Here is a 56387-nt window from a genome sequence, read left to right as displayed (position 1 = left end):
TGCATGCCGCCAAGGGCGCCGATATCGGCAAGCGCCGCACCTGACATGCCCGAAAACACCAGGGACAACAGCACATTGACATGTGCCATTCCGCCCCGCATCCGACCCACGATCATGCGCACCAGATCGAACATATAGGTGGTCACGCCTGTTGCGCTCAGCAGTGCCGCGGCCATGATGAACATGGGCACCGCCAGCAAGGGCGACGAGTCGATCGAGTTGACCGCGCGTTGCAGCAGCACCGAAGCGGGCAGACCATGCGTCAGGATCGTGATGGCCGAGGACAGACCAAGCGCCACAGCGATCGGTGCGCCGATCACCAGCAGCACCGCAAAGGCCAGCAAAAGGGTCAATGTCATGGCTGGGGTCTTTCCGCGCGCAGAACAGCAAAGATGCGCCACGCGGCAATGAGGATCAGAAGGGCAAAGCAAAGCAGCACAGGTGCAAACAGCCAGATGTTCTGCAGTCCAAGCGCCGGGGTCCGGAACTTCCAGGCCCGGGCCAGATACAGCCAGCCGCCCCAGATCGTCAGCGCCGCAAAAATCAGCATCGACAGCTCTGCAAGCACAAAGCACACCAGCCGCGACAGGCGTGGCATCAGGTTGGTGAACACGTCTACCGCCACATGCTGCCCCTGCAACGCCAGAAGTGGGGCCGTGAAATAGACGGCCAAGACACCGGCAAGGCGGGAAATCTCTTCCGCGCGTGGCAGGCCGGTGTTCCACAGATTGCGCGCGGCCACCTGTGCGATGATCAAGGTGATGATCAGCAGCAAAAGCCCGGTGGACAGCGCAAACAAGGCGCGCGCCATCAGGTCCAGCGCCCGCGGTGGGGCGGGCGCTGAAAGGATCGGGGCACCGGGTTCCGCCATGGTTACGCTACGGCTGCGATCTTGGCGTAGAGCTCGCCCCATTCGGCATCGAACTCGCTGGAAACGCGGGCCTTCACGCTGTCTCGGAAGGCCGCAAGATCAAGCCCCGCCGCCTCGTCCACCACTGTCATGCCCGCGCTGCGCAGGGCTTCCAGATCGGTGGCTTCCGCGGCCAGCATCTCGTCTGACGCGCGGGCGCGCGTTTCAGATGCCGCAGACGCAACCGCCTCTTTATGGGCATCGGACAACCCGTTCCACACATCGTCATTCATCATCACGACCTGCGCTGCGCTGATGTGCCCGGTCAGCATGACATGGCTTTGCACCTCGTAAAGCTTGGCCGACACCAGCACGTTCATCGGGTTCTCCTGCCCGTTGACCACGCCTGTCGCCAAAGCGGTCGGCACTTCGGACCAATCCACCGGCACCGGCACACCGCCCAAGCCTTCGACCGTCGCCATATAGATCGGGAACGGGATCGAGCGGATCTTGATGCCGGCAAGATCGGCCGGGGTCAGGGCGGCACGATCCAGCGTCAGGTTGCGGGTGCCGAAGTAAAAGGCGTAGAGCGCTCGGGTGCCCGAAGCCTCGATCAGGCCGGTGTTCAGCTCTTCCATGACGGGGCTGGCCGCATCCATGACATTCATCAGATGCGGGATGTCGCGGTACAAATAAGGCGTGTCAAACGCCGCAAAGGGCGCATAAAGCGAACCGACCGCGCCCGCCGTGTTGTGCGAGAACGCGATAGACCCGGTCGAAACCGCCTCGGCCAGCTCCTGCAACTTGCCCAGTTGCGAGTTCGGAAAGATCTGGATCTCGATCTCGCCCCCGGTCTTTTCCTTCACTGCAGCCGCAAACCATTCAGCCTGCGCGCCCGCAATCGAGGCCGGTGTGTGCATGTGGCCATAGCGCAGCGTCGTGGCGGCACGGGCCCCTTTGCCCAGAAACGGCGTCGCCAGCACCGCGGCCCCTCCGGCCAGCAACAGGCCCCGACGTGACAGTGCAACAGAATTGGTCATGATCATCCTCCCATCTGCAAAACGCTGATGCGAGGCTCCCTCCCCGCGTCATTGACGGCCACTCTAGAACATGGCCCTATCGGGTCAATCGAGGGTTTTTGATGGGTTTTGATGGATATGGCAGGGCGGCCGGGCATTCGGGACATCGCAAGACTGGCGGGCGTGTCCGAAGCGACAGTGGACAGGGTATTGCATGGCCGACCGAATGTGCGGTCTTCCACGGTGGAGCGTGTGCTAAAAGCCACGGCGGACTGTCGCTATCTGTCCGACGAAGATCTGGCGCGGCTGACGCGGCCCGAACGGCTGCGTCTGACCGTCGTCCTGCCAGCCAGCGCCAACCCGTTCATCCGCTCTCTGAACGCCGAATTGCGGGCCTGGGCGCAACTGAGGGACCGGGGTGTGCGCATCCACAGTTTCCTGACCGATGCCCTGAACCCCGCTGCAATGGCGGCCAGCCTGCGCCGCTTTGGCCGCAGGTCTGACGCTTTGGCCTTCTTCGGGGTCGACCATCCCGAGGTTTGCGAGACGGTAAACGCGCTGACCGACAGTGGAAAACTGGTGCTGACCCTTATCAGCGACATCAGCGGCTCGCGCCGGCGTGCCTATATCGGGATCGACAACCTGGCGGCGGGCCGCACGGCTGCCTATCTGCTCGCAAAGACTGCACCACTGGGGCGGGGTGCTCTCGCGGTCATCGCGGCAACGCGGCACTATCGCGCCCATGTCGAACGGGAAATGGGCTTTCACCAGCTGATTCAGCGCGATTATCCCCATCTGACGGTGTCAGAGACCATTGAAGGGCAGGACGATCCGGTCACCAACATGCGGCTGACCCTGGAAATGCTGGAGACAACCCCGGATCTGCGTGGGATCTACAATGTTGGCGGCTCGTCCGAAGGCATCGGTATGGCCTTGCAGCGCAGTGGCCGGGCCGGGCAGGTCCAGTTGATAGGTCATGGCCTTGGCCCCGGCACGCGGCGACTGCTGCAGGACGGCACGATGATGGCCGTCTTCACCCAACGGACAAAGACTCTGCTGGAGGTGATGCTGGACCAATTGCACGCGCCAAGCCTGCCCTCTTTGCTGCCGATGCAGATCGTGTTTCCAACCAATTTGCCAGCGGAAGAGGGGTTCGGCGCTCCGCCCTGATCTGCCTCGCATCTAACGGAAAGCGAACAAGAAGGTGCCGCCTGTAAAGGCTTGCGCGGCACAAGCGCCAGCCTGAAATCAACGCAACCGGCAGCAGCCGCGAAACCGGGCCGTTTTGGCACGCCAAGCGACGCCAGACGCGCCTGACCGCCCTAATCCAGCAATTCGGTCGCCAATGCGAAATCCGTCAGTTCTTCCTCCAACAGAATATAGATCTTGTCCGGCGGAGTCTGCATGGCCTTGGCCGACAGCCGCAGGTCAATGCCCATCATGGCCAGATAGTCCAGCACCTCCCCTTGCCCGTGCTGGATGCTTTCCACCGCGACAAAGGCGGGCAGCAGGGTACTTTCGCCGAAGTAATGCTGGTGCACCCCCACCAGCGCCTTGCGGCTGACTTGCCGCACGGTTCCGGCGGCAAGGATGTAGGGGCAGGCCGAAAAACACGCCGCCCCGGCCTGCATCTGTGTGGGCAGACCGGCATCGCGGATCATGCGCCCGATTTCCAGCGCATCGGTGACGGACCCGCCGGGACTGTGCAGGGCGATCTGGTCGGGCAAGGTGAGGCGCTGATCCAGATATTCGGCAAAGCGCGCGCTGTCGCCAGGTTCAATCGCGCCTTCCAGCAGGACGGTTTCCTGGTCGCCCGACCAGGTTGCGGTAAACTGCAACCGTTCCGGCACGTCATCGCCGCGCGGAAAGCCCGGCCCGGCAGGCTGGTCGCGCGGCAACTCACGAGGCGCATAGCGACGGGTCTGATCGCCGGGGCGCACGGGCACGGCGGCAGGTGGCGCGGGATCTCGCTGCCACAGGCCGGGTGCAATCCGCTGAAAATCCCCCAGCACGATGACCCCGGCCAAGGCGATTTGGGCCACCAGCATGGCTTGCAACACCCGCCCGGAGCGGGAGGTTTTCACGCCCGCCATTCAGCGCCTGCCGCTGATCACATGCGGCGCGGGCAAATCCTGTGCGACCGGATCGGAGACTGGTGCAACTGGTGCCGGCCGCTCGGCCGAAACCGGGTCTTCGACCACAGGCACCGGCTGGGGTGCAGGGGTCTCCAGCGCGCGCAACGCCGTCACGGCCGCACGGATTTCGGCCAGCGTCATCGTCTCTTCAGGGGCGGCCGTGCCCCTGTCCGACCGGATGGCGCTTTGCGCCACCATCATTATCAGCACCAGAACGGCGGGCAGCAGATCAATGGCAATCGCCCCCGCCCAGGACGGGATGAAGTCGCCCGCATAGCGCAGCACCGCATCGGCCGTGGAAATCGGTGCATAGGTGGTGTCATCCGGCGTGGGCATCGCCAGCACTTCATCTGCCGCCGCCTTCAACGTGGTCGCGCGCTGCGCCAGCAGGGTCAGCACCGCATCGATCGTGCTGCGCTGATCGTTTCGGATCGTGTCGGTGGAGCCGTCCAGTTCCGGTACGACAACCGAGGCTGACAGATCCTGCGCCGCCCGCGCCACCAGGGGCGCCACCGACAATTGCCGCAACTGCGCGATCAACCCGGCCAGACGCACCGATTCCTCGGCAAATTCGACCGACCGCTGCTCGACGTCGCCGGAAGATGCCGTCAATGCCCGCATCCGGCTGAGGATCTGGTTGCCCTCGGAAAAAGCGGCGTCCACCAAGGGGCCCTGCGCCGTGATCTGCGCTTCCAGCCCGGCAAGCTCATCCGCCTTCTGGATCAGCACCCGGAACACGGCCCCCCGCCCTGCCGTGCCCGACAGGTTGCCGGTGGCCTCCTGCGCCGACAGATCCTGAAAGCTTTGCCGGGTGCGCGCGACATCCAGACCCAAGCCTTGCGCCGCCACCGTGACCCTGTGGGCCTGTTCCAGCCCGACCTGATAGTCCTGCACGGTTTTCGCCAGATGCTGCTCCACCGCCGCAGACCCCGCCAATGCAGCGGCGTTCAGCCAACTGGACATGGCGATGATCGCTAGCGACCCCAGCGCCATCGACAAAAACAACCCCAGCCGGGACGCGGCAGAGCGCATCGCAGGCAGCAAGCGGATCAGATAGCTCCAGAACACAAAGATCGCGACCGAGACCGCCAGCGAATAGGCGACAGCAGCGAAGAAGCTCATGGCGCCATCATCGCTCAGCAGCGAGGACACGCCAAGATAGGTGTAGATCCCCGATGCCACCGAGAGCACCCCCAGCGCAATCGGCGTAAAGGTCTCCAGCGCCTTGAGATGGCCTTCGATTTCACGCGCGGATTGCAGGCCACGTGCCTCAGAGGGGGTGGGCATCTGGGTCATGCGGCGGCGGCTCCTTTGGATGCGGCCGGAACCCGGCAAACGGCTCTGTGCAAGATAGGCGCGGCAAGTCCCGCCACCAAATGCCAACAGCGTGAACGTTGTTCTATGCAATCCGGCCCCGGAAAGGAACCGCTGTGATGGGCCTTGCGTTGATGGGCGACAGGAAAGCAAGGGCAGCAGCCCCTGCCCCATTCCCATGAAAGAGGTGAGTCATGTCGACTGAGAAATTCTGGAAAGAACTGGAAGGCGTCCACTCCGCCATGCTGTCCATCGGATCGGCGCGGCATGTGCCGATGTCGCCCTATGCGCGCGGCGATGATGGCGCGATCTGGTTCATGACCGCGCAAGGCACGGCGCTGGTCGAGGCCGTCACCAGTGGCGAGACCGACGCGTCGCTGATCGTCACCGGGGAAAGCAACATCCACGCCCGGATCGAAGGCCACGCCGCATTGGTGCAGGACCGCGCCAAACTGGAAGAGCTGTGGAACCCGGTCGCCAGCAGCTGGTTTGACGGGATCGACGACCCGGACATCCGGCTGATCAAAATGACACCGGCGATGGCAGAGGTCTGGCTGACGACAGGCGCGATGGGATTTGCTTTCGAACTGGTGAAAGCCAAGCTGAGCGGCAAGGAACCCGACATGGGTGAGCATTTCAGCCTTACCTTCTGAGCTGTCAAACCCCCCACATATCCAAAGCCCCCCGGTCCAGTCTGACCGGGGGGCTTTTTCCTATTCTGCGGCCTCTGTCTGCGACGGGTGCTGGACGCGACCTTGCAACGTCACAGTCGGTTCTTGGTCCTGACGGATTTCGACGCGAATCTCGCCAGCTTCGGTGTCGCGCCGCACGACATAGCACCCGGCGTCCTGCGTCAGGCGTGTGGCCCCCGGTCCTCGCAGATCCTCGATCCGTTGAGCCCGCAGCAACAGCAGGCAACGGGTGAGACGGTACTTTCGACCGGCAAAGCCCTCCGCCTCTTCCAAACCTTGCAGTTCCACCGGGTCAACCGGCATCCGGTTGTCAGGATCGGTCAGCCAGAACGACGGCCCTTCGCAACCGCGATAGATATCGGGCACCCCGCGCGACAGGCACTTGAACGCCAACTGGACCAGAGACAACATCTCTGCCCGGTCGATCAACGCCGCCGCCGCCTCAGGCAGCTTGTCCTGCCACTGCGCCGCAAGATCCCGCGCGAGAGCAAGCGCCGGAGCCTCTGCCCGCGCATCCGGGAAAGACGGCGATGTGATCTCTTTGGCCTCGCGCATGGCCTTTTCCAGATAGGCCGGCACCCTGCCCGGCAGATCAGCGCGCTGTGCAGCCGGTTGCCATGCGGCAAGCAGCGCATGCATCAACACCCACACCTCATCCTTGCGCACTCCGTCTGCCTCTGCCTCTGCCACGCGCGGCAGATCGCACAGATCGCGCCACAGCACCTGCACCGCATCCGGCATCGACGCACAGGCCACCATCCGCATCCGGGCATCTTCGCTGCGCTTTGTGTCATGGGTAGAGGTCAGAACCATAGCACCTGGCACCACTTCGGCGGTGGCCTTGGCAAACTCATCCTCTGTCATGACAACATCATCGGGTGAGGCCCCAACCTCCGAGGCGGCGAGATAGGGCACGAAGCGGTAAAAGCCGGTATCCTCGGCCGCTTTGGCCATCACCGCACCGCTGGTCTGCTGAAACAGATCCCGGAACCGCTCTTCCGCCGGGGTCTGCGCCTGCGCCACACAGTCGATCAGGCGCAAAGCCGTGGTGGGCGGGCGGACATGCAGGGTGACAAACTGGCGCATGGCCTCGGCCATCTGCGCGGCAAAGCCCTCAGACTGCGCGCCCTCACCGAAATAGGTGCGGTAGACGGGCATGGCCTCCAGCATCCCCAGAACCGACTGGCGCAGCGTTTCGGGGCCGGGATCATGGTGGATGTCGCCCGAAAGGGCGTCACTCGCGCGCTCGACCAGCCGCAGCACCTCTGCCGCCAACTCGTGGCGCAGGATATCCCGCTTTGCAGTCTTCAGCGTGGCGGCAAAGTCAAGGCTGCGACCGGTGGCCTCTGACCACAGCGACATCAGCGCCTCTGCCCCCGCGGCCGGCGTCAGCACCCGCGCAAAGCTGCGGGCGTGTTCGTAGCCGGTCGTCCCCTCTACCGGCCAGTCCGGCAGCGGCTCATCCCCGACCAGGATCTTCTCAACCCAGATCGGAACACCTGACCCGACGCGGTCACGAAGCCGGGCCAGATAGGCACCGGGCCGGCGCAACCCGTCCACATGGTCGATGCGCAACCCCTGCACGTGGCCACTGTGCACAAGATCAAGCACCAGCCGGTGCATGTCGTCAAACACCTCGTCGCGGTCCACCCGCATGCAGATCAGATCGGTGATGTTGAAAAAGCGGCGATGGGTGATGCGGTCGCTTTCCGCCTCCCAATGGATCAGCTGCCAGGGCTGACGGCTCAGCACGGCGTCCAGCGTGCCCTCCCCCCCGCCGTGCAGCGGCACCCGCAGCCCTTCGACTTCCAGCGCTGGTCCAAGCTGCGCGTCCTCGACCACACGCACCGCGCCCTGGGCGCGCAGCGCATCCAGCGTACGCGGCAGCCAGGGCAGCACCAGCGGCCCCGCCGACCAGTCGATATCGAAATGCCGGGCATAGCGGCTGTCTGTTCCGTGGCGCAGCACATCGCACAGCCACGGGTTTTCCAGCGAAAACGCGGTATGGTTTGGCACGATATCCAGAATGACCCCTAATCCCTTGGCCTGTGCGGCATCGGCCAGCCGGCGAAAGCCGTCCACCCCCCCCAAAGCGGGGTCCACCGCATCGGGCCGGGTCACATCATAGCCATGGGTGGACTCCGAGGTGGCGGTAAAGATCGGCGACAGGTAAAGATGGCTGATCCCCAGCCGCGCAATCGCGTCCAGATCGGCGATCACCCGGTCAAAGGTCACGCCCTCGCGCAGTTGCAGGCGATAGGTGGCAACAGGCAGCATGGGTCTTGGTCCCCTTCGGCAGGCGTTTTGTGAAAATGCTCTGACAGCCAACCCTGCCGCCTGTCTTCGGTTCCCGCGACCTGCGCTCATGCGGCAGCGGTCGCTGCTGCATCGGCCCTTTGCTCCGCCACCGTGGGGCGATAGGATCGTGCCATGACAGCCCGGCCCATGAAACACTCGCTCACCTTGCACGGCCACCGCACCAGCGTGTCGCTGGAGGCCAGCTTCTGGGAGGCTTTCCGCGCCATTGCCGCAGAACAAGGCGAAACGGTGAACGCCCTTGCGGCCCGCATCGACGCGGGCCGTCAGGGCGACGAAGGGCTGGCCTCGGCAATCCGGGTGTTTGTCTTGCGCCATTATCAGCGCAAATAGCCAATTCCCGGACTGGAAGCGGCACGCCGCTTGCGCTATGGCCATCGCATCGCATCCTCAGGGAGAGTCCCATGAAAGCCGCCGTCATCACCTTCCCCGGTTCGAACTGCGACCGGGATCTGGCCACCGCTTTTGATCAGGCCGGCTTTCAGGTGACTCGGATCTGGCACAAGGACACCGACTTGCCCCATGGGGTGGATGTGGTGGGCGTGCCGGGCGGCTTTTCCTTTGGCGATTATCTGCGCTGCGGCGCAATTGCAGCACAGTCTCCGATTGCCCCGGCGATCAAGGCGCATGCGGCAGCGGGCGGCTTTGTGCTGGGCATTTGCAACGGGTTTCAGGTGTTGACGGAAATGGGCTTGCTGCCGGGCGCGCTGATGCGCAACGCCGGTCTGAAATTCGCCTGCAAGCAGGTGACGCTGCGAGTGGAGACCACCGACAGCGCCTATACCGCCGAGTATGGGCGGGGGCAGGATATCCAGATCCCGATCGCGCATCATGACGGCAATTATACGATTGATGCCGAAGGTCTGGCCCGCTTGCAGGGCGAAGACCGCATCGCCTTTACCTATGAACAGAACCCCAATGGCTCGATGGCAGACATCGCCGGGGTGCTGTCTGCCAACCGTCGCGTGCTGGGCATGATGCCGCATCCGGAACGCGCCTGCGAGCCGGTTCACGGCGGCACCGACGGGGCCGGGATGTTCCGGTCATTGATGGGCGGGATGGCGCTTGCCTGACCGGCCAGAGCTTGAGGCGGTCGTAAGCTGGGCCTAGAGTCCCGCGCATGGCGGACACACGGTATCAAACAGACCAGGGCGAAGACGCACAGGGAATTTCCTGGCCGGTCAAACTGGTGATCGCTCTGATGGTCGTGCTGGCCATCGGCGTGGTGCTGGTGACCAACCGCTGGCTGACCGAAAGGTTTTCGGAAACCACGCGCAACCGGGCCGACCTGCGCCTGGCGCTGTATTCCGGCAATATGATTTCCGAACTGCAAAGAACCTCGGTGGTGCCACTGCTGCTGTCCACCGATCCGGCCTTTGGCGAAGCGTTGCGGAGTGGCAATTTTTCCCAGACCTCGCAGCGCCTGATCAAGGTGCAGTCCGAAATCGGCGTGGCGTCCATCATGCTGATGGACCGCGATGGCCGGGTGGTCGGGGCCACCAACCGCAACCTGCTGGGCACACCCTACCGCACCGAAAGTTTCTACGTCGATGCCTTGCGCGCCAAGGATACCATCTTCACCGTGGCACGCCGCGGCACGGCGGGTTTTGATTTCACCTACTCCCGGTCGATCATCGTGGACGGGCGCCCCGTCGGGGTGATCGCTGTGGCGGTCGACCTGTTGAAATACGAACGCGCCTGGACCGGGTTTCAGGATGCCGTGCTGGTAACCGACAGCGAAGGCACTGTCATCCTTGCCACCGAGCCCCGCTGGCGCGGCCTGCCGCTGGCCGAGGCGATGGCGGCGCGTGAAGCCCCCACCGCCATTGGCCGCGCGCTGCAGGCCACGGCAGACTGGGCGCAGAACCCGCCTGATGCTTATCTGTCCGGTCAGGCGGTCATGAAGACCGAAGCCCGGGTGCCGTTCCGGGGCTGGCGCATGGTGACCTTTACCGCCTACGATTCGGTGCGGGAACGGGTCAACGGCGTGCTGGCGCTCGAGATCATGGGCTTTGCCATCCTGCTGGCGCTGACCTTCTATGCCCTGTCGCGCAAGGCCTGGTCACAAAGCATGAGTTTTCAGCGGGAGTCGGCCGAGCTGCGCCTGCTCAACGCCCGGCTTCAGCGAGAGATCGCAGAACGCGAAAAGGTCCAGAAAGATCTGGCCGTGGCCGAGCTGACGCTGGCGCAATCGTCCAAACTTGCGGCTTTGGGGGAAATGTCGGCTGCCGTCAGCCACGAGCTGAACCAGCCGCTGGCCGCGATGAAAACCTATCTGGCCGGGGCGCGCCTTCTGTTGCAGCGCCGCCGTCCCGAAGAGGCGCTGTCGTCGTTCCAACGGATCGACGACCTGATCGAGCGGATGGGCGCCATCACCCGCCAGCTGAAATCCTATGCCCGCAAGGGCGGTGAGGCGTTCGAGCCGGTGGATCTGCGTCAGGCGCTCAGTTCGGCCCTGTCAATGATGGAGCCCCAGCTCAAGGCGCGTGTGGTCAAGATCACCCGCACCCTGCCCCGCCAGCCGGTGATGGTCATGGCCGACCGCATCCGGCTGGAACAGGTGATCATCAACCTTCTGCGCAATGCGCTGGATGCCACAAAGGATCGTCAGGGGCCCCAGATTGACCTGATCCTCAGCCAAGGCGATACCGCCATGCTGATGGTGCGCGACAACGGGCACGGGATTGCCGATCTGGATAACCTGTTCGAGCCCTTCTACACCACCAAGAAACCCGGCGAGGGCGTTGGCCTTGGTCTTGCGATCTCCAGCGGCATCGTTGGCGATCTGGGCGGCCGGTTGACCGCGCGCAATGCCGCAGGTGGCGGCGCGGTCTTTGAAATGCAACTGCCTCTGATGAGGCCAGCAAATGAGCAGGAAGCTGCGGAATGAGGTCTTCATGTCGCGCGCAATGAAAGTGGCCATCGTCGATGACGAAGCCGATATGCGTCAATCGATCAGTCAGTGGCTGGCCCTGTCGGGCTTTGACACCGAAACCTATGCCAGTGCCGAAGAGGCGCTCAAGGGTATCAGTGCCGATTTCGCCGGTGTTGTCGTCAGCGACATCAAGATGCCGGGCATGGATGGCATGGCGTTTCTGAAACGTCTGATGAGCATGGATTCCGGCCTGCCCGTCATCATGATCACCGGCCACGGTGATGTGCCGATGGCGGTCGAGGCAATGCGGGTCGGGGCCTATGATTTTCTGGAAAAGCCGTTCAATCCCGACCGGATGACCGAACTGGCGAAAAAGGCCACGCTGGCCCGCCGCCTGACTCTGGACAACCGCGCGCTGCGCCGCGAATTGTCCGATGGGTCGGTGCTGATGAAAAAGCTGATCGGCGGCAGCCCGGTGATGGAGCGTCTGCGCGAGGATATCCTTGATCTTGGTCAGGCGGACAGCCACGTTCTGATCGACGGCGAAACCGGCACCGGCAAGACACTGGTCGCCCATGCGCTGCATGCGGTGGGGCCGCGCGCGTCCAAGAAGTTCGTCACCATCTCTTGTGCGGCTTGGTCCGAAGACCAGTTGTCGGCCAAACTCTTCGGCCCGGCCGAGGATGGCACGATCCCCCTGGTAGAAGAAGCCCGCGGCGGCACCCTGTGTCTGGAGGATGTCGAGGCCCTGAGCCATTCGCTGCAGGCCCGTCTGCTGACCCTGATCAACGAGTCCGGCACGCCGCCTGAAACGCGGATCATCGCGATCTGCAATGAACATGCCGCGGACAAGACGCTGGAAGATATCCTGCGCGCCGATCTGTTCTACCGGCTTGGGGCAATGACGATCCTGTGCCCGCCGCTGCGGTCGCGTGGTGAGGATATTCTGACCCTGTTCACCCGCATGTCCGAGCAATTTGCCGAGGAATACGGTTGCGAGGCCCCGCAGGTCACCGCGCAAGAGGCGGCACAGCTGTTGCAGGCCCCATGGCCGGGCAATGTACGCCAGTTGGTCAACATCGCCGAACGCGCCGTGCTGCAGAACCGGCGCGGGTCAGGCTCCATCGCCAGCCTGCTGATGGCCGATAACGAGGCCTCGGGCCCGGCGATGACCACCGAAGGCAAGCCGCTCAAGGAATATGTCGAAAGCTTCGAGAAAATGCTGATCGACAACACCATGCGCCGCCACAAGGGCAGCATCGTCGCGGTCATGGATGAATTGTGCCTGCCGCGCCGGACGCTGAATGAAAAGATGGCAAAATACGGCTTGCAGCGGCAGGATTATACCTGATCCCGTCGCACTGCTGTTACACAGCCAAAGCTATCACGGCGGGACATCCCTGAAAGGTGCCCGCCGTGACCACGACGATGACTTCTCCTGCGCAAGACTGGCTTCAGGCTGAACTGGCCGACACCTTTGACGAAGACTTCGAGCTGGAGCTGGAAGATGCCCAGTTGTCGCTGGAAATCTCGCGGATCTACAAGGAAAAGCATCCGAACACGATCGACCGTCACGAATACTTCCATGCGCTGATCCGCATGCAGTCCGAGCTCATCAAGCTTCAGGACTGGGTGCAATATCACAAGAAAAAGGTCGTGGTGATCTTTGAAGGCCGCGACAGCGCGGGCAAGGGCGGCGTGATCAAGCGCCTGACCCAGAGGCTGAACCCTCGCGTGGTGCGCGCGGTTGCGCTGCCGGCCCCATCGGATCGCGAAAAATCGCAATGGTATTTCCAGCGCTATGTGCCGCACTTACCTGCCGGCGGCGAGATCGTGCTGTTTGACCGCAGCTGGTACAACCGCGCCGGGGTCGAACGGGTGATGGGCTTTGCCAGTGAAGAACAAGTGGAACAATTCTTCCACGACGTGCCGGAGTTTGAGCGCATGCTGGTACGGTCTGGCATCACTGTGATCAAATACTGGTTTTCGATCACCGATGAAGAACAGCAGATGCGGTTTCTCATGCGCATCCACGACCCGATGAAACAGTGGAAACTGTCGCCGATGGATCTGCAAAGCCGCGTGCGGTGGGAACAGTACACCAAGGCGAAAGAGGAGATGATGGCGCGCACCAACATCCCCGAAGCGCCATGGTACATCGTGGAAGGCAACGACAAGAAGCGCGCGCGACTGAACTGTATCGACCATCTGTTGGGCCTGATCCCGTATGAACCGGTCCCCCACGAAGAGGTTCACCTGCCCGAACGCGTGTTCAACCCCGATTACGAACGCGCCGTCCTGCCGCCGGAGCTGTATGTGCCCGCGAAATACTGAACAAATGCCGCGCCTGGCCTGCCCGCTCGGGTTGCAAAGGCCGCACCTGCCGTAAAATTGCCCATTGCCCTTGCGCGCGCTTTCCCGCTAGGGTTGGCGAGCATGGGTTTTCCCTGCACGGAATTCTCTGCCTGCCAAGGCCGACGCGATGAAGCGCGACGCAAAGGCAAGCAGCCGGATCGGCCGCAAGGCTGTTGTCATTGCCCGCAAGTCTTTGGATGAACGGGCCTTTTAAAGGTGGGGGGCCAATCGCCCCTCAGAGTTGAACCGCGATGACGCGCGCGACAAAGACGATAGACGGCGTGGGGTGCCCAATGGGCATCCCGCCGTCACGCCTGACGCGAACGCCCGCCCGAACAAGACGCCTTTCCTCGTATCAATGCCCCTCTGGTCCGCCAGGGGGTTTGCTGCGTGGCAGGCGCAATGGAATGTTATGGCCAAGAAAATGCTTATTGATGCCACCCACCCCGAGGAAACCCGGGTCGTGGTGGTCGACGGAAACAAGGTCGAGGAATTTGACTTTGAAACCGTCAACAAACGCCAGCTTGCAGGGAACATCTACCTTGCCAAGATAACGCGGGTCGAACCCTCGCTTCAGGCGGCTTTCGTCGATTACGGCGGCAACCGGCACGGATTTCTGGCTTTTGCCGAAATTCATCCCGATTATTACCAGATCCCGGTCGCTGACCGCAAAGCGCTGATCGAAGAAGAACGCGCCTATGCCCGCGCCGAGGAAGAGGAAGAAAACCGCCGCTCGCGCCGCCGGTCGCCCCGTCCCAAGCCCGCCGCTGAAGAAGCCAAGGCGCAGGATGCCACAACCTCCGGCCCGGCGGGCATGGATGTGGTCGATCTGGACGAAGATCAGAGCGACGATGCGGCTGCACTGGTCAACGGGTCCGACGGACACGACGATGAGGCGCATGACCACGACCATGGATCGGAGCACGGCAACGGCGACACCAACGGCAATGGCAACGGTGAAACCCCCTACCGCGCCATGGACCATGCCTCGGACACCGACGATGAGATTGAATCCATCGCCGAGGAGGATGTCTCTGAAGAAATCAGCGCGCCGCGCAAGCCGCGCGCCCGTCGCTACAAGATCCAGGAAGTGATCAAGGTCCGCCAGATCATGCTGGTGCAGGTGGTAAAGGAAGAACGCGGCAACAAGGGGGCCGCGCTGACGACCTACCTCAGCCTCGCCGGTCGCTACTGTGTGCTCATGCCCAACACCGCACGCGGTGGCGGCATCAGCCGCAAGATCACCAATGCGCCCGACCGCAAGAAGCTCAAGGAAATCGCGGGCGAGATCGAAGTGCCGGAAGGTGCCGGCCTGATCATCCGCACTGCGGGTGCCAAGCGCACCAAGGCGGAAATCAAGCGCGATTACGAATACCTGATGCGCCTGTGGGAACAGATCCGCGAGCTGACGCTGAAATCCATCGCCCCCGCCCCGATCTATGAAGAGGGCAACCTGATCAAACGTTCGATCCGCGACCTGTACAACCGCGAGATCGACGAGGTTCTGGTCGAAGGGGCCGAAGGCTTCCGCGTTGCCAAAGACTTCATGCGCATGATCATGCCCAGCCATGCCCGCGCAGTGCAGCTGTATCAGGACCCGACCCCGCTTTTCGCCCGTCATCAGGTCGAAGGCTATCTGGGGGGCATGTTCAACCCGACCGTGCAGCTGAAATCGGGCGGCTATATCGTCATCGGCATCACCGAGGCGCTGGTCGCCATCGACGTGAACTCGGGCCGCGCGACGAAAGAAGGCTCCATTGAAGAGACGGCGCTGAAAACCAACCTGGAGGCCGCCGAAGAGGTGGCCCGCCAGCTGCGCCTGCGCGACCTTGCCGGCCTGATCGTGATCGATTTCATCGACATGGAAGAGCGTCGCAACAACGCCGCCGTCGAGAAGCGGCTGAAAGACAAGCTGAAAACCGACCGCGCCCGCATTCAGGTGGGCCGCATTTCGGGCTTTGGCCTGATGGAGATGAGCCGCCAGCGCCTCCGCCCCGGCATGCTTGAATCCACCACCCAGCCCTGCTCGCATTGCCATGGCACCGGGCTGATCCGGTCCGATGATTCCATGGCGCTGCAGGTGCTGCGCGCCCTGGAAGAGGAAGGCACGCGCAAGCGGTCGAAAGAAGTGCTGCTCAAGGCCCCGGTCGGGATCATCAACTACCTGATCAACCAAAAGCGCGAACATATCGCGCTGATCGAGGCCCGCTATGGCATGGCCGTGCGGATGGAGGCCGATCCGTCGATGATCAGCCCCGATTACACCATCGAAAAGTTCAAGACCGCTCTGCGCGTGGTGCCGGAACCGGGGTCGGTGATCTCGGGCAATTCCAGCCTGATGGGCGCGCCGGTGGCGGAAGAGGAAGACGACGATCTGCCGATCGAGGAGGATGTCGAAGACGAGGTTGAAGCCGAGGCAGAGCCGGCAGAAAAGGCAAGCGCCCGGCCCGAGGCCCGCGAAGGCGACGGCACCAAGAAAAAGCGTCGCCGTCGGCGTCGCCGCAAAGGTGCCGGAGCGAATGGCACCGATGCTGATGGCAATGCAGTGGCCGAAGATGGCGAATCCGACGACGAGGAAGAGGCCGAGGCTGCAGAAACCCCGGCAGAACCAGTGGCATCGCCCGCTGCGGTCGCCAGCACTGACGTCCCCGAGACCGTAGAAGCCGCCGAGGCCCCGAAAAAGCCGACGCGCAGCCGCAGCCGCAAGCCCAAGGCCGCCTTGGCCGAAGGCGCGGTGGATCAGACCGGTTCAGCGCCCGCTGCACTGCCGGACCCTGCCCCCGAGGCTGAGCCGGAAGCGCCGAAAAAGCGCAGCCGCAGCCGCAAGCCAAAGGTGGCAGAGGTTGAAGCACCGCAAGCCACCACGCCAGACACTGTGACAGAAGCTGCGCCAGAGACGCTGGCAGAGATCGTGACAGAGACCGCGTCTGTGCTGGCTGCCGAACCACCGGCGCAGCCCCAGCCAGAGCCTGCGCCGGCCCCACAGGCAGAGCCGTCTGCCGCTGTGGCAGACCCCGTCGTCAACGCCACCGAACCTGCCGCCGAACCTGTGCAGGCAGAGGACGAAAGCCCGGCCAAGCCCAAGCGCAAAGGCTGGTGGTCCCTGGGTCGCTGACCCATCACAGGATACACAGGGCGGCAGGATCTCCTGCCGCCCTGTGTCATGCGCGGTTGTTTCACCAAAGCCACGCCGATGTGACACCCCGCCCCCGTGACGCGCGCCGCCGACCAAGCTATCACTTCGGCCGAAGGGGACACCCATGTTTGGAATCGATCTGATTGACGCAGCCTTGCTGCCCGCCATGCTGATCGCGCTGATGGCAGGCGTGCTGTCGTTCCTGTCACCATGCGTGCTGCCCATCGTGCCACCCTATCTGGCCTATATGGGTGGGATCTCGATGGGCGACATGCGCGACAATGCGACCGCGCGGCGTCGGGTGATTCTTCCTGCGCTGTTCTTTGTCTTGGGCCTGTCGACGGTCTTCCTGCTTCTGGGGTTCACGGCTTCGGTCTTTGGCGCGTTCTTCCTGCAAAATCAGGTGCTGTTCTCGCGCATTTCCGGCGTGGTGGTCATCATCTTCGGCCTGCATTTTCTTGGCCTGTTCCGCATTCCTGTGCTGGACCGGGAAGCCCGGCTGGATGCGGGCGACCGCGGCGGCACGGCCTTTGGGGCCTATGTCCTTGGCCTTGCCTTTGCCTTTGGCTGGACCCCCTGCATCGGCCCGCAACTGGGCGCGATCCTGTCTCTGGCCGCACAGGAAGGCTCTGTGCAGCGCGGCACGGTGCTGCTGGGGATCTATGCTCTCGGCCTTGGCCTGCCCTTCCTGCTGGCCGCACTGTTTGTGGAACGCTCCATGGGCCTGATGCAGCGCCTGAAACCGCATATGAAGATGATCGAACGGGTCATGGGCATCCTGCTGCTGGTGGTGGGTCTTGCGCTGGTGACCGGGGCCTTCACCGATTTCAGCTGGTGGCTGCTCGAAACCTTCGATCGCTTTGGTATCCCGCTGCTGGGCTAAGACCCCTTATATTCGCCGGACTCCCCGCCTAGACTGCCAGAGCAGGAGCGTGGATGACCAAACCGCAAGCACCACAGACGAACCCCACGGGACCGGGCAGCGCGCCCTTTCGCCGCCGGGTGTTCTATATCCCTGGCTACGACCCGATCCATCCCCGCCGCTACCGCGAGTTGTACCGCCGCGAATCCGCCGAACAGGCAGAGGTTTCCGGCTATGCCATTACGGTGCAGCCCAAGGCCACCACCGGCCCCTATGGCTGGCGCGTGCACTACAGCATGAACGGCCAGCACGCACAGGCCGACATAGACGTGCTGGTCTGGTCCGACATCGTGCGGGGCAGCATGTCACATTCCATCCCCGCCACCTATGCCCAGCTGATCCGCACCGCATGGACCTATATCGCCTCGGGCGCGCTGTTCCGGCTGATGCGGCTGCGCAAGGGGCCGGTGATTGCCGCGCTCTATCCGATCGTGGTTCTGCTTGGTCAACTGGCCTTGGCCTGCGCCTTGGGCTGGGGGTTTGGCTGCCTCCTTGCCGCCTTCACCCATCCCGCCCTGATCGTGGCCGGGCTGATCCCCATTCCTTTCATCCTGCACTGGTTCAAGGCCCATGATAACAGGATCTTTGCCTATTACCTGATGCACGACTACGCCTTCTCCGCCCAATGGCACGGGGCCAATCCCCCGGCGCTGGAGGCACGGATCACGGAGTTTGGTTCCATCTTGCGCGCCGCGCTGACCAGTGATTGTGATGAGGTGCTGGTGGTCGGCCATTCCTCGGGCGCGCATCTGGGGGTGTCCATCCTGGCCGACCTGATCCGCGCAGGGCTGCCCGCAAACCACCCGCCGCTGGCCTTTCTGTCGCTGGGCCAGGTGGTGCCGATGGTCAGCTTTCTGCCCGGTGCCACGCGCTTGCGCGGCGATCTGGCCTATCTGTCTACGCGCGATGACCTGACATGGGTCGATGTCACCGCCCCCGGCGACGGCTGCGCCTTTGCGCTCTGCGACCCGGTCGCGGTCTCTGGCGTGGCCCCGCCCGGGCAACGCTGGCCGCTGGTGATCTCGGCCGCCTTCAGCCAAACCCTGTCGCCCGCGCGCTGGAAGGCCTTGCGATGGCGGTTTTTCCGCCTGCATTTCCAGTACCTTTGTGCCTTTGACCGGCCCGGGGATTACGATTATTTCCAGATCACCGCCGGGCCGCAGACCCTTGGCGCGCGCTATGCCAAGCGCGCCCCGTCAAAAAGCCGTATCCGAACCCCCATCAACCGCTATACCACCACGGCATGACCCCGCCCAAACCCATCCCGCGTCCTGACCGCGTTTCGCTCTGGCGGCATCTGCAGCTGTTCCGGCACGACATCCTGTCGGCGCAACCAGCGCGGCTCTACCGGGCATGGATGGCCGAATTCCGCACGCCATTTTTCAGAAGTTACCTGTGCAATGACCCAGACCTCATTGATCTGGTTCTGAAATCCCGCCCGCAAGACTTCCCGAAGTCGGACCGCATCCGCGAAGGACTGGCCCCGCTGTTGGGCAAGTCGGTCTTTGTGACGAATGGCACGGTCTGGGAGAGGCAGCGCCGCATCATCGACCCGGCCTTTGAAGGCGGTCGGCTGCGTGACAGCTTCCCCGCCATGTGGCAGGCGGCCGAGGCCGCCACCTCCCGCCTGCGGACTGGTACGGTTGAAATCGAAGCAGAAACCAGCCATGCCGCCGCCGACGTGATCTTCCGCACGCTATTTTCCATTCCTATCGAGGATCAGACCGCACAGGCCGTGTTTCACGCTTTCCGCGCCTATCAGCGCAGCCAGCCCATCCTGAACCTGGCCGCCTTCCTGCCCCTGCCGCACTGGTTCCCCCGCCTGCACCGGCGCACAACGCGCGCGGCCGCGGCAAGGATCCGCGCCCTGATCACAGAACTGGCCACCGCACGCGCAGCGCAGATCGCCGCAGGCGCTGCCCCCGATGATCTGGCCACAAAGATCATGCAGACCCCCGACCCACAGACCGGGGAGGTCTTCAGCACCGAGGAGATGGTCGATCAGGTCGCCATCTTCTTTCTGGCGGGCCATGAAACCAGCGCCTCTGCCCTTGCCTGGGCGCTCTATCTGCTGGCCACCCATCCGGACGCACAGGACCGTGTCGCGGCAGAGGCGGCCTTGCTGCCCGAACAGGCCGATTTCGCCGCCATGTCCCGCCTGAAATTCACACGCGACGTGTTCCGCGAAACCCTTCGGCTCTATCCGCCGGTGCCGATGATGGTGCGTGAGAACCGCTGCCCGGAAACCTTCCGCGACCGCGCGATCACACCGGGTGCACAGATCGTGCTGTCGCCCTGGCACCTGCACCGGCACGAGCGGCTCTGGACCAACCCCGACGGCTTCGACCCCGACCGTTGGTCGCGCGCGGAAACCAAAATCTGTGCGCGTGACGCCTATCTGCCGTTCTCGGCAGGCCCCCGCGTGTGCCCCGGTGCCGGGTTTGCCATGGTCGAGGGCCCGCTGCTGCTGGCGCATCTGGTCCGCCACTGGCAGTTCACACCCATCGCAGGCGACGTGCCGGTTCCTGTCGCCCACCTTACGGTGCGCGCCGCAAACGGGCTCCGCCTGCACCTTGCCAAGCGGAACTGACGGTCATCTTCTGTCTGATCGCCCTATCCGGAAGAGGCGCGCCCTGTCCTGCGGCACCGTTGGCCGCTTAGAGAATCTCGACGCGGTAGGATTCGATCACGGTATTGGCCAGCAGCTTGTCGCACATCGCTTTCACATCAGCCTCGGCCTTGGCCGCATCCCGCTCGGCCAGATCCAGCTCGATCACCTTGCCCTGGCGGACACCATCGACCCCGGCAAAGCCAAGGGTGCCAAGCGCGTGGCGCACGGCCTCGCCCTGCACATCCAGAACGCCGTTCTTCAGCATGACGGTGACGCGGGCTTTCATGGCACTTCCTCATTGACTGACGAGATTGGGGCTGACCGGAGTCCGCACCTCCCTTATCGCCCCCTCCCCGTCGGAGCAAGGGGGCGTGCGGGGGTCACCAGGCGCAGACCGGCGCGGCGCTGCACCGGGCCCAGCTAATTGATCAGCGTCGGCTTCGGCGTATGGGTCACGTTGGTGGGCAAAACCCCCAGCCGCCGCGCGAGTTCCGTATAGACATCGGCCATCGGTCCCGGCTCGGCCACCGGTTGACCATCGCCGCGATCAATCACCGGCCGCATATCCCAAAGCCGGCAATTGTCGGGGCTGATTTCGTCGGCGATGATCAGACGCATGAAATCGCCCTCCCAGACCCGGCCGACCTCGATGCGGAAATCGGCCAGACGCACGCCCACGCCCATCATCACACCTGACAGGAAATCATTCACCCGCAGCGCCAGCGCCACCACATCATCCAGATCCTGCTGGCTGGCCCAGCCGAAGGCCACGATATGCTCTTCGGCCACCATGGGCGAGGACAGCCGGTCATCCTTGTAGTAATATTCCACAATCGGACGCGGCAGCGCTGTGCCTTCGGGAATCCCCAGCTTGGACGACAGTTCGCCAGCGGCAAAGTTGCGCACCACCACTTCCAGCGGCAGGATCTCGGCCATCCGCACCAGCTGCTCGCGCATGTTCAGCCGCTTGATGAAATGAGTCGGCACGCCAATGCTGTTCAGACCGGTCATGAAAAACTCGGACAGCCGGTTGTTCAGCACGCCCTTGCCTTCGGTGCCCTTGGCCTCGCTGGTCACCGGAGCTTCGGATGAGATGCCTTCATCCTTGAAATACTGGATCAAAGTGCCGGGTTCCGGACCGTCATAGAGGATCTTCGTCTTGCCCTCATAGACCTTCTTGCGCCGTGCCATGAACTCTCCGCGACAAATGCAGTAAGGGGCGGTGAAGCACCGCCCCAACTGGCTTTGACTGGCCTATACGTGAAGCCGCCCCCCGCTGCAAGCCGATGGCCGCAAGGCTCCAAAAGACGCGCACCTGCGTTGCGCAGGGGCAAAGCCATCCCCCCCTTGCGGCGACTCGGTGGGACGGGCATATCAGGGGCTGCAGATCTTCAATCAAAGGGCCGCCCATGACCAGCTTCGATGACCGCGAAAATGCGTTTGAAAACAAGTTTGCCCATGATGCAGAAATGCAATTCCGCGCCGAAGCGCGCCGCAACAAACTTGTGGGCCTTTGGGCGGCAGAGCTGATGGGCCTCTCCGGTGAAGCGGCGTCGGCCTATGCGATCACGGTTGTTGAAGCCGATTTCGAAGAGGCAGGCATCGAGGATGTGGTGCGCAAGGTCGCCGCAGATCTGGCCGGCAAGGCCAGTGCTGACGACATCCGCCTGAAAATGGCCGAGCTTCTGCCGGTTGCCAAAGCACAGCTGATGTCCGAAATCTGACACCGGCCGGGGCACTCAGCCGGGGGGTGCCCCCGGCAGAGCGCCCTGCTCTTTATCTACCAGAGTCCCCTTCCCCCATACCGAGGTCACGATGCCCCAGGACGCCCTTTCCAAGCTGCTTGCTGTCCGTGACTGGCTGATGGCCGATGGCGCGACAGGGACCAACCTGTTCAACATGGGCCTGTCTTCGGGCGAACCGCCCGAGTTCTGGAACATCGACCAGCCAGACAATATCCGCAAACTCTATCGCGGCGCAGTTGAGTCCGGCTCGGATATTTTCCTGACCAATACCTTTGGCGGCAATGCCAGCCGATTGAAACTGCATCAGGCGCAGGACCGCGTCCATGAGCTGAACCGCGTCGGCGCGGCACTGGCACGCGATATTGCCGATGCCTCGGGCCGGACCGTCGTGGTGGCGGGATCTGTCGGCCCCACAGGTGAGATTTTCGAGCCGATGGGCACGCTTACGCATGCGCTTGCGGTCGAGATGTTCCATGAACAGGCCGAAGGGCTCAAGGCAGGCGGGGCCGATGTGCTCTGGGTGGAAACCATCTCTGCGCCCGAAGAATACAAGGCTGCGGCCGAAGCCGCCGCACTGGCCGGGATGCCCTGGTGCGGCACAATGAGCTTTGACACTGCAGGCCGCACCATGATGGGCACCACCTCTGCCGCAATGGCAGAGATGGTCGAAAAGCTGGCCAACCCGCCGCTGGCCTTCGGGGCCAATTGCGGTGTGGGCGCGTCGGATCTGATGCGCACCGTGCTGGGCTTTGTCTCCACCGGCAGCGCGCGCCCGATCATCGCGAAGGGCAATGCCGGTATCCCGAAATATCACGACGGACACATCCATTACGACGGCACACCCGAGCTGATGGGGGAATATGCCGTGCTGGCCCGCGACGCGGGTGCGCGCATCATCGGCGGCTGCTGCGGCACCATGCCCGAGCATCTGAAGGCGATGCGCAAAGCCCTGGAAGATACCCCCATGGGTCCGCGCCCGACGCTGGAGGATATATCGGCCAAGTTGGGCGGCTTTTCCTCGGCTTCGGACGGCACCGGCGACACCACGAACGACCCCAAGCGCGAACGCCGCAACCGCCGCGGCTGAGACCGGACATTCGGCAGCGATCACACCCGGCCCAAAGGGTCAGGGGCCCGCCGCGCGGGTCAGAGCAGCGCCTGCCGATCCCCCGCCCGGGGCGGCGGCGCAAACAGATCGCAGCGCAGGGGCGGCATCCCCTTGACCAGCCCCAGCCGCGCCACAGCCTTGTCGAAGCGTTGCGCAATCAGGTCGGCCCAGACCCCTTCCCCCCGCATCCGCCTTCCCCATTGCGCGTCATAGTCCTGCCCGCCGTGCATCTCGCGCACCCGCGCCATCACCTTGGCCGCCCGGTCCGGCACATGCTGCGCCAGCCAATCCTGAAACAGCGGCGACACCTCACGCGGCAGGCGCAGCGCGATCCAGCTGGCGGCCTGTGCGCCCGCTTCGCGGCAGGCGGTCAACAGCGGTTCCAGCTCATGATCGGTCAGGCCGGGAATGACCGGAGCAAGCATGGCCCGCACGGGAACGCCGGCCTCTGACAAGCGCCGGATCACCGCCAGGCGCCGCATCGGTGCCGGGGCGCGCGGCTCCAGCCGCCGCGACAGATCCGCATCCAGAGTGGTCACCGAAATCCCCACGCGCAGCAGCCCCTTGGCGGCCATCGGGGCCAGGATGTCGAGGTCACGTTCGATCAACGTGCCCTTGGTGGTGATCGCGGTCGGATGGTTGAAGGCAGACAGCACCTGCAGCACCTGCCGCATCAGCTGATGCTCGGTCTCGCAGGGCTGATAGGGGTCGGTGTTGGTGCCCAGAGCCACCGGTGCCACCTGATAGGCCCTTGCCCGCAACTCATCGGCCAGCACATTGGCAATGCCGGGCCGGGCAATCAGCTTTGTCTCGAAATCCAGCCCCGGTGACAGGTTCAGGAAAGCGTGGCTGGGCCGGGCAAAGCAGTAGATGCAGCCATGCTCGCAGCCCCGATACGGATTCACCGACCGGTCGAACGGCAGATCCGGCGATCGATTGTAAGTCAGCGCCGACCGGGGCCGCTCTGCCCTGATTTCGGTGCGCAGCAACCGCGCGTCTTCCGCGATATCCCAACCGTCATCCACCCTCACCCGCGCCTGCGGCTCGAAGCGGCCCGCCGCATTCGACGCCGCGCCGCGCGCGCGGACCCGATGTCCGGGCAGCAAGGTGGGATCAGGCTCTGACATGCGCCCAAACATGAACATTTCACGAACAAACTGCAAGCCAATACCTGCCGGTTTCCTGCGCTGTCGGCTTTCAATCCGGGCATGTCGTAAACCGGAAAGTGGCATCGGGCGTTTGGCCCCATGCAGACTGCAAGAGACCCCGCCGCAGGAGCGCACCCCAATGGCCGATGACGAAATCATCCTTGCCGATCTTTCGGATGACGAACTTGTGCTGCAAATGCACGATGACCTGTATGACGGGTTGAAGGAAGAGATCGAGGATGGCGTGAACATCCTGATCGAACGCGGCTGGACCCCCTATGACGTGCTGACCAAGGCGCTGGTGGCTGGCATGACCATCGTCGGCAACGACTTCCGCGATGGCATTCTTTTCGTGCCCGAAGTGCTTTTGTCGGCCAATGCGATGAAATCGGGCATGTTCATCCTCAAGCCCCTGCTGGTTGAAACCGGAGCCCCCCGCATGGGCAAGATGGTGATCGGCACGGTCAAGGGCGACATCCATGACATCGGCAAGAACCTGGTGGCGATGATGATGGAAGGTGCAGGGTTCGAAGTTCTGGATCTGGGCATCAACAATTCGGTCGAAAAATACCTTGAAGCCCTTGAGGCGGAAAAGCCTGATATCCTTGGCATGTCGGCCCTGCTGACAACGACGATGCCCTATATGAAAGTCGTGATCGACACCATGAAGGAAAAGGGTCTGCGCGACGACTATATCGTGCTGGTTGGCGGTGCGCCCCTGAATGAAGAATTCGGCAAGGCAATCGGGGCCGATGCCTATTGCCGCGATGCTGCCGTTGCGGTGGAAACCGCCAAGGCCTGGGTCGCGCGCAAGCACAATCAACTCAGCGCCTGAGGCGACATCCCTTTGCAAAAGTCCCGGCGTCCCTGACGTGCGGGGCTTTTTCTTGCCTTGGGGCTTGGCAATCCCCCAACCAAGCGCCACATTCATGACAGGTAGAGGAGAGTCGAATGCCCCTTCCCTTGTTTCTGATGATGCTTGTGTTCGTGATTGCCGCGGCTGGTGCCACGCTGGCTTTGGCCTTCTGGGCGCAGGTGCCGATGATGGCCGTCGCCCTTGCCGCGCTGTCCGCCAGCCTGATGCTGGGCCTGCGGCAGTGGCGCTGACGCCACCCGATGATGCGACCCTGACCCGCGCCGGACTTGCAGCCACAGGCCAGGGGCGGACCCTCTTGATCGCCTGTGGGGCCCTTGCCCATGAAATCCTTGCCCTCAAACGCCTGAACGGCTGGGCGCATCTGGACCTTCAATGCCTGCCTGCAAACCTGCACCTCTGGCCCGACCGGATTCCTGCCGCGGTGGAGCAAGCGGTCTGCACCCACCGCGCCGCCTATGATGACATCTTCATCGTCTACGCCGATTGCGGCACCGGCGGTTTGTTGCAGGCCAAATGCGCCAAGCTTGGGGTGCAGATGATCGAAGGCCCGCATTGCTACAGTTTTTTCGAGGGGAACGCGGCCTTTGCCGCCAAGGCCGATGTCGAGTTCACCGCCTTTTACCTGACCGATTTTCTGGTGCGCCAATTCGATGCCTTTGTCTGGCGCCCCATGGGCCTGGACCGGCATCCAGAATTGCGGGACATGTATTTCGGCCATTACACGACCTTGATCTATCAGGCCCAGACCGATGACCCGGCGCTGGACGCCAAGGCGATGGACTGTGCCCGCCGGCTGAACCTTGCCTATCAGCGGCGGTTTACCGGCTACGGCGACCTTGCCACCGCCCTGGCACCGGTTGCAGCGGCTGCCGCCGCGCAGTAGGTTGACGCCTCAGCCGGAGGACGCTTGTGAGCCCTGACACCCCCCATCCCCATTCCGCGCCAAATAGGAAACGCTCTGGCCAGTCGCGCCTGGTGCTGGTCCGGCGATGAGCGATCCTGCAGATTTCCCCCGGGCTTTCGCAAACGCTTTCGGCAGTCAGAACGCCGAAGGCATCGCCGCGCTGTTTGCCGAAGATGGCAGCTTTCACGCCCTCACTGGCCATTGGGCCGAAGGCCGCAAGCAGATCATCGAAGGCATCCGGCAGGAATTCAGTGGCTTGTCGCGCATGGCCCGGCTGGTGAGCGGAAAAACCACTTTGCGCCCGATTGGTCCCGGGGCAGCCATCCTGCATCAGCGTTACGTCGTCACCGGATTGCGCGATGCCACAGGGGCCGAACTGCCCCGCATTGGCGCGCTGCTGACCGCCGTGCTGGCCGCAAAAGGCGATGGCTGGCAAGCCCTGACCGCCACTTTCGCGATGGTTGAAAGCTGAGACCTGTTAACCCAGCAGGGCCCGTGCCGCCTCGCGCGCGGCGTCGCTGACAGTGTCGCCGGACAGCATCCGTGCGATTTCCTCCACCCGTTCCGCTGCCGAAAGGGGCAGCACGGTCGAGAGGGTCTGGCCGTCCTGCACCCGCTTTTCCACACGCCAGTGATGTGCACCCAGCGCCGCCACCTGCGGGCTATGGGTCACCACAAGCACTTGGGCGGTGTCGGACAGCAGCTTCAACCGCCGACCAACCGCATCGGCAGTCGCTCCGCCAACGCCCCGGTCGATTTCGTCAAAAATCATTGTAAGGCCTTCGGTCTGCGCGGTCAGGCAGACTTTCAGCGCCAGCAGGAACCGGCTCAGTTCCCCCCCCGAAGCGATCTTGTTCAGCGCGCCAGAAGGCGCCCCGGGGTTGGTTGCAACGGTAAAGGTGACGTCATCCGCCCCTTCGGGCCCGCCATCACTGCGGGTCACTTCCGTGGCAAAGACCGCTCGCTCCATCTTCAGCGGTGCCAGTTCCGCCGCCATTGCCCGGTCCAGCCGCGCGGCGGCCTCAACCCGCGCCGCGGTCAGCCGCGCCGCCTCGGCACGCCAGGCGGCTTCCGCTTCGGCCAGCGTCTTTTCCAGCGCCCCGATCCCCGCCGCGCCATTGTCCAGCGCCAGCAGACGTGACCGCAAGTCTTGCGCAAAGCCCCCCAGATCATCGGGCAGCACCCCATGCTTGCGGGCCAAAGCGCGAATGGCAAACAAACGCTCTTCCACCGCCTCCAGGTCTCCGGGATTGACGTCCAGACCCGCCAGACACGCCTCGACCCCGGCCTGCGCATCCGACAATTCGATCAGAGCCCGACCGATGGCCGCCAGCGGTGCCTCCAGCGCGCCCTCGGCCTTGTCAGACGCCCCTTCAAGCCAGCGGGTGGCGTCACGCAAGGCAGCCTCGGCCCCGTCTTCGGACAGCATCTGCAAGGCGCGCGCCACATCAGCCCGGATACGCTCTGCCCCCTGCATCGTGCGCCGGCGTGCGTCCAGCACCGCCTCTTCGCCCGGCTCAGGGGCGAGTTTGTCCAGTTCCGCCACCGCGTGGCGCAGAAAATCTTCCTCGGCCCGCGCCGCCGCAAGCGCAGCCTCGGCCTGTGCCAATGCGGTGCGCGCCACGCGCGCCGCGCCCCATGCCGCCCGCGCGGCGGTCAGGTCAATCCCGGCAAAGGTATCCAGTAGCGCCCGGTGCCCGCGCGGGTTCAGCAATCCCCGATCATCGTGCTGACCGTGCAGTTCCACCAGCACGTCCGACAGCGCCCGCAACACCTCGCCCGACACCCGGCGATCATTCACAAAGGCAGTCTTGCGGCCATCTGCGGTGTTCACCCGGCGCAGGAACAGGTCATCTTCGGCTTCGATCCCGGCCTCTTCCAGCACGGCGCGGGCCGCATGTCCCGGTGGCAGATCGAACACCGCCGTCACTTCACCCTGCGCAGCCCCGGCGCGCACCAGCTCTGCCCTGCCCCGCCAGCCCAGCACAAAGCCCAGTGCATCCAGCAGGATCGATTTTCCTGCCCCGGTCTCACCCGTCAGCACATTCAGTCCCGGCCCCAGTTCAAGGGTCAACCGGTCGATGATCAGCACATCGCGGATGTCGAGCGAGCGAAGCATAGATTTTCCCGTAGGGCGGGGTTCACCCCGCCATGATCACAGCCATTCGCCCCGGATCATCTGGCGGTACACCTGACTCAGCCAGCTGTCGCCCTGCGCCTCGGGCGCAAGCCCGCGGCCCTTCAGCAAACGGAAGCTGTCGTCGTAGAACGGCGAGGACTGGTAGTTGTATCCAAGGATCGCCGCTGCGGTCTGCGCCTCGGCAGTCAAGCCCAGACCCAGATAGGCCTCAACCAGACGGTGCAATGCCTCGGCCGTGTGCGTGGTGGTCTGAAAATCCTGCACAACGGTGCGGAACCGGTTGATCGCCGCCGTATAGTTGCGCCGTTTCAGATAATACCGGCCGATTTCCATTTCCTTGCCAGCCAGATGGTCGAAAGCAAGTTCGAATTTCAGCATGGCCGAGCGGGCATAGTCGCTGTCGGGATATTGCTCGATCACGCCGCGCATTGCTTGCAGCGCCTGAAATGTCAGGCCCTGATCGCGGCCGACTTCGTCGATCTGGTCGTAGTAGGACAGCGCCATCAGATAAGAGGCGTAGGCTGCATCATCATCGCCCGGATAGGTGTCCAGAAAGCGCTGCGCTGTGGAGCGCGCCTCTTCATACTCACCCGCCTTGTGCTGGCTGAACGCCTGCATGATCAACGACCGCTTGGCCCATTCGGAATAGGGATAGAGCCGCTCAACTTCCTGGAAGTAGCGGATTGCACCTTCAGGCTTTCGCCCGGTTTCCAGCTCCAGCTCGCCCTGTTTGTAGATCTCTTCCGCCGTGAAGCTTTCCAGCGACCGCTCTTGCGTCCGCGATCCACAGGCCGCAAGAACTGACAAAACGAGCGCGATGCCCAGCCATTTCGCGCCCGATTTTCCGACTGCCATCGTCTGCCTATCCATCAATCCACCCGAAACCTGCGCAAGATGTCGCGCGGTTTCCGCCTAGTTGCAGACGTCCTAGCACAGAAAAATCCGCTGCGCAAAACGCCTTTGCACCGACGATCATAACCCTGTCAGGCCGTTGCGGGAAGGTCGCTGCGATGCACGCCCACGCCGGGCAGCTTTCCCACGGTCAGCGCGCTGCATTCCACCATCCGCCAGGCGGTCGGATCGGCGAACAGCGCAACCAGCAACCGGTTGGTCATCGCATGCCCGGCGCGGATGCCGGTATAGCGCCCCAGAATCGGCCCGCCTGCCAGATAGAGATCACCCATGGCATCCAGCATCTTGTGGCGCACGGGTTCATCCTCGTGCCGCAAGCCGCCCGGCGACAAGACACGATCGCCCTCGAACACCACCGCATTGTCCAGCGTACCGCCAAGGGCAAGCCCCCGCGCCCGCATGGCATCGACATCAGACTGACGGCAAAACGTGCGGCTGTCAGCCAATTCGCGGACAAAGGTGCCATTGGCCAGGTTCAGATGCTTGGCCTGAAATCCGATTGCAGCCTCATCGAACTGGATGGAAAAGTCGATTTCCAGCATATCCGCCGGGTCCAGACGCGCCAAGGCCTCACCCTCTGTCACCTCGACCGGCTTCACGACCCGGATCGCCCGCACCGGTGCGGCTTGCTCGATCAACCCCTTGGCCAGAAAGCCATCCACAAAGGCCAGGGCGGAACCGTCAAGGATCGGCACTTCGGGGCCATCAATCTCGATCACCGCATTGTGGATCGCGCAGCCCGCAAGGGCGGCCATCACATGCTCGATCGTGGAAACTTCCGTCCCCGAGTCGTTGCGGATCAGCGTACACAGGCGCGACGGCACCACCTGATCCCAACGCGCAGCGATCATCGGGTCGCCAGACAGGATGTCGGTGCGCTTGAACCAGATCCCGTAATCTGCCGAAGCAGGCCGCACCACCATGCGCACGGGCGCGCCGGAGTGCAGACCCCGACCTTCAAACACCACAGCGGATTTCAGCGTATTCTGCACAGTCAGACCTCTGGTCTTCGATGGATCGGATGCACCCGGCGGGAGGTCGCAGGATGCCATAGTTGTTGATATTGAATTAAGGACTCAGCCCTCAAAAGCCAATTCACGCTTTATGTCGGAAAACGACAATCAGAAACGGCTGCAAGTTACTGATAAAAAACAAAAAAGCCCGCGGAATCCGCGGGCTTTCCTGCAATTGTTACAGCTCTGTATCAGTTCGCCTGCCGACGAAGAAAGGCTGGAATCTCAATCCGTTCCTGATCGGCGCTCAGTTCCGGCTCTTCGTCATAGGATGTCACCGGCGGTTGCTGGCGGGCCGGCGCGGCGCGCTCGGCCGTCTGCGGTTCGTGACCGCCACCAGCCATGCGGTTGATCAGCGAACCGATGCCAAAGCGGGGCCGGGCCTGCTCGACGGCCTTCTGGCCACCGGCCGGCTGGGGGGCTGCGGCGGCCGGGCGCGGGGCCGCGGATTGCCCCGGAGCGCGCGACACGGCCGCCTGCAACCGGGCCAGCGCTTCGGGCGAAGGCGTGCCGGCGGCACGTGGGCGGGGGGCAACAAAGGCCGCTGCGTCGTCATGCATCGGCACGCCGCGCGATGGGGCCGTGGCAGCCGGTTGCGGACGGTAGGCTGGTTCCGGCAGCTCATCGCTGTGGTCATCGGCCTGCGGCGCATAGGGTGCACGCGCAGCCACGGCATCAAAGAGCTGCGGTTGCGGCTGCTGTGCCGCAGGCTGAACCGGCTGCGGTGCCGGTGCGGGCTGCTGGACCGGTGCATAAGCCGCAGGCTGCGGAGCCGGAGCCTCAACCGGAGCGGTCAGGTGCGACGGCAGCGGGGCAGCCATCGACCGGCGCGCCACGGGGGTTTCCGCCTTTGCCACAGCAACATCGATGCCGGTCGCCACAACCGACACGCGCAGCATGCCTTCCATGTTCACATCCAGCGTGGAGCCCACGATGATGTTCGCATCCGGATCGACCTTTTCGCGGATGATGTTTGCGGCTTCATCCAGTTCGAACAGGGTAAGATCATAGCCACCGGTGATGTTGATCAGCACACCCTTGGCACCATTCAGGCTGATTTCATCCAAGAGCGGGTTGGCAATCGCCTTCTCTGCCGCCTGAACTGCACGATCCTCACCGCTGGCTTCGCCCGTGCCCATCATCGCCTTGCCCATCTCGTCCATCACGGCGCGCACGTCGGCGAAGTCGAGGTTGATCAGGCCCGGCCGCACCATCAGGTCGGTCACGCCCTTGACGCCCTGATACAGCACGTCATCGGCCATGGCGAAGGCTTCGGTAAAGGTGGTGCGTTCATTGGCCAGACGGAACAGATTCTGGTTCGGAATGATGATCAGCGTATCGACCACCTTTTGCAGGGCCTCGATCCCGTCCTCGGCCTGCTTCATCCGCTTGGCGCCTTCGAACTGGAAGGGTTTGGTCACCACGCCCACGGTCAGCACACCCAATTCACGCGCGGCCTGCGCGATGATCGGGGCCGCCCCGGTGCCGGTGCCGCCGCCCATGCCAGCGGTGATAAAGCACATATGCGCACCGGCCAGATGATCAACGATTTCCTCGATGGTTTCCTCGGCAGCAGCAGCGCCCACGGTCGGACGGGCCCCTGCCCCCAGACCCTCGGTCGCCTTGATGCCCATCTGGATCTTGGAGGTGGCCTTCGACTGCTGCAGCGCCTGCGCGTCGGTGTTCGCCACAACGAACTCGACCCCTTCAAGGTTCTGCTCGATCATGTTGTTGACCGCGTTGCCGCCAGCCCCCCCGACACCAAACACGGTGATCCGGGGCTTCAGCTCTTCGCGCTGCGCGTTCACGATGAAGTTGAGTGCCATTGCCTATCCGCCTGTCTTTTGTTGCGCCGCCAGAGGTCTTGGTGCCACCGCGTCTGATTTCCTGATCGGGGGCAATGCGCCTGTCCCGGACGCGTCTTTCCCCGAATTAACAGTTAGAATATCCGCAAGCCCGTCAGTCGTCACTTAAAAAAGCGTCAATAACCCACAAAATATGGGGTATCACTCCGCTTTTTTCAGCGGGATTTCGCCGTCAACACAGAATGTGGGGGTTACCAGTTGTCTTTGAACCACTTTACCACGCGCTTGAGCGATCGGGCCGGGTAGCGTTCGGTCGGAATCTCGAAATCCCACCATTCATCCTGCGGGTGGGCTGCGAACAGACACAGGCCCACCGTCGACGAGAACGCCGCCCCCGTCGCCGCCTGTGGCAGCCCCTGAACCCGCAGCGGACGGCCCAAACGCACCCGCTGACCCAGAATGCGGCTGGCCAAACCGTCAAGCCCCGGGATCTGGCTTGCGCCGCCGGTCAACACGATCTGCTGACTTGGCAGGCTGTCAAAGCCCGCCGCGTCCAGCCGCGCGCGAACCTCTTCCAGAATTTCCTCGACGCGTGGCCGCATGATGCCGATCAGTTCGGCCCGGCTGACCTGACGGCGGTCCTTTTCCCAGTCGCCGGAATCGCCGCCGACCTCGATCATCTCGCGGTCGTCCATGCCGGTCGCCTGCACACCGCCATGCTTGGTCTTGATGCGTTCAGCCACTGCCATCGGCACCATCAAGCCCTTCGAGATGTCGCTGGTGACGTGATCGCCGCCCATCCGCACGGCATCCGCAAAGATCATATGCTTCTTGATGAAAACGGAAAGGCCAGTCGACCCGCCGCCCATGTCGATGCAGGCTGCGCCCAGTTCCTGCTCATCCTCGACCAAAGCCGAGATGCCGGAGACATAGGCCGAAGACGCCATCCCCGCCAGTTCCAGATCGCAGCGCTGGATGCAGTGCAGGATGTTCTGGACCACATTGCCATCAATCGACAGCAAGTGCATGTCGGTCGCCAGCCGGTTGCCGATCTGGCCGCGCGGATCGCCAAGGCCGGACCGGTGGTCGAGAGCAAAGTTCACCGGCTGCGCGTGCAGCACCTCTCGGTCCGGCCCGATATCGGGCACGTCGCAGGCGGCCAGCACCCGGGCGACATCCTGTTCGGTCACGACCGAATCTTCCAGATCAATCTCCCCGGCCAGCCCATAGCTGCGGGGTTCAGCACCCGAGAAGCAGGCGATTACGTGATCGACGCGCACATTGGCCATCTTCTGCGCGGCCTGCACGGCAGTGCGCACGGCGCGTTCGGTTTCCGCCATCACGGTGATTTCGCCAAAGCGCACCCCGCGCGACCGTGTGGTAGCTGCGCCGATCACCCGGAACGACGATTGCCCCGCCATCGGCCCCACAGCATCGTCACCGAAGCTATCGATCCCGTCAAACCGCAGGATCAGGCAGGCGATTTTCGAGGTGCCGATGTCCAGAATGGCAATGACGCCGCGTTGCATGGCGGCACGGCGCATGTTCCGCATGGCGCGTTGCGCCTGATAAAGGTCGGTCATAGCTCGCTCCCGCTGGTGTCGATGCCCTGTGATTGCCGCAACTGATTCAGCGCATAGGGCGCCAGTCGCAACACGGGTCGGTGTTCTGTTCTCAGGTCTACGGCAAGGATATCCCGGCCCAGAAGATCCCCCGCCTGATGCAGGGCAATCAGCCGTTCGATGGCGGCAATCGGCTGCTCCTGTGGCAGCAGGATGCGCTGGTTGCGGTCCAGCACCACATCCCAGCGCCGCTCCCCCACCCGGACCAGCCCGCGCACGCGCGAGGCGATCGGGGCCGCAGCCTGCAACAAGGCCAGCGCCTCTGGTGTCGCACTGTCGGCGGCGTCGCCCGCGATGATCGGCAGGTCAGGCCGGTCACTGCGGGCGGCAAGACTGGCCACCCGGTGCCCGGTGGCATCCAGCATCTCAATCCCGTCATCCGTGCGCCAGAGCAGCGCCGGTTCGCGCTCGGTGATCGCCACTTCCAGCACGCCCCCCGACCGCACGATTAGGTCGGCGCGCGCAATCGCGTCCAGCTCCTGAATGCGCGCCCGCGCCGCCGCCAGATCAATGTCAAACGACGACTGCGGCAGTTTCAGATCCAGCCGGGCCCGCACAGCATCTGCCAGTTCGGGCGAGGCACCGGTCACCGAAATCAGCCCCACCATGAACTCTGGCCGGTTCTGAAATTGCGTCCGGATCTCGGTGATCCCGCCGGCAATCATGTCACGCCGGTCCTGATCGGCCAGAAATATGCCAACGGTCGAGACCAGCACAAAGGTTGGCAGCCCAACCCGGAACATCACCCGAAACAGCGGCGTCAGCCACAGCCGCTGCATCCGGTAGGCCCATTTCGTCGGGGCCGGATCGCGGCGCAGCGGAATGGCCGCCAAGGGAGGACGGCGCGGCGCGTTCAGCGGTTGCATGACGCATCCTCCACGATCCAGCGGCACAGTTCGGGAAACGGGATGCCCATATGCGCCGCCTGTTCAGGCGAAAGCGATGTGGGCGTCATCCCCGGCTGCGTGTTGGTTTCCAGCAGGATCAAGCCGTCAAGCCCCCGGCTTTCATCCCAGCGGATATCGGTGCGGCTCAGGCCCCGGCATCCCAGCGCCCGGTGCGCGCGCAGCGCATAGTCCAGACAGGCAGCCTCGATCTCAGCCGGGATCTGCGCGGGCACCTGATGACGGCTGCCACCCGGTTTGTATTTGGCGTCGTAGTCATACCAGCCGTCGGTGATGATATCTGTCACGCACAGTGCCCGGTCGCCCATCACCGAAATCGACAGTTCCCGTCCAGGCGCATAGGCTTCAACCATCACCGTCGCGGGCATTTCCGCCGACAAGCGCGGCGCGTTGCTGCCGGGATGAACGATATACACCCCGACCGATGAGCCCTCGTTGTTGGGCTTGACCACATAGGGCGGTGCCAGCACATGCCCGGCCTCGACCGCTTCCCGTGGCACAATCACCGACTCCGCCACCGGCAGACCGGCGGCACGGTAAATCTCCTTGGTACGCTGCTTGTCCATCGCCAGAGACGACGCCAGCACCCCGGAATGCGTGTAAGGAATGTGCAACCATTCCAGCATACCCTGTACGCAACCGTCTTCACCCCAGCGGCCATGCAGGGCGTTGAACACCACATCGGGGGAAATATCTGCCAGACGTGCGGGCAGGTCCGGGCCAGCATCGACCTCGACCACTTGAAATCCCGCCTCGCGCAGCGCGTTTCCACAGGCATTGCCCGTGGATAAGGAAACCTCCCGCTCTGCGGATGGCCCACCCATGATCACCGCCACGCAGGACACCTTGCCAGATGCACCCGCCATTTACTGCCTCTCGGGTCACTTTGGACCCTTGTTCTTGTTATTTTGCGGATTGTTGGCCGTTACGCTTCACCAATCCGCATGATTTCCCATTCTAACGTGATCCCACTGGTTTGGAAAACCTTTTTTCGTACCGCCTCGCCCAGATTTTCAAGATCGGCGGCAGTTGCCCCGCCGGTGTTGATCAGGAAATTGGAATGCATCGGGCTCATCTGCGCGCCGCCAAGCCTTGCCCCCCGCATCCCGGCGTCATCGATGACTTTCCAGGCCTTCAGCGCGTGGCTGTCATCGGCCCGTCCGGTGGAGGAATGCCCCACCGGATTGCGGAACGTCGATCCCGCGCTGCGGTCTTTCACCGGCTGGCTGGCGTCGCGCTTTGCAATCTGCTCTGCCATCCGCGCCTCCAAGGCGTCCGGGTCACCTTGCTGGGCCCGGAACGTGGCACGGATCACCACCGCACCATCGGGCAAGTCTGATTGGCGATAGCGCAGGGCCAAGGCCGATGCCGGCAAATCGACCACCTGCCCGGTCCGCAACACAACACGCACCTCTTCCAGCACATCCGCGACATAAGACCCGTAGCATCCGGCATTCATCCGCACCGCGCCGCCGATGCTGCCCGGGATGGTGCGCAGAAATGTCAGATCCAGGCCCGCCTCGGCGGCCCGGCGCGCCACATGCGCGTCCAGCGCCGCCGCACCGGCGTGCACGCGATTTTCGTCAATATCGATCCCGTTGAAGCCCCGGCCCAAGCGGATCACCACGCCCCGCAGTCCGCCGTCGCGGACAATCAGGTTCGACCCCACGCCCATCGGAAACACCGGCACATCTGCCGGCACCGCAGCCAGAAACGCCGCAAGATCATCGACATCCGCCGGCTGGAACAGCCAGTCTGCCGGACCACCGACCCTGAGCCAGGTCAGATCGGCCAAAGACCGGTTGGACGTCAGCGTGCCGCGCGGGGTGGGAAGGGTCTGGGTCATGCCCCTTGGTAGCCGCGCCCGCCCACCGAAGACAAGTCCCCCCGGCCAAGATCATACCAGTCCGACATCTGGCCACAGACCAAAGCGGGCGCAGCCTTGCTGCGCCCGCCCTAGGTTCGCCAAAATTCTGTTCAAACCCGGAGTATCAATCCGGGTGCCAGCAATCTTGCGGCATCACAGCCAGTAGGGGGCCACCCCGTAATAGTCATGGCTGCGCTGCTGCCAGTCACGGTTTTCGCGCCAGCTTTCGTCCTGCTTCGGGGCATTCTCGAGCTGTTCTTTGGTCAGATCGGTGACATAGCCTTCGCGCGCCGTATCATACTTCAGCTTGCCAAAGGGAATCGCGTGGTGGTCGCTGCCGATTCCCAAAAAGCCGCCGAATTCCAGAACGCCGTAAACGGTTTTGCCGGACGTGGCGTCGATCATGACATCCTCGATATGTCCAAGCTCTTCACCGGCCGGGCTGTACACCCGCGTGCCCTGAATGGCCTTGCCCGAAATCAGGCTGCTGCCGGTGTGATTGGTCGATGCGCTGTCCGCAAAAGATTGGGTTTGCATAGCAAGTCCTCCTTTAGGGCAGGCCCGGTCACCAGTGACCTTTTCGCCTGCCGTACACAGGACAAACGGCTCAAGCGCGCCAAGGTTCCGGCAAATCTTCTCCAGACGCTGCGCAGATGTGGTGCCAGAACGCGTTGAGCACATCCCGCACAGGAGCATTGGTCAGCGCCCTGCCTCGGGCACCCAGAGGAAATTCAACAGGGAACGCGACTGCCCCTGCACGCGTTGACCAAGTCCAACACAGACTTAAAAGGAGACCGGCAATGGCTTTTCCATACCTGCGATCCACCATCCTTCCGCTGGTCATCGGCTGCATCGCCGGGGTTGTTGTGATTGCGGGCCTGACGGCGGGTTACTACGGCTGGCAACTCTTTGCCGTTGCGGTTCTCATTGGGGTCGGCCTTGGCGTGCCTTTCGGCTTGTGGAACGTGCGCCGCATGCGGGCAACGCCTCCGCTGACCCGGCCTGCAAGTCCGACAATGGACCCGAGCGCGGCAGCGCGCGAAGTTGATCCGCTCCGGGCGGAACCCTATCCGCCTGCTCCCGATCAAGGCCGCGCCTGAGGGCAGATCACTCTGCCGGGGTTCCGGTCTTGCTGCGCAACCAGCGCAAAAGATGGATCAGCGGCCAGCGCAACACGCTGGCTCCGGCCGCAAGGATCAGCATGCCCCAAACCGGGCCGTTTTGCGCCGTAACCCAGCCCACGAGTGGAATGCCGACGGCAATCAGGGCGTAGGCCGCACGCCAATGGTGATCACGGCTGGGCAGCATTGCCACGACATTCGCGGCAACCAGCCAGAGCAATGCGGCACCAAGCGCGCTGATCATGCAGCCTTCTCCACCAGCTTGGCCGGCAGGTTGTTGGCCCAGACGCTGATCGTGCCTGCCCCAAGGCAGACAAACATGTCGCCCGGGCGGGCCTGTTCCCGGAACAGGCGCGTCAGATCAGCCTCATCAATCACCGCGCGGGCATGGCGGTGGCCATGCGCGATAAGCCCGGCCACCAGATCATCGCGGCTGGCACCGGCAATGGGGTCCTCACCCGCCGAATAGACCTCTGAAATGGCCACGACATCCGCCTCATTGAAGCAGGTGCAGAAATCTTCGAACAGGCTGGACAACCGGCTGTAGCGGTGAGGTTGGTGGACGGCGATGACCCGCCCCTTGGTCGATTGCCGCGCGGCGCGCAGAACGGCGGCAATCTCGACGGGGTGGTGGCCGTAATCGTCGATGATGGTCACGCCATTCACCTCGGCCACCTTGGTAAAGCGCCGGTTCACCCCGGCAAAGCTGGCCAAGGCCTCGCGGATTTCGTCTTTCTTCATCCCAAGGTGCCGCGCAACGGCAATGGCCGACAATGCGTTCGACACATTGTGATCCCCGGGCATCGGCAGGACACAGCCTTCAATCTTCGAACCTTCATCCTCGTTATTCAGCAGCACATCAAAATAGGCGCTGCCATTTTCGAACCTCAGGTTCACCGCCCGCACATCGGCCTGCGCGTTGAAGCCAAAGGTGACAATCCGCCGGTCCGCCACGCGCCCGACCAAAGCCTGAACCTCAGGATGATCCGTGCAGCACACCGCCAGACCGTAGAACGGGATGTTCGACACGAAATCAAGAAAGCCTTTGCGCAGCGCATCAAAGCTGCCCCAATGCTCCATATGCTCGGGGTCGATGTTGGTGACGATGGCAATTGTCGCGGGCAGGCGGTTGAACGAACCATCCGACTCGTCCGCCTCCACCACCATCCACTCGCCTGCCCCGGCGCGCGCGTTCGACCCATAGGAATGGATCACCCCACCGTTGATCACCGTGGGGTCAAACCCGCCCTTGTCCAGAAGCGTCGCCACCATCGTCGTCGTCGTGGTCTTGCCATGCGTGCCCGCCACCGCGATGTTGGACCGCATCCGCATCAGTTCCGCCAGCATCTCCGCCCGGCGCACCACCGGCAGCTTGCGCCGCCGTGCCTCTTCCAGCTCGGGGTTGCCCTTTCTGATGGCAGAGGAAATCACGATCACCGCCGCGTTGCCGATATTTTCCGCCGCCTGCCCCTCAAACACCGTGGCCCCCAGCGACACCAGCCGGTCAGTGATCTTGCTGGCCTTGGAGTCCGATCCTTGCACGCTATAGCCAAGGGTCATGAGCACCTCGGCAATGCCCGACATGCCGATGCCGCCGATCCCGACAAAGTGGATCGGCCCCAGTTCCAGCGGCAATTTGGTGGCAGCATTCATGGCTGGGTTCCTTTGGTTTCAGGCTCAGAGGCAAGCGCCTCGACAAGTGCCACCAAGCGGTCGGTGGCATCGGGACGGCCCTGCGCCAGGGCATTGGCGGCCATCCGGCTGGCAGCCTCGGGCTGCGACAGCACCGCTGCCATGTGGCCGCTGAGGCCTGTGGCGTCAAGCAGCTTTTCCGGGATCACGATCGCCGCCCCGGCTCCGGACAGCCCGCGCGCATTGGCGCTCTGGTGATCCCCCGTCGCCGCAGCGTAGGGAATCAGGATTGCCGGCCGTCCGATCACCGAAATATCGGCAATCGACGACGCGCCCGACCGAGACACCACCAGCTGCGCTTCGCTCAGCCGCGCCGGAATATCGGCAAAGAAGGGTTGCACCTCGGCCCGGATGCCCGCCTCTTCATACGCCGCCACCACCCGGTCGGTATCTTCGGCCCGGGCCTGATGCGCCACCCGCAGGTTGCGTCGGAGCGCCTCGGGCAGCAGCGCCACCGCGGCCGGCACCATATCCGACAAGATGCGCGCGCCCTGGCTTCCGCCAATCACCACCAAGGACATCGGGTAATCCCCGGGCGCGATATAGCCCGCGCCAGCCCGGTCCAGAACCGCCAGCCGCACCGGGTTGCCGGTGTGAACCCCCGCCACGCCCTCGGGCAGATCCGTCGGCCAGGTGCCACAGGCCACCCGGTCGACACGCGACGCAAACAGCGTGTTCACCCGCCCCAGCACGCCGTTCTGTTCATGGATCATTCTTGGCCGCCGCAGCACCCAGGCCGCCGCCAGCGCCGGAATCGTCGGATAGCCGCCAAAGCCCACCACCACCGCAGGCTTGTCGCGCAGCTGGCCGAACACGGCGCCCAACACACCGCCGGCAATGCGAAAGGGCACCGCCGCCCGCGCCAGCAGACCGCCGCGCGCGAATGTGGCCGAAGCCATCTGCTCCACCGCCACCACATGCGGAAAGCCCCCCGCATAGCGCGCGCCGCGGGCATCGGTCGAAAGCTTCACCCTCCAGCCCTTGCGCACCATCGCTTCGGCCAGCGCCTGCGCCGGGAACATGTGGCCGCCGGTGCCGCCCGCCGCGATCAGAAGCAAAGGTCCGCGCGCCATTACCGCCCCCTGCGCAGGATATCACCAATCTCACCCTGCGGGCGGGTGCGGGTCAAGGCCAGCAGCATGCCCATCGTGATGCCCGCTGCAATCACCGACGACCCGCCATAACTCACAAAGGGCAGCGTCATCCCCTTTGCGGGCAGCAAGCGCACCGCCACGCCCATGTTGATCATCGCCTGCACGCCAAAGATGCAGGCCAGCCCGGTGCCCGCCAGCCGGATGAACGGGTCACGTTCCCGCATCAAGCGGAACAGCGACCGCACCACGATGGTGCCGTACAGCGCCAGAATGACGAGGACAAGAATCAGCCCATATTCTTCGGCCGCGACCGCGATGATGAAGTCGGTATGCGCGTCGGGCAGAGTCCATTTCACCTGGCCCTCGCCGACGCCGACACCAAAGAAGCCGCCTTCCTGAATGGCATTGGTGGCATAGCCAATCTGGCTGCGCGGGTCGATCTCGGGGTTCAGAAAGCCGTCAATCCGCCGGGCAAAATGCTCGGAACTTTCATAGGCGATGGTGCCGCCAAAGCTGACCAGCCCGATAATGATCGCAATCAGGGTCATCGGTGCGCCGGCCACGAAATAGATCACGCCCCAGCCGAACAGGATCAGCGCTGCCTGACCAAAGTCGGGCTGAATGACCAGCAGCAGGATGACCGCCACCGTCAGGCCAAAGGACACCGATTTGCCGGGTGGGCCGTTCAGATCCTGCCCCGCCGCCATCAGCCAGGCCACGATCACCATGAAGCCCGGCTTCAGAAACTCGGATGGCTGGACCGATGCGAAGCCAAAGGAAAACCAGCGCACCGCCCCCTTGCCGAAATCGGTGCCAAACATCGGCAGCAGCATCAGGGCGACAAAGGACCCGGCAAAGCCGATCACCCCCAGCCGCCGGATCATCACCGGCGGCATCATCGACACCCCCGCCATGGTCAACAGCGCAATCACGCCGAACACCGCCTGACGTTGAACGTAATAGAAGTCATTCAAGCCGTTCCGGCTGGCCAAGGGCACGGATGCCGCAAGCCCCAGCAGCAAGCCGATGCCGAACAACACCATGATCGCTGTCAGCGACCATTTGTCGATGGTGCGCCACCAACGAGGAATCACCGGCTCTGTCACCCGAACGGGACTGGAGCCATAGACCATTTCAGTCATGGGAAAACCGCCTGTAATGCCTGCACTGCCGATTGCCCGTTAGCCGGGTCTGTCTAAAACTCTACTCAATGCCGGGCCGCAAAGCCAGCACAAAGCGGTGCCACCACGCGTGTGGCACCCCCCCGAGACTCGGGGCAAAAGCCGGCCGCCGCGCCACCCTTCGGCCCACCATGCCGCCACGGATGGCCGCCTTGCCCGAAACGTTCCGCCAAAGGGATCTGTGGCGCAGGGCCTGGCTCGCCAAGGCGCTTGCCGGTCGCTGGTGTCAGCCGCGCGCAAAGATCTGGCCCGATGTCCTTGCCCTATATGGCAAAGCCGCCCCAGTCGCAGCGGATGACGGTCGCCGGGAAAGACTAACTGCCCGCCGCCGCGATCAGTGCATGGACCTGCGCCACAAAATCCTCGCCCCGTTTTTCGAAGTTGGGATACTGATCAAAACTGGCAGCCGCCGGGGCCAGCAGCACCACCTCGCCCGGCTGGGCCTCAGCCGCGGCACTTGCCACCGCCTTGGCCATGGTCTCGCAGATGTCATGCGCGGTATCGCCCAGCTGCAAGGCAAAGTCGCGGGCCGAATGGCCGATCAGATAGGCTTTCACTACCGAGCCGAGACAGGGCTGCAACCCGGCAATCCCGCCGTCCTTGCCCATCCCCCCGGCAATCCAGCGGATGCGTGGGAAGGCCTGCAGCGCCTTGGCCGCGCTGTCAACATTGGTGGCCTTCGAGTCGTTGATGAAGCGAACCCCGCCACGCTCGGCCACCAGCTGACTGCGGTGCGGCAGCCCGGCAAAGGACTGGAACGCCCCCTCGATCAGCTTGGGCGCGATCCCCAGCGCGCGGGTGGCGGCATAGGCCGCGCAGGCATTCTGGTGGTTATGCGCCCCCGGCAGGCCCGACACGTCGCGCAGGTCGATGCTGGCCACCTGCCGCCCCTTGCGCCATTCCGACAAAAAGCCCTTGCGGGCAAAGACGCTCCAGCCAAACTGGTCCAGCTTTTGCCCCGAAGAGATGCGGATCACCCGGTCATCCAGCGGCCCCATGCCCATCTGATTGGCCAGAAACTGTCCCTCTACCTCATCCACCCCTATCACCGCCCGGTCGGGCCCGCCTTCGGAAAACAGGCGCCGCTTGGCTGCGAAATAGCCGCCCATGCCATGGTGCCGGTCCAGATGATCGGGCGACAGGTTGGTGAAGACCGCGACATCCGGGGTCAGCGCCCGGGCCAGATCGGTCTGATAGCTGGACAGTTCCAGCACCACAACCTCGCCATCCTGTGCGGGGTCGATCGACAGCACCCCCTTGCCGATGTTGCCCGCCATCTGCACGGGTCGGCCCGCGACCTCCAGAATATGATGGATCAGCGCCGTGGTGGTGGACTTGCCGTTCGACCCGGTCACGCAGACCACGCGGGGCATCACCTCGAAATCTTCCCAGTCCGACGCGGCGAAGCTGCGGAAGAACAGGCCGATGTCATTGTCCAGCGGCACCCCTTCGGCGAGCGCGCGGGCGAGGATCTTGTTGGGGGCGGGATAGAGGTGCGGGATGCCCGGGCTGGTGATCAGGCAGGCCACCCCGTCGAAGGCGTTGGCGCGGCCCAGGTCGGTCAGGGTGAAGCCCTCGGCTTCGGCGGCGGCGCGCGCCTCGGGGCTGTCGTCCCACAGCAACGGCTCCGCCCCGCCCGCGATCAGCGCGCGGGCGGTGGCGAGGCCAGACCGGCCGAGGCCCAGAACGGCGACCTTTGCGCCTGCGTAGCCCTTGACTGGAATCATCTGCCGCCCCTTTTCATTGATCCCTCACGGGATAGGGGATGGCGGCGCATCTTGGAAGAGGGCGGCATGCCCGGTGGCGGACAAGGTGTAGCGGCCCTTGGCGGGGTGATCGAACCAGCCATAATGATTGTCCCGCAGGATGGCACCCGCCCGCAAGACCCCGGTGGCGCGCGCGAGGGCGGCGGGGCCGGTGCCTTCGGCCAAGGGTGCCAGCGCCGCGGCAAGGCGCAGGGCATCCTGGCGGTAGGCGGTCATCCGCTTGATGCCGGTGGTGCCGCCGATGTTGGGGTCGCCCTGCCGCTTGTGGAACTCGCGCAGCAGACGCGCCGCCTTCGTGGTGTTCTTGCGGGGCTGATAGGGGGCGGGATCGAGATGTGGTTCGACCCTGCCTGCATGGACCGTCAACAGGCCGAGGCCAAGGCGACGCAAAAGGGCCGTCAGGTCGCGGTAGCGGTGGGTCCAGCGCCTGGGCTGGGGCACGGCGAGGTAGACGTGGTCAAACAGCCCCTGCCGCGCCACGCCCTGCAGGATCAGGGGCAGGGTGAGGGCGGTCTTGAGCTCGACGATCACCGGCGGTTCCGGGTCGCGGCAGGCCATGACATCTGCCGCCCCGACCTCGGCCTTGACGGTATAGCCTTGCGCTTCGAGGAAGGCTTTGACCGGCAGGTAGAGATCGGATTCTTTCAAGGGCTGCCCACAGTGTTACAGGGATGCGGGATAAATGATATCAAGGGGTTGGCATGTTGATGTTAGGGGATTTTTAACAAATGGGGGGCGGGGTGAACCCCGCCCTACCGAAGCTGACATGTTGCGCCCGGATGGTGGGTCAACCGTCGCGTGCCGCGAAGAACGGACCACCCTACGGCGGCTGCCGGGTCGATGCGGCGGGTCAAGCGCGCGCATGGGGCTGGTGTGGAGCCTGCCAAGCGGTCTGATCACCGCACCTTGAGCGTCGCCAGACCGATCAGCGCGAGGATCAGGCTGATGATCCAGAAGCGGATCACGATCTGGGGTTCGGCCCAGCCTTTTTTCTCGAAATGGTGGTGGATCGGGGCCATCAGGAAGACGCGTTTGCCGGTGCTCTTGAAGTAGAGCACCTGAATGATCACCGAGAGCGCCTCGACCACGAACAGGCCGCCGACGATGGCCAGCACGATTTCATGCTTGGTGCAGACCGCGATCGCCCCCAGCGCCCCGCCCAAGGCAAGGCTGCCGGTGTCGCCCATGAACACCGCTGCTGGCGGCGCGTTGTACCACAAAAACCCCATGCCGCCGCCGAACAGGGCAGCGCAAAAGATCAGAAGCTCGCCGGTGCCGGGCACAAAATGCACGCCAAGGTAGCTGGTGTAATTGAAATTGCCGACGACATAGGCGATCACGCCAAAGGTGCCTGCGGCGATCATCACCGGCATGATGGCCAATCCGTCGAGCCCATCGGTCAGGTTGACCGCATTGGCGGAGCCCACGATGACGATCATTCCGAAGGGAATGAAGAAGACCGACAGGTTCAGCAGCAGATCCTTGAGGAAGGGAAAGGCCAGCTGACTGGTGAGTTCAGGCGGATGGAAGCTGGCGGCGGCAAAGGTGGCCAGCGCCGCAATCCCGAGACCGGCCGAAAAGCGGACCTTGCCCGAGACGCCTTTGGTGGTCTGTTTGGTGACCTTGGCATAGTCATCGGCAAAGCCGATCAGACCAAAGGCGATGGTGACCAGCAACACGATCCAGACATAAGGATTGTCGAGCCGTGCCCAGAGCAGGGTGGAAAACAAGAGCGCCGACAGGATCAGCAACCCCCCCATGGTGGGCGTGCCCGCCTTGACGAAATGCGAGGCCGGACCGTCATCGCGGATCGGCTGACCCTTGCCCTGCTTGCGGCGCAGGATGTTGATCAGGGGCTGGCCGAACATGAAGCCAAAGATCAAGGCAGTCAGGAACGCCCCGCCGGCACGGAAGGTGATGTAGCGAAAGAGGTTGAAAACATCCCCTCCGCCAGAAAACTCGGTCAGCAGATATAGCATTCAGGCGGTCCCTTCTGTGGAGGCGCTGCCTTGACCCATTTTGCGCAGGGCGTCAACGACGAGGCTGACCTTTGACCCTTTGGAGCCCTTGACCAGAACGATGTCGCCTGCATCCACCAGCTGGCGGGCATGGGCGGCGAGATCGGCGGCGGTTTCGACCCATTCGCCGCGCTGCGGGCGCGGCAAGGCCATGTGCAGGGCCCGCATGCGCGGACCGACGCAATGGATGGTCTGGATCGCCGCCAGCCCCGGATGACGGGCGATGGCGACATGAAGCGCGGTCTCTGTCGGCCCCAGTTCCAGCATGTCGCCCAGAACGGCGATGCGGCGGCCCTGCCCCACACGGCCGACCCCGTTTTCAGGCTGCGCCGCGATGAGCACGTCGAGACTGGCCGCCATCGAGGCGGGATTGGCGTTGAAGGCGTCGTCGATCAGTTGAAAGCTGGTTTCGTCAATGCGGTCGAGCAGGATGGTTTCGCGCGTGCCGCGCCCCAGCGGTGGCTGCCAGTTGCCGATATCGCAGGCGGCGATGGTGGCATCACAGCCAAGGGCATCGGCAACGGCCAGCGCCCCCAGCGCATTGAGCGCAAAATGCTTGCCGGGGGTGCGGACCTTGAACAGAAGCGGCAGCCCGTTGCGGGTGGCGCGGACGACGGTGGCATCATCGGTGATGTCGGCGTGGTCCATGTGGTAGCGCGCGCCGGGGCTGGCGCCAAACAGCACCGCCCTGGCACCGCTGTCTGCGGCCTTGGCCAGCAGGATCGGCGTGGTGGGCAGGTCGGCATTCAGGATCGCGGTGCCGCCCGGCAGAAGGCCCTCCATGATGGCGGCCTTTTCCTGCGCGATGGCGTCAACATCCGGGAACGCCTCCAGATGGGCCGGGGCGACAATGGTGATCAGGATCACATGCGGTTGCGCCATGCGCGCCAGAGGGGCGATTTCGCCGGGGTGGTTCATGCCGATCTCGATCACGGCGAAGTCGGCGTCCTGCGGCATGCGGGCCAGCGTCAGCGGCACACCCCAGTGGTTGTTATAGCTGGCCTCTGCGGCATGGACCTTGCCCTGGCCGCCAAGGATGGCGCGGAGCATTTCCTTGGTCGATGTCTTGCCGACCGAGCCGGTGACGCCGACAACCTTGGCCCGGGTGCGGGCGCGGGCGAAGGTGCCAAGCTGTTCCAGTGCGCGCAAAACATCGGGGACGATCAGCAGCGGGGCGTCTTCGGCAACGCCCGCCGGACGGTGTGTGACCACGGCGGCGGCCGCGCCTTTGGCAAGGGCTTGCGCCACGAAATCATGCCCGTCGCGCAGGTCTTTGAGCGCCACGAACAGGTCTCCGGGGCGCAGGGTGCGGGTGTCGATCGAGACGCCTGTGGCCTGCCACGCGGTGGTGGTGAGGGCGCCGGTGGCGGCCACGGCATCGGCAGATGTCCAGAGCGCGGGCACCATCAGATCACCCCATCAAGGGCGGCGACAGCGACGCTGGCCTGTTCGACATCATCAAACGGGTAGACCTGGCCCCCGATGGTCTGGCCGGTTTCGTGCCCCTTGCCCGCGATCAGCAGGGCATCGCCGGGTTGCAGGGCATCGACACCGCGCAGGATGGCCTCGGCGCGGTCGCCGACCTCGGTGGCCTCCGGGCAGGCGGCCAGGATGGCGGCGCGGATGCTGGCGGGGTCCTCGGAGCGGGGGTTGTCATCGGTGACGAAGAGCACATCGGCATGGGCGGCGGCGGCGGCCCCCATCAGGGGGCGCTTGGTGGTGTCACGGTCGCCGCCTGCGCCGAAGACGATGATGATCCGGCCCATGACATGCGGGCGAAGCGCCTTGAGCGCGGTCTCGATGGCGTCTGGCGTGTGGGCATAATCGACATAGACGGCCGCACCGTTGCTGCGCGTGGCGGCCAGTTGCATGCGGCCGCGCACGCCGGTGAGTTTCGGGAAGGTGGCAAAGACTGCCTGCGGGTTGTCCCCCGAGGCGATGGCGAGGCCCGCCCCGAGGGCCACGTTCTCGGCCTGAAACCCGCCCACAAGGTTCAGGCGGGTCATGTGCGGCTGGCCCTGCCAGGAAAAGCGCAGATCCTGCCCGGTGGCGTCATAGCGGTGCGACAGCAGGCGCAGATCGGCGCCCTGGCCATGGCCGATCGTCATGGTGGGCAGACCCCGGTCAAGGCAGAGCTCCACAATCTCTGAGCCATGCGCGCCGTTCAGGTTGACCACGGCCACCGCGTCATCGGGCAAGAGACGCGAGAACAAGGCGGATTTGGCGGCCAGATAGGCCTCCATGGTGCCGTGGTAATCCAGATGGTCCTGCGTCAGATTGGTGAAGCCGGCGGCACACAGGCGCACGCCATCCATCCGGCGCTGGTCAAGGCCGTGGGAGGAGGCCTCCATCGCGCCATGGGTCACGCCCGCCGCAGCTGCCTGCGCCAGCATCGCGTGCAGCGTGATGGCATCTGGCGTGGTATAGGCCGAAGGGGCGGTCCATGCGCCCTCGACCCCCGTTGTGCCGATGTTGATGGCGGGGTGGTCCAGCGCTTCCCAGATCTGGCGGGTGAAGGTGGCGACCGAGGTCTTGCCGTTGGTCCCGGTGACGGCGACCATGCGGGCGGGCTGGGCCATGAACCACAGGCTGGCCGCGCGGGCCAGCGCCTCACGCGCGTCTTCGACCACCACAACCGGGGTGGGTCCGGAGGGCAGCAGGCGGGCACCGGCGGCATCGGTCAGGATGGCAGCGGCCCCCTGCTCCAGCGCGGTGGCCGCGAAGCTGGCCCCATGCACCCGGCTGCCGGGCAGGGCCGCAAAGAGAAAACCGGGCTGCACCGCCCGGCTGTCGACCGTAAGCCCGAGGATCACGGGATTGGCACCGGCCCGCGGCGTCAGACCCAGATCTGCCAGAGTCGCGCGGCGGGGTGCGCGAGGATGTGCCCGTTGCGGTGCCATGTCATGTCCCCCTAGTTCCGGACGGCTGTTAGCTGATCAAGGGGGGGCGCTTCAACCACCGGCCGGATATCCAGCAGCGGGGCAATGCGCCTTGTGATCTCGGCTGCAACCGGAACGGCGGTCCACCCTGCGGTGCGGCGGGGTTCGGTGCCCGAGGTTTCCACCGGTTCATCCAGCGTGACAAGCACCACATAGCGCGGGTCGGAGGCCGGGAAGACCGAAGCGAAGGTGTTGATCACCTTGTCTTTGTAATAGCCGCCCGTCCGCTTTGGCTTGTCGGCGGTGCCGGTCTTGCCTGCGACCTCATAGCCCGGCACTTCGGCCAAGCTGGCGGTGCCTTCGGTCACGACCTTGCGCAGCATCATCACCGACTCTTTCGCCACGTCTTCGCGCATCACCCGCACGCCGGGGCGCGGACCGGTCTGTTTCACCAGCGTCGGCTTTACGGTGATTCCCCCGTTGGCGATGGTCGCATAAGCGGTTGCCAGGTGCAGCGGGCTGGCCGACATGCCATGGCCATAGGATGTGGTGATGGTCACGATATCGGGCCATCGCGCGGGCAAAAGCGGTTTGGCCCCCGGCGCTTCGGTCAGTTCCACCGGCGTCGCATCGAAAAAGCCCAAGGATTTGAGGAAGGCTTGCTGGCGCAATCCGCCGATCTGAAGCGCCAGCCGCGCGGTGCCGACATTCGACGACTTCACGATCACATCGGTGACCGATGCCAGCGGTCCATAGTTCTTGCCCTGAAATTCCTTGATCAGATGTCTGCCCCAGCGCATCGGCGCATCGGCATCTACCATGGTATCGGGGCCGACGAGGCCCAGTTCCATCGCCTGTGCCGTTGTGAAGATCTTGAAGGTGGAGCCCAGTTCGTACACCCCCTGCACCGCGCGGTTGAACAGCGGGCTGTCGCCGGGTTCGGCATCCTTGGGCAGCACAGGGTTGGGCCGGTTGTTGGGGTCGAAGGCCGGAAGGCTGGCGAGTGACAACAGCTCGCCGGTGCGTACATCCATGATGATGGCGGCGCCGCCCTTGGCGTTCATCATGGTGATGCCGGCGTCGAGAATCTCTTCGACAGCCGCCTGCACCGTCAGGTCGATGGACAGTTCCAGCGGTGTGGCCGACAGGGCGGGGTCACGCAACCGGGCGTCAAGCGCGCGCTCGACCCCGGCAGTGCCGATGACTTCAGCAGAATGAACGCCTTCGGCCCCGAAAGAGGTACCGCCCAGCACATGCGCGGCAAGCTGGCCGTTGGGATACAGCCGCATCTCGCGCGGGCCGAACAACAGGCCCGGATCGCCGATGTCGTGCACGGCCTGCATCTGTTCGGGCGACAGCACCTTGCGCAGCCACATGAAGCTGCGGCCATCGGTGAAGCGGCGGGTCAGGTCTTCGGCGTTCATCTCGGGGAAGATCGCAGCCAGTTCACCTGCGACGCGGGCCGGGTCCACCATGTCTTTCGGATGCGCATAAAGCGCATGGGTCAGCATGTTTGTTGCCAGCACCCGACCGTTGCGGTCAGTGATATCGGCGCGTTGGGCAAGGATTTCTGCGCCCGATGCAAAAGAGCGCGGCTCGGCGGCTTCGGTGGTGGCGACAATGCCCATGCGCGCCCCGATGGCCGAAAACGCCACAAAGAAGGCAAAGCCAAGGATCAGCAGCCGCACCTCGGCGCGGTTGCGTGACGCGTCGCGCTGCTGTTCATGGCGCAGGCGCAGGTTTTCGCGCTCGATCACATCGGGGTTTTCGCCCTGAGCGCGGGCCTTGAGAATGCGGGCAAGCGGGCGGAGGGGGGTGCGGGTCACAGCGGTTCCTCCTCTGGGTTCAACTGGCCGGTCACCATGACCGAATTGTTGATATCGCCGAAGAATTCCTCGACCGCCGGGTAAGACAGATTGGCGGCATCGCCAAATTGCGTGGGTTCCAGCGGCATCAGGCCCAGACGTTCGAAGTTGAGCGAGGCCAGTTCGCGCAAACGGTCGGGCCGGTTGAGATAGGCCCATTCGGCGCGCTGCAGGGCAAGCGCCTCACGCAGGCTGGCGATTTCAGCGTTCAGGCCGGACACGTCACGCAGGGCTTGCCGCGTATCATAATGTTCGCGGTAGGCCCAGAACCCAAGGCCCAGCACGGCAATGAAGGTCAGAACATAGATGACGGGGCGCATCAGCGGCGTCCTTTCTTCTGGGGCGGTTCTGGCAGGCCAAGCTCTGACGGATCAAGGCTTTGGGCCGGGGCCGTGGTGCGACGCCCGATGCGCAGCTTGGCCGACCGCGCGCGCGGGTTTTCGGCAAGCTCGGCGTCATCAGGGCCAACGGCACGTTTGGTCACGATGTCGAACCGCGCGGTGTTCAGCGCGGTTTGCGGCGCATAACGGTTGGCATTGGCTTCGGTGCCCGAGGCCAGCTGGAAGAAGCGCTTGACGATGCGGTCTTCCAGGCTGTGAAAGCTGACCACGGCCAGCAACCCGCCGGGTTTGAGCGCGCGTTCCGCCGCCATCAGCCCTTCGGCCAGTTCGGTGAATTCGGTGTTAACGGCAATGCGGATGGCCTGAAAGCTGCGGGTGGCCGGATGGCTTTGGCCGGGTTTGGGGCGCGGCAGGCAGCGGGCAACGATTTCAGCCAGTTGCAGGGTGGTCTCGATGGGGGCCCGGGCGCGGTGTTCGACGATGGATCTGGCAATGCGGCGCGAGGCGCGTTCCTCGCCGTAGTGGTACAGGATATCGGCGATACGGGTTTCATCGGCCGTGTTCACCAGATCGGCGGCAGAGGGGCCATCTTGCGACATCCGCATGTCGAGCGGGCCGTCTTTCATGAAGGAAAACCCGCGCTCGGCCTGATCGAGCTGCATCGAGCTGACGCCCAGATCCAGCACCACACCGTCAAGCGGTTTGGGGGCATATTGGTCGAGGCTCGAAAAGGTGCCCGCCACCAGCGTCAGCCGGTCGCCATAGCTGCCACGCCAGCTTTGCGCCATGTCCAGCGCCATCGGGTCGCGGTCGACGCCGATGACATCGGCCCCGGCCTCCAGCAGGGCGCGGGCATAGCCCCCTGCCCCGAAGGTGCCATCCAGCCACACCCCGCCGATGGGCGCGCACAGGTCCAGAATGGGGCGCAAAAGCACCGGGATATGCGGGGCGCGACCCTGTTGCTGATCGCCTGCCTCTGTCATCACCCGACCTTTGGATAACGGCCAACCACCGCAAGCGCATCTTCGCCGTCATCGTCCTCATCATCATCGCCGAAGACGTCGCGGTAGGCATCGGCGCGCCACAGCGAAAAACGGTCGGTCGCACCGGCCAGGGCGGATTCGACGCCTTCCTTGATCATGTCGGGCGTGATCCCCAGCTTTTCGCGCACCGGTCCGGGCAGGACGATGCGGCCATCATCGTCGATTTCGACGGTGGCAGAGCGGGTGATCAGGTCACGTTCGGCCTTGATCCGGTCTTTGCTGCCCAAGGGAATGGTTTCGACCCAGCGGGCCAGCGCATCGGCCCCTGCCATCGAATAGCAGTCGCAGAACTGGCGGTTCTTGCCACCATAAACGATGATCATGCGGGTGCGGGGGGTGTCGGATGTGCGGGGATCGCCGGCATCGAGGACACGTCGGAACGGTGCCGGGATCAAAACCCGGGCCTTGGAATCTACCTTCTGGTAGTATTCACCGCGAAACATGTCCGACATATTGCCTGAGCTTTCGCCCGTCCCTTTCCGTCGAGGTGACCCCGTTGCGGGGGCCAGAAATGAATACGGCGGACCGAGCTGCTGCCACTGCTCGATCCGCCGCCTGTCCCATCGCTGGGCGTCCAGCTACGCGCGCCACCTGGGGGAGATGTCTGCTCGCTCGCGCGCCGGATCTGTTTGTCTAAACGGGGTTGCCTGTATGAAGCCTGACTGTTTCGCCTGTTTGCGGTCTTGAAGCTGCCGCTGCTGTTCGTACTGCCCGTTTCGATGACCAAGGGATGCCATGGGATGATCTGGGAAGCAACGGGAATTTTTGGGCGCGACCGGGACAATCAGGGCGGCGTGGCGGGTTTGGAACAGCATCTAGCGGCATGAATGCAAAGATTTCAGCAAACTATAGGCAATCACGTCCACGTGAACGCTATATATAGTGAGGACAGATTTTCCCGCCGTTTCCCGGCCACCCGCCAACTATTTTGCGGCACAGGATGGAAATTGGCCTTTTGTGACAGGAAGATCACCATGAAATGCCAGAAACCGGGGTTTTCACCCCGGTTTCCCAGAAAATCCCGGTTCTGTGATTCGGCGTGAACGGGCGGTCCCGGATCGTCCCACCCCGTCCCGGTGCAGGCTTCACCCCAGCAGGCCGGTCACGCCATGCCGCCGGCGATCAGGCGGTGGGCAAGCCGGGCATAGGCCTCTGCCTCTGGCGCATCGGTGGCGGCGATGGGGGTGCCGGAGTCGCCGGCCTCGCGCACGGCAAGGGTCAGCGGCAATTCCCCCAGGAAGGGCAGATCGAGCCGGGCGGCATCGGCCTTGACCCCGCCATGGCCAAAGATCTGCGTCTCATGTCCGCAGTTGGGACAGCAGAAGGTCGACATGTTTTCGATCAGGCCGAGCACAGGGGTTTTAAGCTTGAGGAACATATCCAGTGCCTTGCGCGCATCCAGCAGCGCCACGTCCTGCGGAGTTGACACAACGATGGCGCCGGTCAGTTGCGTGCGCTGGCACAGGGTCAGCTGGATGTCACCGGTGCCGGGGGGCAGGTCGATCAGCAGGATGTCCAGCTCTCCCCAGGCCACCTGCGTGAGCAGTTGCTGCAACGCGCCCATGATCATCGGACCGCGCCAGATCACGGCCTCATCCGCCTTGAGCATCAGGCCCAAGGACATCATGGTGACACCATGGGCAATGACCGGTTCGATGATCTTGCCATCGGGGCTGGCGGGGCGGCGGTTGACCCCCATCATGCGCGGCTGACTGGGGCCATAGATATCGGCATCCAGCAGGCCGACGCGGCGGCCTTGCCGGGCAAGGGCCACGGCGAGGTTTGACGAGACCGTGGATTTGCCCACCCCCCCTTTGCCCGAGCCAATGGCAATGATCCGGTCGATTCCGGTCAGCTTTTGCGGCCCGCCCTGCTGCGGTGTCGGGTGCTGGCCGATCTTCAGGCTGGGGGCTGCAGGCTTGGTGGCAGGGCCGTGGGCGGTGGTGACAGCCTGTACGGCCACCACACCGGGCAGCGCGCGCAAGGCAACCTCGGCCTGTGCCTGCACAGCGGACATCTGACGCGCCGCCTCCGGGCTCGCAGCCTCGATCACGAATCGCACGGTTGCCCCGGCCTCGGCATCGTCGATGGTCAGCGCCCGGATCATGTCTTGCGACACAAGGTTTCCGCCGCCGGGCAGGGCGATTCCGGCCAGCGCCGCCATCACCGTTTCGCGCGAGACACCCATGGTTGTTTTCCTTTTGCCTGTCCTTGCAGCACAGTTGCGATCTTTGCACGAAAGCTCAAGGATTGCTTGACCAAACGCTCAAAATTTGCGCGAAGATGCTGTAAATAATGACGTTTCTGTGACGTTAAGCCATGCGGGTTCTGCATGGCAGCATTGCGCAACCGCCCTATTGTGCAGATGCAGCATTTGCCCCATGTTACCCCTAACAAAGCGGCAGAACGCTGCAACCGAACCGAAATCGAGAGGCTAAACAGCTATGGCATATGTAAACTCATCGCGTACCGCGTCCTACGGTATTGCTGACCGGGCTGCGGCCATTGTGAAAACCATTCGCGTCGGTCTGGAACGGCGCCGGGTGTTCAAACAGACCGTGCGGGAACTGCAGGCGCTGTCGAACCGCGAACTGGCTGATCTGGGCATTCACCGCACCATGATCACGCGCGTGGCCAACGAGGCTGCCTACGGCAAGTGAATTTCTTTGCGGGGCCCCCTCCTCCTCCCTGGGGCCCGTAGCAAAAGCGTCGGCATCAACCTCCTCCCTGATGCCGACGCCCTTTAATACAGAGCTAACGCTCTTACGTTATACGGACGGTCTCTACCTCCTCCCGGAGACCGGTCGGAACAGCGGCACCCTTTCTCCTCCTCCCTGAGGGTGCCGCGGATCATTCGAGGGTGACCTGCGGGTCTGTCCCTCACCACAGTTCGAACGGCCCCTCCTCCTCCCTGGGCCGGTCGGATCAGCGGCGGCCCCCTCCTCCTCCCTGGGGTCGCCGCGCCCGAAATTCCGGGGGCATGGCCAGCATGGTCTTGACCCTCACCACAGTTCGAACGGCTCCTCCTCCTCCCTGAGCCGGTCGGATCAGCGGCGGCCCCCTCCTCCTCCCTGGGGTCGCCGCAACCGAAATTTAAGGGTTTGACCCTTACACTGGTTCGGTCTTGCCCTCTCCTCCTCCCTGGGGTCGGACTGAAAAGCGGAACTTGCGCCCCCTCCTCCTCCCTGGGGTTCGGGTTCCCGGATACGCTGGCCCCCTCCTCCTCCCTGGGGTCGGTTGTGAATGATGCGGCGGCGCCCCTCCTCCTCCCTGGGCGTCGCCGTTTTCAGTTTCAGGGGTTGCGGTTGCCGGTGCAGACCGGAATAGTCGCGGCAAATGGGGGCATTATGCGGATTTCCTTGATTTCAGCGGCAGTTGTCGCGGCGCTTGTCGGCTATGGATCTACCATTGCGCTGGTGCTGGCGGCGGCCTTGGCCGTCGGGGCAACCCCGGCGCAGACCGCCAGCTGGGTGCTGGCGATTGCGCTGGCCAAGGCCATCGGCTCGGCCGGTCTTTCGGCGTGGAACAGGGTGCCGGTGGTGCTTGCCTGGTCGACCACGGGGGCGGCCCTGATCGCGGCGACCAGCGGACTCACCATGCCGCAGGCGGTGGGGGCCTTCGTGCTGGCGGGCGGATTGGTGGCGCTGACGGCAGCGGTAAAGCCGCTGGGCCGGTTGGTGGCGGCCATCCCGGATGGAATCGCGGCGGCCATGCTGGCGGGGGTGTTGTTGCCGTTCTGCCTGCAAGGGGCGGTGGCCGCGCAGCAGCGGCCCGCACTGGTTTTGCCCATGGTCGCGGTCTTTGCGCTGGTGCGGCTGTGGAACCCGGCCCTGGCGGTGCTGGCGGCACTGGCAGCCGGGGTGGCGCTGGCGTTCGGTACCGGCGCGACGGATCTGCCCGCGCTGACCTTTCCGGCACCGAGGCTGGAGTTCATCCCGCCCGAGTGGGACATCGGGGTGATGATCGGCCTGGGCCTGCCGCTGTATCTGGTGACGATGGCAAGCCAGAACCTGCCCGGGTTTGCCGTGATGCGGGCGGCGGGCTATGAGCCGCCCGTGACGCAGGGCTTGGCCGTGACTGGCGGATTGTCAGCAGTGTCGGCTGTGTTCGGAGCCCATACGATCAGCATGGCGGCGATCACGGCGGCCATCTGCATGGGCGATGATGTGCATCCCGACCGCAGCCAGCGCTGGAAGGTCGGGTTGGTTTACGCGTTGGCCTGGGTGCTGCTGGGGCTGGGATCCCCGCTGATCCTGCTGCTGCTGGGGGCCCTGCCGCCGCAGGTGATGGTGGCCTTGGTCGCACTGGCATTGCTGGGCGCGCTGACGGGCGCACTGGCCGGAGCCTATGCGGCGCCCGACACACGCTTTGCCGCAACGATCACGCTGGCGGTGGGCGGTTCGGGCGTGGCGGTGTTTGGCGTGGGGGCGGCGTTCTGGGGGCTGATTGCCGGGCTGGTGATCTATGCGATGGAACGGGTGAAGCGGGCCTGAGCGCGCGCCGCTTTCCTGTCAGAACGGCACGTCATCGGCCTGCGCGGCGGGGGTGACAAAGCGGGCGACGAGTTTCTTTGCGCCCGCGTGTTCAAAATCAACGTCCAGCTTGTCGCCTTCGATGTCGGTCACATGGCCGTAGCCGAATTTCTGGTGGAACACCCGGTCACCGATGGTGAAGGCGGAAATCGCCTCGGCATCGATGGTGACGTGGCGCGATTCCTTTGGCTGCTGCATGGGCCGGGTCGATTGACCGGCCTGCAAGCGGCGCCAGCCGGGGGAGTTGTAGACATCGGCCTTTGACACCCGCTCTTCCAGCCCGGAGCCGAAGCCGACGGGGGCTGCGGCGCCAAAGCCGCCGCCGTAAAGGCCGGGCGGGGTGAGCACCTCGACATGCTCAGGCGGCAGTTCGTCGATGAAACGCGAGGGCAGCTGGCTTTGCCACTGGCCATAGACCCGGCGGTTGGAGGCAAAGCTGATGGTGCACAGCTCTTCCGCGCGGGTGATGCCGACGTAAGCCAGGCGACGTTCTTCCTCGACGCCCTTCAGCCCCGATTCGTCCATGCTGCGCTGGCTGGGAAACAGCCCGTCTTCCCACCCCGGCAGAAAGACCACGGGGAATT

General features: G+C 64.1%; 53 protein-coding genes (2 of these 53 running past the window's edge). 20 read left to right on the top strand and 33 right to left on the bottom strand.

Annotation, left to right across the window (positions count from 1 at the left end):
- The 3 genes in view from CXR43_RS13935 to CXR43_RS13925 are tightly spaced (at most 2 nt apart) and all read right to left on the bottom strand, a layout consistent with a single transcriptional unit that may run on beyond the window.
- Window positions 1-359: the start of a TRAP transporter large permease gene (locus CXR43_RS13935; RefSeq protein WP_103334641.1), read on the bottom strand. It extends 919 nt beyond the left edge of the window; the window shows 359 of its 1278 coding nt (coding positions 1-359); the start codon lies at window positions 357-359; its stop codon lies off the left edge, out of view.
- Window positions 356-871, bottom strand: coding sequence for a TRAP transporter small permease (locus CXR43_RS13930; protein ID WP_103334640.1), 516 nt, complete (start codon window positions 869-871; stop codon window positions 356-358). The genes CXR43_RS13935 and CXR43_RS13930 overlap by 4 nt, the downstream gene beginning before the upstream one ends.
- Before the next feature lie 2 nt (window positions 872-873).
- Entirely contained in the window at window positions 874-1890 is a 1017-nt protein-coding gene (locus tag CXR43_RS13925) for a TRAP transporter substrate-binding protein (protein WP_103334775.1), read from the bottom strand.
- 117 nt (window positions 1891-2007) lie between these two features.
- Between CXR43_RS13925 and CXR43_RS13920 the strand changes: the two genes are divergently transcribed.
- Window positions 2008-3039, top strand: a complete 1032-nt coding sequence (locus tag CXR43_RS13920; RefSeq protein WP_103334772.1) for a LacI family DNA-binding transcriptional regulator — start codon at window positions 2008-2010, stop codon at window positions 3037-3039.
- A 152-nt stretch (window positions 3040-3191) separates the two neighbouring features.
- On the opposite strand, the gene CXR43_RS13915 is transcribed toward CXR43_RS13920, so the two are convergent.
- Together CXR43_RS13915 and CXR43_RS13910 are read right to left on the bottom strand one after the other, a co-directional pair.
- A complete protein-coding gene (locus CXR43_RS13915) occupies window positions 3192-3962 on the bottom strand; it encodes a COG3904 family protein (RefSeq protein ID WP_103334639.1) in 771 nt (256 codons plus the stop codon).
- Entirely contained in the window at window positions 3963-5300 is a 1338-nt protein-coding gene (locus CXR43_RS13910) for a hypothetical protein (RefSeq protein WP_246831391.1), read from the bottom strand.
- A 212-nt stretch (window positions 5301-5512) separates the two neighbouring features.
- Between CXR43_RS13910 and CXR43_RS13905 the strand changes: the two genes are divergently transcribed.
- Window positions 5513-5971, top strand: a complete 459-nt coding sequence (locus CXR43_RS13905; protein ID WP_103334638.1) for a pyridoxamine 5'-phosphate oxidase family protein — start codon at window positions 5513-5515, stop codon at window positions 5969-5971.
- Window positions 5972-6031: 60 nt separating this feature from the next.
- On the opposite strand, the gene treY is transcribed toward CXR43_RS13905, so the two are convergent.
- On the bottom strand, window positions 6032-8287 hold the full coding sequence (gene treY / locus CXR43_RS13900; protein ID WP_168219832.1) for a malto-oligosyltrehalose synthase: 2256 nt from the start codon (window positions 8285-8287) through the stop codon (window positions 6032-6034).
- Window positions 8288-8440: 153 nt separating this feature from the next.
- Between treY and CXR43_RS13895 the strand changes: the two genes are divergently transcribed.
- The 9 genes from CXR43_RS13895 to CXR43_RS13855 all read left to right on the top strand — a co-directional run bounded on the left by CXR43_RS13895 (window position 8441) and on the right by CXR43_RS13855 (window position 20204).
- On the top strand, window positions 8441-8659 hold the full coding sequence (locus CXR43_RS13895) for a ribbon-helix-helix domain-containing protein (protein ID WP_103334636.1): 219 nt from the start codon (window positions 8441-8443) through the stop codon (window positions 8657-8659).
- Between the two features lie 71 nt (window positions 8660-8730).
- Window positions 8731-9399, top strand: a complete 669-nt coding sequence (purQ, locus tag CXR43_RS13890) for a phosphoribosylformylglycinamidine synthase subunit PurQ (RefSeq protein WP_103334635.1) — start codon at window positions 8731-8733, stop codon at window positions 9397-9399.
- Window positions 9400-9527: 128 nt separating this feature from the next.
- Entirely contained in the window at window positions 9528-11216 is a 1689-nt protein-coding gene (locus tag CXR43_RS13885; RefSeq protein WP_246831397.1) for a sensor histidine kinase, read from the top strand.
- 7 nt (window positions 11217-11223) lie between these two features.
- A complete protein-coding gene (locus tag CXR43_RS13880) occupies window positions 11224-12552 on the top strand; it encodes a sigma-54-dependent transcriptional regulator (RefSeq protein ID WP_103334770.1) in 1329 nt (442 codons plus the stop codon).
- 77 nt (window positions 12553-12629) lie between these two features.
- The gene (ppk2, locus tag CXR43_RS13875) at window positions 12630-13535 is read left to right on the top strand and encodes a polyphosphate kinase 2 (RefSeq protein WP_103334633.1); all 906 of its coding nucleotides are present in this window, start codon (window positions 12630-12632) and stop codon (window positions 13533-13535) included.
- Window positions 13536-13968: 433 nt separating this feature from the next.
- The gene (locus tag CXR43_RS13870; RefSeq protein WP_103334632.1) at window positions 13969-16671 is read left to right on the top strand and encodes an Rne/Rng family ribonuclease; all 2703 of its coding nucleotides are present in this window, start codon (window positions 13969-13971) and stop codon (window positions 16669-16671) included.
- A 145-nt stretch (window positions 16672-16816) separates the two neighbouring features.
- Entirely contained in the window at window positions 16817-17575 is a 759-nt protein-coding gene (locus CXR43_RS13865) for a cytochrome c biogenesis CcdA family protein (protein ID WP_103334631.1), read from the top strand.
- A 53-nt stretch (window positions 17576-17628) separates the two neighbouring features.
- The gene (locus CXR43_RS13860) at window positions 17629-18861 is read left to right on the top strand and encodes a hypothetical protein (protein ID WP_103334630.1); all 1233 of its coding nucleotides are present in this window, start codon (window positions 17629-17631) and stop codon (window positions 18859-18861) included.
- Window positions 18858-20204 carry a cytochrome P450 gene (locus tag CXR43_RS13855; RefSeq protein WP_103334629.1) on the top strand — a complete coding sequence of 449 codons (1347 nt, stop codon included), beginning with the start codon at window positions 18858-18860 and terminating at the stop codon, window positions 20202-20204. The genes CXR43_RS13860 and CXR43_RS13855 overlap by 4 nt, the downstream gene beginning before the upstream one ends.
- Before the next feature lie 67 nt (window positions 20205-20271).
- Here the strand turns inward: CXR43_RS13855 and purS are convergent, their stop codons facing one another.
- Complete coding sequence (gene purS, locus CXR43_RS13850; RefSeq protein ID WP_103334628.1) at window positions 20272-20511, bottom strand: phosphoribosylformylglycinamidine synthase subunit PurS; 240 nt, start codon at window positions 20509-20511, stop codon at window positions 20272-20274.
- Window positions 20512-20645: 134 nt separating this feature from the next.
- Window positions 20646-21416, bottom strand: coding sequence for a phosphoribosylaminoimidazolesuccinocarboxamide synthase (locus CXR43_RS13845; protein WP_103334627.1), 771 nt, complete (start codon window positions 21414-21416; stop codon window positions 20646-20648).
- A 218-nt stretch (window positions 21417-21634) separates the two neighbouring features.
- Here CXR43_RS13845 and CXR43_RS13840 point away from each other — a divergent pair, with 218 nt between their 5' ends.
- Both CXR43_RS13840 and bmt read left to right on the top strand, forming a co-directional pair.
- Window positions 21635-21949, top strand: a complete 315-nt coding sequence (locus tag CXR43_RS13840; protein ID WP_103334626.1) for a DUF1476 domain-containing protein — start codon at window positions 21635-21637, stop codon at window positions 21947-21949.
- Between the two features lie 91 nt (window positions 21950-22040).
- On the top strand, window positions 22041-23057 hold the full coding sequence (gene bmt, locus CXR43_RS13835) for a betaine--homocysteine S-methyltransferase (protein WP_103334625.1): 1017 nt from the start codon (window positions 22041-22043) through the stop codon (window positions 23055-23057).
- Between the two features lie 59 nt (window positions 23058-23116).
- Here the strand turns inward: bmt and CXR43_RS13830 are convergent, their stop codons facing one another.
- Window positions 23117-24205: a PA0069 family radical SAM protein gene (locus tag CXR43_RS13830; RefSeq protein ID WP_103334767.1), complete on the bottom strand. Its 1089-nt coding sequence runs from the start codon at window positions 24203-24205 to the stop codon at window positions 23117-23119.
- A 160-nt stretch (window positions 24206-24365) separates the two neighbouring features.
- Between CXR43_RS13830 and CXR43_RS13825 the strand changes: the two genes are divergently transcribed.
- From CXR43_RS13825 to CXR43_RS13815, 4 genes are all read left to right on the top strand, one after another.
- Window positions 24366-25061 carry a corrinoid protein gene (locus CXR43_RS13825; RefSeq protein WP_103334624.1) on the top strand — a complete coding sequence of 232 codons (696 nt, stop codon included), beginning with the start codon at window positions 24366-24368 and terminating at the stop codon, window positions 25059-25061.
- Between the two features lie 116 nt (window positions 25062-25177).
- Complete coding sequence (locus CXR43_RS17945) at window positions 25178-25333, top strand: hypothetical protein (RefSeq protein ID WP_168219831.1); 156 nt, start codon at window positions 25178-25180, stop codon at window positions 25331-25333.
- The gene (locus tag CXR43_RS13820) at window positions 25330-25986 is read left to right on the top strand and encodes a DUF1638 domain-containing protein (RefSeq protein WP_103334764.1); all 657 of its coding nucleotides are present in this window, start codon (window positions 25330-25332) and stop codon (window positions 25984-25986) included. Before CXR43_RS17945 ends, CXR43_RS13820 begins: the two co-directional genes overlap by 4 nt.
- 106 nt (window positions 25987-26092) lie before the next feature.
- Window positions 26093-26479 carry an SgcJ/EcaC family oxidoreductase gene (locus CXR43_RS13815; protein ID WP_103334623.1) on the top strand — a complete coding sequence of 129 codons (387 nt, stop codon included), beginning with the start codon at window positions 26093-26095 and terminating at the stop codon, window positions 26477-26479.
- Window positions 26480-26485: 6 nt separating this feature from the next.
- Here the strand turns inward: CXR43_RS13815 and recN are convergent, their stop codons facing one another.
- From recN to CXR43_RS13770, 9 genes are all read right to left on the bottom strand, one after another.
- Window positions 26486-28126: a DNA repair protein RecN gene (gene recN, locus CXR43_RS13810; RefSeq protein ID WP_103334622.1), complete on the bottom strand. Its 1641-nt coding sequence runs from the start codon at window positions 28124-28126 to the stop codon at window positions 26486-26488.
- Window positions 28127-28162: 36 nt separating this feature from the next.
- Complete coding sequence (locus tag CXR43_RS13805; RefSeq protein WP_103334621.1) at window positions 28163-29002, bottom strand: outer membrane protein assembly factor BamD; 840 nt, start codon at window positions 29000-29002, stop codon at window positions 28163-28165.
- Window positions 29003-29130: 128 nt separating this feature from the next.
- Window positions 29131-30051 carry a UDP-3-O-acyl-N-acetylglucosamine deacetylase gene (gene lpxC / locus CXR43_RS13800; protein ID WP_103334761.1) on the bottom strand — a complete coding sequence of 307 codons (921 nt, stop codon included), beginning with the start codon at window positions 30049-30051 and terminating at the stop codon, window positions 29131-29133.
- Between the two features lie 212 nt (window positions 30052-30263).
- Window positions 30264-31898 (bottom strand): cell division protein FtsZ, encoded by a 1635-nt coding sequence (gene ftsZ, locus CXR43_RS13795; RefSeq protein ID WP_103334620.1) that lies wholly within the window; start codon window positions 31896-31898, stop codon window positions 30264-30266.
- A 230-nt stretch (window positions 31899-32128) separates the two neighbouring features.
- Complete coding sequence (gene ftsA, locus CXR43_RS13790) at window positions 32129-33460, bottom strand: cell division protein FtsA (RefSeq protein ID WP_103334619.1); 1332 nt, start codon at window positions 33458-33460, stop codon at window positions 32129-32131.
- Window positions 33457-34365 (bottom strand): cell division protein FtsQ/DivIB, encoded by a 909-nt coding sequence (locus CXR43_RS13785; protein WP_103334618.1) that lies wholly within the window; start codon window positions 34363-34365, stop codon window positions 33457-33459. Before CXR43_RS13785 ends, ftsA begins: the two co-directional genes overlap by 4 nt.
- On the bottom strand, window positions 34353-35270 hold the full coding sequence (locus tag CXR43_RS13780; protein ID WP_210402095.1) for a D-alanine--D-alanine ligase: 918 nt from the start codon (window positions 35268-35270) through the stop codon (window positions 34353-34355). Before CXR43_RS13780 ends, CXR43_RS13785 begins: the two co-directional genes overlap by 13 nt.
- A 59-nt stretch (window positions 35271-35329) precedes the next feature.
- Window positions 35330-36250, bottom strand: coding sequence for a UDP-N-acetylmuramate dehydrogenase (gene murB / locus CXR43_RS13775; protein ID WP_103334617.1), 921 nt, complete (start codon window positions 36248-36250; stop codon window positions 35330-35332).
- A gap of 174 nt (window positions 36251-36424) precedes the next feature.
- A complete protein-coding gene (locus CXR43_RS13770) occupies window positions 36425-36808 on the bottom strand; it encodes a PRC-barrel domain-containing protein (RefSeq protein WP_103334616.1) in 384 nt (127 codons plus the stop codon).
- Between the two features lie 263 nt (window positions 36809-37071).
- On the opposite strand from CXR43_RS13770, the gene CXR43_RS13765 reads away from it, so the two are divergent.
- Window positions 37072-37371: a hypothetical protein gene (locus CXR43_RS13765; protein ID WP_103334615.1), complete on the top strand. Its 300-nt coding sequence runs from the start codon at window positions 37072-37074 to the stop codon at window positions 37369-37371.
- Window positions 37372-37378: 7 nt separating this feature from the next.
- Here the strand turns inward: CXR43_RS13765 and CXR43_RS13760 are convergent, their stop codons facing one another.
- The 14 genes from CXR43_RS13760 to CXR43_RS13695 form a co-directional block, all read right to left on the bottom strand.
- The gene (locus CXR43_RS13760; RefSeq protein WP_103334614.1) at window positions 37379-37636 is read right to left on the bottom strand and encodes a DUF2484 family protein; all 258 of its coding nucleotides are present in this window, start codon (window positions 37634-37636) and stop codon (window positions 37379-37381) included.
- Window positions 37633-39045 carry a UDP-N-acetylmuramate--L-alanine ligase gene (gene murC, locus CXR43_RS13755; RefSeq protein WP_103334613.1) on the bottom strand — a complete coding sequence of 471 codons (1413 nt, stop codon included), beginning with the start codon at window positions 39043-39045 and terminating at the stop codon, window positions 37633-37635. Before murC ends, CXR43_RS13760 begins: the two co-directional genes overlap by 4 nt.
- Entirely contained in the window at window positions 39042-40157 is a 1116-nt protein-coding gene (locus tag CXR43_RS13750; RefSeq protein WP_103334612.1) for a UDP-N-acetylglucosamine--N-acetylmuramyl-(pentapeptide) pyrophosphoryl-undecaprenol N-acetylglucosamine transferase, read from the bottom strand. The genes murC and CXR43_RS13750 overlap by 4 nt, the downstream gene beginning before the upstream one ends.
- On the bottom strand, window positions 40157-41320 hold the full coding sequence (locus CXR43_RS13745; protein WP_103334611.1) for a peptidoglycan glycosyltransferase FtsW: 1164 nt from the start codon (window positions 41318-41320) through the stop codon (window positions 40157-40159). The genes CXR43_RS13750 and CXR43_RS13745 overlap by 1 nt, the downstream gene beginning before the upstream one ends.
- A gap of 353 nt (window positions 41321-41673) precedes the next feature.
- On the bottom strand, window positions 41674-43086 hold the full coding sequence (murD, locus tag CXR43_RS13740) for a UDP-N-acetylmuramoyl-L-alanine--D-glutamate ligase (RefSeq protein WP_103334610.1): 1413 nt from the start codon (window positions 43084-43086) through the stop codon (window positions 41674-41676).
- 24 nt (window positions 43087-43110) lie between these two features.
- Window positions 43111-43773 carry a DUF2161 family putative PD-(D/E)XK-type phosphodiesterase gene (locus CXR43_RS13735; protein ID WP_246831390.1) on the bottom strand — a complete coding sequence of 221 codons (663 nt, stop codon included), beginning with the start codon at window positions 43771-43773 and terminating at the stop codon, window positions 43111-43113.
- A 248-nt stretch (window positions 43774-44021) separates the two neighbouring features.
- Entirely contained in the window at window positions 44022-45104 is a 1083-nt protein-coding gene (gene mraY / locus CXR43_RS13730) for a phospho-N-acetylmuramoyl-pentapeptide-transferase (protein WP_103334609.1), read from the bottom strand.
- On the bottom strand, window positions 45105-46547 hold the full coding sequence (locus tag CXR43_RS13725) for a UDP-N-acetylmuramoyl-tripeptide--D-alanyl-D-alanine ligase (protein ID WP_435530808.1): 1443 nt from the start codon (window positions 46545-46547) through the stop codon (window positions 45105-45107).
- A 2-nt stretch (window positions 46548-46549) separates the two neighbouring features.
- On the bottom strand, window positions 46550-48043 hold the full coding sequence (locus CXR43_RS13720) for a UDP-N-acetylmuramoyl-L-alanyl-D-glutamate--2,6-diaminopimelate ligase (RefSeq protein WP_103334607.1): 1494 nt from the start codon (window positions 48041-48043) through the stop codon (window positions 46550-46552).
- 11 nt (window positions 48044-48054) lie between these two features.
- Window positions 48055-49848 carry a peptidoglycan D,D-transpeptidase FtsI family protein gene (locus tag CXR43_RS13715; protein ID WP_103334606.1) on the bottom strand — a complete coding sequence of 598 codons (1794 nt, stop codon included), beginning with the start codon at window positions 49846-49848 and terminating at the stop codon, window positions 48055-48057.
- Complete coding sequence (gene ftsL, locus CXR43_RS13710; protein ID WP_103334605.1) at window positions 49845-50207, bottom strand: cell division protein FtsL; 363 nt, start codon at window positions 50205-50207, stop codon at window positions 49845-49847. The genes CXR43_RS13715 and ftsL overlap by 4 nt, the downstream gene beginning before the upstream one ends.
- Window positions 50207-51211, bottom strand: a complete 1005-nt coding sequence (gene rsmH, locus CXR43_RS13705) for a 16S rRNA (cytosine(1402)-N(4))-methyltransferase RsmH (RefSeq protein ID WP_103334604.1) — start codon at window positions 51209-51211, stop codon at window positions 50207-50209. Before rsmH ends, ftsL begins: the two co-directional genes overlap by 1 nt.
- Window positions 51211-51723, bottom strand: coding sequence for a division/cell wall cluster transcriptional repressor MraZ (locus CXR43_RS13700; RefSeq protein ID WP_146036526.1), 513 nt, complete (start codon window positions 51721-51723; stop codon window positions 51211-51213). Before CXR43_RS13700 ends, rsmH begins: the two co-directional genes overlap by 1 nt.
- 650 nt (window positions 51724-52373) lie before the next feature.
- Window positions 52374-53459 (bottom strand): Mrp/NBP35 family ATP-binding protein, encoded by a 1086-nt coding sequence (locus CXR43_RS13695; protein ID WP_103334602.1) that lies wholly within the window; start codon window positions 53457-53459, stop codon window positions 52374-52376.
- A 256-nt stretch (window positions 53460-53715) separates the two neighbouring features.
- Between CXR43_RS13695 and CXR43_RS13690 the strand changes: the two genes are divergently transcribed.
- Complete coding sequence (locus CXR43_RS13690) at window positions 53716-53931, top strand: DUF1127 domain-containing protein (protein ID WP_168219830.1); 216 nt, start codon at window positions 53716-53718, stop codon at window positions 53929-53931.
- Window positions 53932-54618: 687 nt separating this feature from the next.
- Window positions 54619-55764, top strand: a complete 1146-nt coding sequence (locus CXR43_RS13685) for a benzoate/H(+) symporter BenE family transporter (protein WP_103334755.1) — start codon at window positions 54619-54621, stop codon at window positions 55762-55764.
- 18 nt (window positions 55765-55782) lie between these two features.
- Here the strand turns inward: CXR43_RS13685 and CXR43_RS13680 are convergent, their stop codons facing one another.
- Window positions 55783-56387, bottom strand: partial view of an ATP-dependent helicase gene (locus CXR43_RS13680; RefSeq protein WP_103334600.1) — the 3' portion only. 1774 nt of this gene lie beyond the right edge of the window; the window shows 605 of its 2379 coding nt (coding positions 1775-2379); its start codon lies beyond the right edge, outside the window — the gene reads right to left on this strand; it ends in the stop codon at window positions 55783-55785.

Source organism: Pseudotabrizicola formosa (assembly GCF_002900965.1).
Classification (GTDB): domain Bacteria; phylum Pseudomonadota; class Alphaproteobacteria; order Rhodobacterales; family Rhodobacteraceae; genus Pseudotabrizicola; species Pseudotabrizicola formosa.
The sequence above is the reverse complement of the archived record's forward strand: the minus strand, read 5'-3'. Positions and strand labels throughout refer to the sequence as shown.

What these genes read in the sequence shown, in the direction of transcription:
- murC (WP_103334613.1), bottom strand. Translation starts at nt 39,045, where the DNA reads ATGAATGCTGCCACCAAATTGCCGCTGGAACTGGGGCCGATCCACTTT.
- CXR43_RS13760 (WP_103334614.1), bottom strand. Translation starts at nt 37,636, where the DNA reads ATGATCAGCGCGCTTGGTGCCGCATTGCTCTGGCTGGTTGCCGCGAAT.
- CXR43_RS13770 (WP_103334616.1), bottom strand. Translation starts at nt 36,808, where the DNA reads ATGCAAACCCAATCTTTTGCGGACAGCGCATCGACCAATCACACCGGC.
- ppk2 (WP_103334633.1), top strand. Translation starts at nt 12,630, where the DNA reads ATGACTTCTCCTGCGCAAGACTGGCTTCAGGCTGAACTGGCCGACACC.
- CXR43_RS13910 (WP_246831391.1), bottom strand. Translation starts at nt 5,300, where the DNA reads ATGACCCAGATGCCCACCCCCTCTGAGGCACGTGGCCTGCAATCCGCG.
- CXR43_RS13815 (WP_103334623.1), top strand. Translation starts at nt 26,093, where the DNA reads ATGAGCGATCCTGCAGATTTCCCCCGGGCTTTCGCAAACGCTTTCGGC.
- CXR43_RS13785 (WP_103334618.1), bottom strand. Translation starts at nt 34,365, where the DNA reads ATGCAACCGCTGAACGCGCCGCGCCGTCCTCCCTTGGCGGCCATTCCG.
- CXR43_RS13685 (WP_103334755.1), top strand. Translation starts at nt 54,619, where the DNA reads ATGCGGATTTCCTTGATTTCAGCGGCAGTTGTCGCGGCGCTTGTCGGC.
- CXR43_RS13745 (WP_103334611.1), bottom strand. Translation starts at nt 41,320, where the DNA reads ATGACTGAAATGGTCTATGGCTCCAGTCCCGTTCGGGTGACAGAGCCG.
- CXR43_RS13905 (WP_103334638.1), top strand. Translation starts at nt 5,513, where the DNA reads ATGTCGACTGAGAAATTCTGGAAAGAACTGGAAGGCGTCCACTCCGCC.
- CXR43_RS17945 (WP_168219831.1), top strand. Translation starts at nt 25,178, where the DNA reads ATGCCCCTTCCCTTGTTTCTGATGATGCTTGTGTTCGTGATTGCCGCG.
- CXR43_RS13825 (WP_103334624.1), top strand. Translation starts at nt 24,366, where the DNA reads ATGGCCGATGACGAAATCATCCTTGCCGATCTTTCGGATGACGAACTT.
- bmt (WP_103334625.1), top strand. Translation starts at nt 22,041, where the DNA reads ATGCCCCAGGACGCCCTTTCCAAGCTGCTTGCTGTCCGTGACTGGCTG.
- ftsL (WP_103334605.1), bottom strand. Translation starts at nt 50,207, where the DNA reads ATGCGCCCCGTCATCTATGTTCTGACCTTCATTGCCGTGCTGGGCCTT.
- CXR43_RS13780 (WP_210402095.1), bottom strand. Translation starts at nt 35,270, where the DNA reads ATGGCGGGTGCATCTGGCAAGGTGTCCTGCGTGGCGGTGATCATGGGT.
- CXR43_RS13925 (WP_103334775.1), bottom strand. Translation starts at nt 1,890, where the DNA reads ATGACCAATTCTGTTGCACTGTCACGTCGGGGCCTGTTGCTGGCCGGA.
- CXR43_RS13915 (WP_103334639.1), bottom strand. Translation starts at nt 3,962, where the DNA reads ATGGCGGGCGTGAAAACCTCCCGCTCCGGGCGGGTGTTGCAAGCCATG.
- purQ (WP_103334635.1), top strand. Translation starts at nt 8,731, where the DNA reads ATGAAAGCCGCCGTCATCACCTTCCCCGGTTCGAACTGCGACCGGGAT.
- CXR43_RS13690 (WP_168219830.1), top strand. Translation starts at nt 53,716, where the DNA reads ATGGCATATGTAAACTCATCGCGTACCGCGTCCTACGGTATTGCTGAC.
- treY (WP_168219832.1), bottom strand. Translation starts at nt 8,287, where the DNA reads ATGCTGCCTGTTGCCACCTATCGCCTGCAACTGCGCGAGGGCGTGACC.
- CXR43_RS13695 (WP_103334602.1), bottom strand. Translation starts at nt 53,459, where the DNA reads ATGGGTGTCTCGCGCGAAACGGTGATGGCGGCGCTGGCCGGAATCGCC.
- CXR43_RS13845 (WP_103334627.1), bottom strand. Translation starts at nt 21,416, where the DNA reads ATGGCACGGCGCAAGAAGGTCTATGAGGGCAAGACGAAGATCCTCTAT.
- ftsA (WP_103334619.1), bottom strand. Translation starts at nt 33,460, where the DNA reads ATGACCGACCTTTATCAGGCGCAACGCGCCATGCGGAACATGCGCCGT.
- CXR43_RS13830 (WP_103334767.1), bottom strand. Translation starts at nt 24,205, where the DNA reads ATGTCAGAGCCTGATCCCACCTTGCTGCCCGGACATCGGGTCCGCGCG.
- CXR43_RS13720 (WP_103334607.1), bottom strand. Translation starts at nt 48,043, where the DNA reads ATGGCACCGCAACGGGCACATCCTCGCGCACCCCGCCGCGCGACTCTG.
- CXR43_RS13920 (WP_103334772.1), top strand. Translation starts at nt 2,008, where the DNA reads ATGGCAGGGCGGCCGGGCATTCGGGACATCGCAAGACTGGCGGGCGTG.
- CXR43_RS13700 (WP_146036526.1), bottom strand. Translation starts at nt 51,723, where the DNA reads ATGTCGGACATGTTTCGCGGTGAATACTACCAGAAGGTAGATTCCAAG.
- ftsZ (WP_103334620.1), bottom strand. Translation starts at nt 31,898, where the DNA reads ATGGCACTCAACTTCATCGTGAACGCGCAGCGCGAAGAGCTGAAGCCC.
- CXR43_RS13870 (WP_103334632.1), top strand. Translation starts at nt 13,969, where the DNA reads ATGGCCAAGAAAATGCTTATTGATGCCACCCACCCCGAGGAAACCCGG.
- recN (WP_103334622.1), bottom strand. Translation starts at nt 28,126, where the DNA reads ATGCTTCGCTCGCTCGACATCCGCGATGTGCTGATCATCGACCGGTTG.
- rsmH (WP_103334604.1), bottom strand. Translation starts at nt 51,211, where the DNA reads ATGACAGAGGCAGGCGATCAGCAACAGGGTCGCGCCCCGCATATCCCG.
- murB (WP_103334617.1), bottom strand. Translation starts at nt 36,250, where the DNA reads ATGACCCAGACCCTTCCCACCCCGCGCGGCACGCTGACGTCCAACCGG.
- CXR43_RS13855 (WP_103334629.1), top strand. Translation starts at nt 18,858, where the DNA reads ATGACCCCGCCCAAACCCATCCCGCGTCCTGACCGCGTTTCGCTCTGG.
- CXR43_RS13865 (WP_103334631.1), top strand. Translation starts at nt 16,817, where the DNA reads ATGTTTGGAATCGATCTGATTGACGCAGCCTTGCTGCCCGCCATGCTG.
- CXR43_RS13885 (WP_246831397.1), top strand. Translation starts at nt 9,528, where the DNA reads ATGGTCGTGCTGGCCATCGGCGTGGTGCTGGTGACCAACCGCTGGCTG.
- CXR43_RS13765 (WP_103334615.1), top strand. Translation starts at nt 37,072, where the DNA reads ATGGCTTTTCCATACCTGCGATCCACCATCCTTCCGCTGGTCATCGGC.
- murD (WP_103334610.1), bottom strand. Translation starts at nt 43,086, where the DNA reads ATGATTCCAGTCAAGGGCTACGCAGGCGCAAAGGTCGCCGTTCTGGGC.
- purS (WP_103334628.1), bottom strand. Translation starts at nt 20,511, where the DNA reads ATGAAAGCCCGCGTCACCGTCATGCTGAAGAACGGCGTTCTGGATGTG.
- CXR43_RS13860 (WP_103334630.1), top strand. Translation starts at nt 17,629, where the DNA reads ATGACCAAACCGCAAGCACCACAGACGAACCCCACGGGACCGGGCAGC.
- CXR43_RS13880 (WP_103334770.1), top strand. Translation starts at nt 11,224, where the DNA reads ATGTCGCGCGCAATGAAAGTGGCCATCGTCGATGACGAAGCCGATATG.
- mraY (WP_103334609.1), bottom strand. Translation starts at nt 45,104, where the DNA reads ATGCTATATCTGCTGACCGAGTTTTCTGGCGGAGGGGATGTTTTCAAC.
- CXR43_RS13840 (WP_103334626.1), top strand. Translation starts at nt 21,635, where the DNA reads ATGACCAGCTTCGATGACCGCGAAAATGCGTTTGAAAACAAGTTTGCC.
- CXR43_RS13895 (WP_103334636.1), top strand. Translation starts at nt 8,441, where the DNA reads ATGACAGCCCGGCCCATGAAACACTCGCTCACCTTGCACGGCCACCGC.
- CXR43_RS13805 (WP_103334621.1), bottom strand. Translation starts at nt 29,002, where the DNA reads ATGGCAGTCGGAAAATCGGGCGCGAAATGGCTGGGCATCGCGCTCGTT.
- CXR43_RS13750 (WP_103334612.1), bottom strand. Translation starts at nt 40,157, where the DNA reads ATGGCGCGCGGACCTTTGCTTCTGATCGCGGCGGGCGGCACCGGCGGC.
- CXR43_RS13930 (WP_103334640.1), bottom strand. Translation starts at nt 871, where the DNA reads ATGGCGGAACCCGGTGCCCCGATCCTTTCAGCGCCCGCCCCACCGCGG.